53 protein-coding genes, 1 tRNA gene and 2 pseudogenes (1 of these 56 cut by a window edge) are annotated in these 56,146 nt (G+C 71.0%); 23 read left to right on the top strand and 33 right to left on the bottom strand.

The window, feature by feature from the left end; genetic code table 11:
* A protein-coding gene (locus Msi02_RS19820) for a sensor histidine kinase (protein ID WP_079315656.1) crosses the window boundary here: on the top strand, positions 1–424 show its 3' portion. Its footprint begins 1,022 nt before the window's first position; 424 of the gene's 1,446 nt are visible here — the last part of the coding sequence; its start codon lies beyond the left edge, outside the window; its stop codon occupies positions 422–424.
* Entirely contained in the window at positions 421–975 is a 555-nt protein-coding gene (locus tag Msi02_RS19815; protein WP_204049721.1) for a hypothetical protein, read from the top strand. Before Msi02_RS19820 ends, Msi02_RS19815 begins: the two co-directional genes overlap by 4 nt.
* Positions 976–979: 4 nt before the next feature.
* On the opposite strand, the gene phoH2 is transcribed toward Msi02_RS19815, so the two are convergent.
* From phoH2 to abmR, 7 genes are all read right to left on the bottom strand, one after another.
* Positions 980–2,290 carry an RNA 5'-3' helicase PhoH2 gene (gene phoH2 / locus Msi02_RS19810; RefSeq protein ID WP_079315658.1) on the bottom strand — a complete coding sequence of 437 codons (1,311 nt, stop codon included), beginning with the start codon at positions 2,288–2,290 and terminating at the stop codon, positions 980–982.
* A gap of 246 nt (positions 2,291–2,536) precedes the next feature.
* On the bottom strand, positions 2,537–3,298 hold the full coding sequence (locus tag Msi02_RS19805) for an isoprenyl transferase (RefSeq protein WP_079315659.1): 762 nt from the start codon (positions 3,296–3,298) through the stop codon (positions 2,537–2,539).
* A 222-nt stretch (positions 3,299–3,520) separates the two neighbouring features.
* On the bottom strand, positions 3,521–3,850 hold the full coding sequence (locus Msi02_RS19800; protein ID WP_204049720.1) for an SCO6045 C-terminal-like domain-containing protein: 330 nt from the start codon (positions 3,848–3,850) through the stop codon (positions 3,521–3,523).
* A complete protein-coding gene (locus Msi02_RS19795) occupies positions 3,843–4,754 on the bottom strand; it encodes an MbnB/TglH/ChrH family RiPP precursor modification enzyme (RefSeq protein ID WP_239108543.1) in 912 nt (303 codons plus the stop codon). Before Msi02_RS19795 ends, Msi02_RS19800 begins: the two co-directional genes overlap by 8 nt.
* Positions 4,747–5,745: a TIGR04222 domain-containing membrane protein gene (locus tag Msi02_RS19790; protein ID WP_204049719.1), complete on the bottom strand. Its 999-nt coding sequence runs from the start codon at positions 5,743–5,745 to the stop codon at positions 4,747–4,749. The genes Msi02_RS19795 and Msi02_RS19790 overlap by 8 nt, the downstream gene beginning before the upstream one ends.
* Before the next feature lie 139 nt (positions 5,746–5,884).
* The gene (locus Msi02_RS19785) at positions 5,885–7,681 is read right to left on the bottom strand and encodes a phosphoenolpyruvate carboxykinase (GTP) (RefSeq protein ID WP_373308284.1); all 1,797 of its coding nucleotides are present in this window, start codon (positions 7,679–7,681) and stop codon (positions 5,885–5,887) included.
* A 280-nt stretch (positions 7,682–7,961) separates the two neighbouring features.
* The gene (gene abmR, locus Msi02_RS19780; protein WP_204049718.1) at positions 7,962–8,480 is read right to left on the bottom strand and encodes an ATP-binding transcription factor AbmR; all 519 of its coding nucleotides are present in this window, start codon (positions 8,478–8,480) and stop codon (positions 7,962–7,964) included.
* Positions 8,481–8,601: 121 nt separating this feature from the next.
* On the opposite strand from abmR, the gene Msi02_RS19775 reads away from it, so the two are divergent.
* Positions 8,602–9,234, top strand: a complete 633-nt coding sequence (locus tag Msi02_RS19775; RefSeq protein ID WP_204049717.1) for an acyl-CoA-like ligand-binding transcription factor — start codon at positions 8,602–8,604, stop codon at positions 9,232–9,234.
* Here the strand turns inward: Msi02_RS19775 and Msi02_RS19770 are convergent.
* A complete protein-coding gene (locus Msi02_RS19770; RefSeq protein WP_204049716.1) occupies positions 9,231–10,211 on the bottom strand; it encodes an NADP-dependent oxidoreductase in 981 nt (326 codons plus the stop codon). The genes Msi02_RS19775 and Msi02_RS19770 overlap by 4 nt on opposite strands.
* 88 nt (positions 10,212–10,299) lie before the next feature.
* On the opposite strand from Msi02_RS19770, the gene Msi02_RS19765 reads away from it, so the two are divergent.
* Positions 10,300–10,896: a TetR/AcrR family transcriptional regulator gene (locus Msi02_RS19765; protein WP_204049715.1), complete on the top strand. Its 597-nt coding sequence runs from the start codon at positions 10,300–10,302 to the stop codon at positions 10,894–10,896.
* Here Msi02_RS19765 and Msi02_RS19760 read toward each other — a convergent pair.
* The 3 genes from Msi02_RS19760 to Msi02_RS19750 form a co-directional block, all read right to left on the bottom strand.
* The gene (locus Msi02_RS19760) at positions 10,865–12,121 is read right to left on the bottom strand and encodes a C40 family peptidase (RefSeq protein WP_239108542.1); all 1,257 of its coding nucleotides are present in this window, start codon (positions 12,119–12,121) and stop codon (positions 10,865–10,867) included. The genes Msi02_RS19765 and Msi02_RS19760 overlap by 32 nt on opposite strands.
* A gap of 166 nt (positions 12,122–12,287) precedes the next feature.
* Complete coding sequence (gene greA, locus Msi02_RS19755; protein WP_079315666.1) at positions 12,288–12,788, bottom strand: transcription elongation factor GreA; 501 nt, start codon at positions 12,786–12,788, stop codon at positions 12,288–12,290.
* A gap of 75 nt (positions 12,789–12,863) precedes the next feature.
* Entirely contained in the window at positions 12,864–13,289 is a 426-nt protein-coding gene (locus Msi02_RS19750) for a DUF4307 domain-containing protein (RefSeq protein WP_079315711.1), read from the bottom strand.
* A gap of 151 nt (positions 13,290–13,440) precedes the next feature.
* Here Msi02_RS19750 and mca point away from each other — a divergent pair, with 151 nt between their 5' ends.
* The 3 genes from mca to Msi02_RS19735 are packed head-to-tail and all read left to right on the top strand — an operon-like array spanning position 13,441 to position 14,813.
* Positions 13,441–14,322 carry a mycothiol conjugate amidase Mca gene (mca, locus tag Msi02_RS19745; protein ID WP_079315667.1) on the top strand — a complete coding sequence of 294 codons (882 nt, stop codon included), beginning with the start codon at positions 13,441–13,443 and terminating at the stop codon, positions 14,320–14,322.
* Between the two features lie 9 nt (positions 14,323–14,331).
* Positions 14,332–14,499, top strand: a complete 168-nt coding sequence (locus tag Msi02_RS19740; RefSeq protein WP_179155211.1) for a hypothetical protein — start codon at positions 14,332–14,334, stop codon at positions 14,497–14,499.
* Complete coding sequence (locus Msi02_RS19735; RefSeq protein WP_204049713.1) at positions 14,496–14,813, top strand: GNAT family N-acetyltransferase; 318 nt, start codon at positions 14,496–14,498, stop codon at positions 14,811–14,813. The genes Msi02_RS19740 and Msi02_RS19735 overlap by 4 nt, the downstream gene beginning before the upstream one ends.
* A 33-nt stretch (positions 14,814–14,846) precedes the next feature.
* On the opposite strand, the gene Msi02_RS19730 is transcribed toward Msi02_RS19735, so the two are convergent.
* Positions 14,847–16,010, bottom strand: a complete 1,164-nt coding sequence (locus tag Msi02_RS19730) for a hypothetical protein (RefSeq protein WP_239108541.1) — start codon at positions 16,008–16,010, stop codon at positions 14,847–14,849.
* 11 nt (positions 16,011–16,021) lie between these two features.
* Positions 16,022–17,041 carry a helix-turn-helix domain-containing protein gene (locus Msi02_RS19725; protein WP_204049712.1) on the bottom strand — a complete coding sequence of 340 codons (1,020 nt, stop codon included), beginning with the start codon at positions 17,039–17,041 and terminating at the stop codon, positions 16,022–16,024.
* A gap of 103 nt (positions 17,042–17,144) precedes the next feature.
* Between Msi02_RS19725 and Msi02_RS19720 the strand changes: the two genes are divergently transcribed.
* On the top strand, positions 17,145–18,173 hold the full coding sequence (locus Msi02_RS19720; protein WP_204049711.1) for a saccharopine dehydrogenase family protein: 1,029 nt from the start codon (positions 17,145–17,147) through the stop codon (positions 18,171–18,173).
* 62 nt (positions 18,174–18,235) lie between these two features.
* Positions 18,236–20,233, top strand: coding sequence for a thioredoxin domain-containing protein (locus Msi02_RS19715; RefSeq protein WP_204049710.1), 1,998 nt, complete (start codon positions 18,236–18,238; stop codon positions 20,231–20,233).
* Between the two features lie 74 nt (positions 20,234–20,307).
* Here the strand turns inward: Msi02_RS19715 and Msi02_RS44800 are convergent.
* From Msi02_RS44800 to Msi02_RS19705, 3 genes and pseudogenes are all read right to left on the bottom strand, one after another.
* A pseudogene (locus Msi02_RS44800) lies at positions 20,308–20,400 on the bottom strand (IS982 family transposase); the annotation flags it as partial.
* Positions 20,401–20,451: 51 nt separating this feature from the next.
* Entirely contained in the window at positions 20,452–21,561 is a 1,110-nt protein-coding gene (locus Msi02_RS19710) for a mandelate racemase/muconate lactonizing enzyme family protein (protein ID WP_204049709.1), read from the bottom strand.
* Between the two features lie 137 nt (positions 21,562–21,698).
* On the bottom strand, positions 21,699–22,112 hold the full coding sequence (locus Msi02_RS19705; RefSeq protein ID WP_204049708.1) for a RidA family protein: 414 nt from the start codon (positions 22,110–22,112) through the stop codon (positions 21,699–21,701).
* A gap of 73 nt (positions 22,113–22,185) precedes the next feature.
* On the opposite strand from Msi02_RS19705, the gene Msi02_RS19700 reads away from it, so the two are divergent.
* A complete protein-coding gene (locus tag Msi02_RS19700) occupies positions 22,186–23,079 on the top strand; it encodes a LysR family transcriptional regulator (protein ID WP_204049707.1) in 894 nt (297 codons plus the stop codon).
* 219 nt (positions 23,080–23,298) lie between these two features.
* On the opposite strand, the gene Msi02_RS19695 is transcribed toward Msi02_RS19700, so the two are convergent.
* Positions 23,299–25,791, bottom strand: a complete 2,493-nt coding sequence (locus tag Msi02_RS19695) for a transglycosylase domain-containing protein (RefSeq protein ID WP_239108540.1) — start codon at positions 25,789–25,791, stop codon at positions 23,299–23,301.
* Positions 25,792–25,952: 161 nt separating this feature from the next.
* Entirely contained in the window at positions 25,953–26,420 is a 468-nt protein-coding gene (locus Msi02_RS19690) for an Lrp/AsnC family transcriptional regulator (protein WP_204049706.1), read from the bottom strand.
* 96 nt (positions 26,421–26,516) lie between these two features.
* Here Msi02_RS19690 and hppD point away from each other — a divergent pair, with 96 nt between their 5' ends.
* The 3 genes from hppD to Msi02_RS19675 all read left to right on the top strand — a co-directional run bounded on the left by hppD (position 26,517) and on the right by Msi02_RS19675 (position 29,794).
* Complete coding sequence (gene hppD, locus Msi02_RS19685) at positions 26,517–27,620, top strand: 4-hydroxyphenylpyruvate dioxygenase (protein WP_204049705.1); 1,104 nt, start codon at positions 26,517–26,519, stop codon at positions 27,618–27,620.
* 57 nt (positions 27,621–27,677) lie between these two features.
* Positions 27,678–28,184: an RDD family protein gene (locus Msi02_RS19680; RefSeq protein WP_204049704.1), complete on the top strand. Its 507-nt coding sequence runs from the start codon at positions 27,678–27,680 to the stop codon at positions 28,182–28,184.
* A 131-nt stretch (positions 28,185–28,315) separates the two neighbouring features.
* Positions 28,316–29,794, top strand: coding sequence for a M1 family metallopeptidase (locus Msi02_RS19675; RefSeq protein WP_239108539.1), 1,479 nt, complete (start codon positions 28,316–28,318; stop codon positions 29,792–29,794).
* A gap of 105 nt (positions 29,795–29,899) precedes the next feature.
* Here Msi02_RS19675 and ilvA read toward each other — a convergent pair whose 3' ends face one another.
* The 3 genes from ilvA to Msi02_RS19660 are packed head-to-tail and all read right to left on the bottom strand — an operon-like array spanning position 29,900 to position 33,366.
* Entirely contained in the window at positions 29,900–31,114 is a 1,215-nt protein-coding gene (ilvA, locus tag Msi02_RS19670; protein ID WP_204049702.1) for a threonine ammonia-lyase, read from the bottom strand.
* Between the two features lie 36 nt (positions 31,115–31,150).
* Complete coding sequence (locus Msi02_RS19665) at positions 31,151–32,143, bottom strand: ROK family protein (RefSeq protein WP_204049701.1); 993 nt, start codon at positions 32,141–32,143, stop codon at positions 31,151–31,153.
* Positions 32,140–33,366 carry an FIST signal transduction protein gene (locus Msi02_RS19660; RefSeq protein ID WP_204049700.1) on the bottom strand — a complete coding sequence of 409 codons (1,227 nt, stop codon included), beginning with the start codon at positions 33,364–33,366 and terminating at the stop codon, positions 32,140–32,142. Before Msi02_RS19660 ends, Msi02_RS19665 begins: the two co-directional genes overlap by 4 nt.
* Positions 33,367–33,527: 161 nt before the next feature.
* Between Msi02_RS19660 and Msi02_RS19655 the strand changes: the two genes are divergently transcribed.
* From Msi02_RS19655 to Msi02_RS19640, 4 genes are all read left to right on the top strand, one after another.
* On the top strand, positions 33,528–34,937 hold the full coding sequence (locus tag Msi02_RS19655; protein WP_204049699.1) for a sigma 54-interacting transcriptional regulator: 1,410 nt from the start codon (positions 33,528–33,530) through the stop codon (positions 34,935–34,937).
* Positions 34,934–36,877, top strand: coding sequence for a vWA domain-containing protein (locus tag Msi02_RS19650; RefSeq protein WP_204049698.1), 1,944 nt, complete (start codon positions 34,934–34,936; stop codon positions 36,875–36,877). Before Msi02_RS19655 ends, Msi02_RS19650 begins: the two co-directional genes overlap by 4 nt.
* Positions 36,878–37,280: 403 nt before the next feature.
* On the top strand, positions 37,281–37,712 hold the full coding sequence (locus tag Msi02_RS19645; protein WP_079315678.1) for a hypothetical protein: 432 nt from the start codon (positions 37,281–37,283) through the stop codon (positions 37,710–37,712).
* A 72-nt stretch (positions 37,713–37,784) separates the two neighbouring features.
* Complete coding sequence (locus Msi02_RS19640; protein ID WP_204049697.1) at positions 37,785–39,002, top strand: MFS transporter; 1,218 nt, start codon at positions 37,785–37,787, stop codon at positions 39,000–39,002.
* Positions 39,003–39,033: 31 nt separating this feature from the next.
* Here Msi02_RS19640 and Msi02_RS19635 read toward each other — a convergent pair whose 3' ends face one another.
* Positions 39,034–40,173: a cystathionine gamma-synthase gene (locus tag Msi02_RS19635; RefSeq protein ID WP_204049696.1), complete on the bottom strand. Its 1,140-nt coding sequence runs from the start codon at positions 40,171–40,173 to the stop codon at positions 39,034–39,036.
* A gap of 59 nt (positions 40,174–40,232) precedes the next feature.
* A complete protein-coding gene (locus Msi02_RS19630; protein ID WP_204049695.1) occupies positions 40,233–40,619 on the bottom strand; it encodes a Rossmann-fold NAD(P)-binding domain-containing protein in 387 nt (128 codons plus the stop codon).
* Between the two features lie 159 nt (positions 40,620–40,778).
* On the opposite strand from Msi02_RS19630, the gene Msi02_RS19625 reads away from it, so the two are divergent.
* The gene (locus tag Msi02_RS19625; protein WP_204049694.1) at positions 40,779–41,000 is read left to right on the top strand and encodes a hypothetical protein; all 222 of its coding nucleotides are present in this window, start codon (positions 40,779–40,781) and stop codon (positions 40,998–41,000) included.
* Between the two features lie 27 nt (positions 41,001–41,027).
* On the opposite strand, the gene Msi02_RS19620 is transcribed toward Msi02_RS19625, so the two are convergent.
* The gene (locus tag Msi02_RS19620; RefSeq protein WP_204049693.1) at positions 41,028–42,398 is read right to left on the bottom strand and encodes a cystathionine beta-synthase; all 1,371 of its coding nucleotides are present in this window, start codon (positions 42,396–42,398) and stop codon (positions 41,028–41,030) included.
* Between the two features lie 120 nt (positions 42,399–42,518).
* On the opposite strand from Msi02_RS19620, the gene Msi02_RS19615 reads away from it, so the two are divergent.
* The 3 genes from Msi02_RS19615 to Msi02_RS19605 all read left to right on the top strand — a co-directional run bounded on the left by Msi02_RS19615 (position 42,519) and on the right by Msi02_RS19605 (position 46,265).
* Positions 42,519–43,493 carry an SGNH/GDSL hydrolase family protein gene (locus tag Msi02_RS19615; RefSeq protein WP_239108538.1) on the top strand — a complete coding sequence of 325 codons (975 nt, stop codon included), beginning with the start codon at positions 42,519–42,521 and terminating at the stop codon, positions 43,491–43,493.
* 47 nt (positions 43,494–43,540) lie between these two features.
* Positions 43,541–44,908, top strand: a complete 1,368-nt coding sequence (locus tag Msi02_RS19610) for an outer membrane protein assembly factor BamB family protein (protein ID WP_204049692.1) — start codon at positions 43,541–43,543, stop codon at positions 44,906–44,908.
* 139 nt (positions 44,909–45,047) lie between these two features.
* Positions 45,048–46,265 carry an acetyl-CoA C-acetyltransferase gene (locus tag Msi02_RS19605; RefSeq protein ID WP_079315684.1) on the top strand — a complete coding sequence of 406 codons (1,218 nt, stop codon included), beginning with the start codon at positions 45,048–45,050 and terminating at the stop codon, positions 46,263–46,265.
* A gap of 51 nt (positions 46,266–46,316) precedes the next feature.
* On the opposite strand, the gene Msi02_RS19600 is transcribed toward Msi02_RS19605, so the two are convergent.
* From Msi02_RS19600 to Msi02_RS19590, 3 genes are all read right to left on the bottom strand, one after another.
* Positions 46,317–46,727, bottom strand: a complete 411-nt coding sequence (locus Msi02_RS19600) for a PPOX class F420-dependent oxidoreductase (protein WP_079315685.1) — start codon at positions 46,725–46,727, stop codon at positions 46,317–46,319.
* 175 nt (positions 46,728–46,902) lie between these two features.
* The gene (locus tag Msi02_RS19595; RefSeq protein ID WP_079315686.1) at positions 46,903–47,121 is read right to left on the bottom strand and encodes a DUF4287 domain-containing protein; all 219 of its coding nucleotides are present in this window, start codon (positions 47,119–47,121) and stop codon (positions 46,903–46,905) included.
* Positions 47,122–47,308: 187 nt separating this feature from the next.
* Positions 47,309–48,094 carry a Bax inhibitor-1/YccA family protein gene (locus tag Msi02_RS19590; RefSeq protein ID WP_204049691.1) on the bottom strand — a complete coding sequence of 262 codons (786 nt, stop codon included), beginning with the start codon at positions 48,092–48,094 and terminating at the stop codon, positions 47,309–47,311.
* A 414-nt stretch (positions 48,095–48,508) separates the two neighbouring features.
* Here Msi02_RS19590 and Msi02_RS19585 point away from each other — a divergent pair, with 414 nt between their 5' ends.
* Positions 48,509–50,014 carry a HAMP domain-containing sensor histidine kinase gene (locus Msi02_RS19585; protein WP_204049690.1) on the top strand — a complete coding sequence of 502 codons (1,506 nt, stop codon included), beginning with the start codon at positions 48,509–48,511 and terminating at the stop codon, positions 50,012–50,014.
* A 6-nt stretch (positions 50,015–50,020) separates the two neighbouring features.
* Here the strand turns inward: Msi02_RS19585 and Msi02_RS19580 are convergent, their stop codons facing one another.
* From Msi02_RS19580 to Msi02_RS19555, 6 genes are all read right to left on the bottom strand, one after another.
* A complete protein-coding gene (locus tag Msi02_RS19580; protein WP_204049689.1) occupies positions 50,021–50,992 on the bottom strand; it encodes an asparaginase in 972 nt (323 codons plus the stop codon).
* A complete protein-coding gene (locus Msi02_RS19575) occupies positions 50,989–51,828 on the bottom strand; it encodes a Clp protease N-terminal domain-containing protein (RefSeq protein ID WP_204049688.1) in 840 nt (279 codons plus the stop codon). The genes Msi02_RS19580 and Msi02_RS19575 overlap by 4 nt, the downstream gene beginning before the upstream one ends.
* 45 nt (positions 51,829–51,873) lie before the next feature.
* Positions 51,874–52,536 carry a trypsin-like serine protease gene (locus tag Msi02_RS19570; RefSeq protein ID WP_204049687.1) on the bottom strand — a complete coding sequence of 221 codons (663 nt, stop codon included), beginning with the start codon at positions 52,534–52,536 and terminating at the stop codon, positions 51,874–51,876.
* Between the two features lie 507 nt (positions 52,537–53,043).
* Positions 53,044–53,116: transfer RNA gene (locus Msi02_RS19565), tRNA-Leu, on the bottom strand.
* 254 nt (positions 53,117–53,370) lie between these two features.
* Positions 53,371–54,702, bottom strand: a complete 1,332-nt coding sequence (locus Msi02_RS19560; RefSeq protein WP_079315692.1) for an NAD(P)/FAD-dependent oxidoreductase — start codon at positions 54,700–54,702, stop codon at positions 53,371–53,373.
* A 179-nt stretch (positions 54,703–54,881) separates the two neighbouring features.
* Positions 54,882–55,685, bottom strand: coding sequence for a uracil-DNA glycosylase (locus Msi02_RS19555; RefSeq protein WP_204049686.1), 804 nt, complete (start codon positions 55,683–55,685; stop codon positions 54,882–54,884).
* A gap of 247 nt (positions 55,686–55,932) precedes the next feature.
* On the opposite strand from Msi02_RS19555, the pseudogene Msi02_RS19550 reads away from it, so the two are divergent.
* A pseudogene (locus Msi02_RS19550) lies at positions 55,933–56,146 on the top strand (cytochrome P450); the annotation flags it as partial.

The raw sequence follows: 56,146 nt of genomic DNA, 5'->3' as shown, positions 1-56,146 counted from the left end.
CGACGCGCTGGCCGACTGCCTGGAGGTGCGGGGCTGGGCCGACCGGGTCAAGCTCACCGTGCCCGTCGGGCTCACGTTCTCCCTGGACGCCCGGAGGTTCGACGTGATCGTGGCCAACCTCGTCGGCAACGCGCTCAACCACGGCGCGCCTCCCGTCGTGGTGAGCGCGCGGGTGGCGGTCGGCGGCGACAAGCACGGAGCGCTCGAGGTGACCGTGCGCGACCACGGGAGCGGCATCCCCGAGCAGGTCCTCCCCCACGTCTTCGACCGCTTCTACAAGGCGGGCACCGACCGGGCCAGGAGCGTGGGCAGCGGCCTCGGCCTGGCCATCGCCAAGGCCAACGCCGAACTGCACGGCGGCTCGATCACGGCCGAGCGCTGCGAACCCGGCACCCTCTTCCGCGTCTGGATCCCGAAACCATGAGGAGACGAATCGGACGCGCGGTCGCGGCCCTGTTCGCGGGGCTGCTCATGGCGTCGGCGGCCTGCGGGGTCGTGCCGACCGGGGTGGTCGACGCCGGCCCCGCTCCGGTAATCAGCGGCACCCCCACCCTCGTCACGATCTACCTGCTGCGGGACGGACGGCTGTGGCCCACGCGGGTCGCGGCGCGCTCGCCGCACGTCAACGACGTGCTGGACGCGCTGTTCGCGGCCAGCGGGCGGCCGTCGAACCGGCTGTCCACCGCGCTGACCGGGCTCACGCTGGCCCAGGTGCAGCTCGTCAGGTACGCCCCGGATGCGGGCAGCCGCAACGACCCCGACAACACCCTCAGCCTGCGCGTACGGCTGTTCGTGAGCGGCTGGAAGATCAACAGGACCGCCATGGCCCAGATCACCTGTACGGCGCGGCTGCGCCCGGAGATCTGGGCCGTGGAGATCGCTCACGCGACTCCCGACAGGAACGGCCCCCTGAAGGTCCACACCTGCCGGGAGTTCTGGGATCTGGCCCCCAAGGACGGCCATCTCCCTCCGTGACGGATCAGAGCGTGATGTTCTCCAGCATCTCGGTCACCAGGGCGGCGATCGGCGACCGCTCGGACCTGGTCAGCGTGATGTGGGCGAACAGCGGGTGGCCCTTGAGCTTCTCCACCACGGCGACGACGCCGTCGTGCCGGCCCACCCGCAGGTTGTCGCGCTGGGCGATGTCGTGGGTGAGCACGACCCGCGAGTTGGCCCCGATGCGGGACAGCACGGTCAGCAGCACGCCGCGCTCCAGCGACTGCGCCTCGTCCACGATCACGAAGGCGTCGTGGAGGGAACGGCCGCGGATGTGGGTCAGCGGCAGGACCTCCAGCATGCCCCGGTCGATGACCTCCTCGATGACCTCGGGGGACGTCACCGCGCCCAGCGTGTCGTAGACCGCCTGGGCCCACGGGCCCATCTTGTCGTTCTCCGAACCGGGCAGGTAGCCGAGCTCCTGGCCGCCCACGGCGTACAGGGGGCGGAAGACGATGATCTTGCGGTGCTGGCGGCGCTCGAGCACCGCCTCCAGGCCCGCGCACAGCGCCAGCGCGGACTTGCCGGTGCCGGCGCGGCCGCCCATCGAGACGATGCCGACGTCGGGGTCCATCAGCAGGTCGAGCGCGATCCGCTGCTCCGCCGACCGGCCGTGCAGCCCGAAGACCTCACGGTCGCCTCTCACCAGACGTACCGACTTGTCCGGCAGGACGCGGCCGAGCGCGGAGCCGCGGCTCGACAGCAGCCGCAGGCCGGTGTGGCACGGCAGGTCGCGCGCCTCGTCGATGTCGGCCGTGCCGGACTCGAAGAGGGCGTCCATCTCCTCCGTGGTGACCTGGAGCTCCGCCATGCCGGTCCAGCCGGACTCGACCACCATGCCGGCGCGGTACTCCTCCGCGGCCAGGCCGATGGACGCCGCCTTGACCCGCATCGGCAGGTCCTTCGACACCAGCACCACGTCCTTGCCCTCCGCCGCGAGGTTCTGCGCGACGGTGAGGATGCGGGTGTCGTTGTCACCCAGGCGGAAGCCCGCCGGGAGGCAGGACGGATCACTATGGTTCAGCTCGACCCGGATGTTCCCGTCGCCGATCGGCATGGGCTCATCCAGCCGTCCGTACCGCACTCTGAGGTCATCGAGGAAGCGCAGAGCCTCCCGGGCGAAGTAGCCGAGCTCGGGGTGGTGGCGCTTGGCCTCCAGTTCCGTGATGACGACGATCGGGACGACGACCTCGTGCTCGGCGAAGCGGCTCATCGCCGCCGGGTCGGCGAGCAGGACGGACGTGTCCAGAACGTAGGTGCGGGATGTGGACGGGTTGCTCGAGGACACTGCCACGCGTTCTCCCCCGGGCGCCTGAGGTGGGCGCCCTGCCTTGACTGGTGGTGAACGGACCGGGCCCGTGACCTGCGAGGGCAGACCGGGGCTCCGGCCCTCCTCGCATGGTGGTCGCGCAAGGACGGGCCCTCTCCCGAGGTGATGGCCGCCGATCCCCTCGACGGCCGCTCAGCTACTACGTTACGTAACGAATCTCCCCAGCCCAATAGGTTTACGCAGGCTAAAAGATGCTGGTCACGTACCGTCTCAGGAGCCGTACCGACGGTGCCGTGCGGCGTACGAGCGGAGCGCCCGCAGGAAGTCGACTCTGCGGAAGTCGGGCCAGTAGGCCTCGCAGAAGTAGAACTCGGAGTGGGCGCTCTGCCAGAGCAGGAATCCGGAGAGTCGCTGCTCTCCCGAGGTCCGGATGACGAGATCCGGGTCGGGCAGGCCGCGCGTGTAGAGATGCTCCGCGATGTGCTCGACGTCGAGGACCTCGACGAGGTCCTCGATACTCGCGCCCTTGCTGGCGTGCTCCTGGAGGAGGGAGCGCACCGCATCAGCGATCTCACGCCTTCCTCCATACCCAACGGCAACGTTCACAATCAGGCCTGGACGATGCGATGTGGTTTCTTTTGCGTGTTTGAGGACACGAGCCGTGTGATCGGGCAGAAGGTCGAGCGAGCCCATGGGGTTGAGGTGCCATCCCTGGTCAACGAGATCCTGCACGAGGTTCTCGATCACCTGGAGCAACGGCTCGAGCTCGGCCTTGTCCCTGGCGAGGTTGTCGGTGGAGAGCAGCCACAGCGTCACGTACTCGACCCCGGCCTCGCGGCACCACACCAGCAGCTCGGAGATCTTGTCGGCGCCCTTCTGATGGCCCCGGCTGACGTCCCGCAGGCCCATGGCCCGCGCCCACCTGCGGTTGCCGTCCACGATGACGCCGACATGGCGGGGGATCTGGTCGGAGGACAGCTTGCGTTCGAGCCTGCGCTCGTACAGCTTGTACACGAGATCGCGCATGCTCATGCCACCTCCTCGCCTGGCGGCTCGGAGTTCCGTCGTGCCGGAGGCACGCAGGTCAGCACTTCGCGAAACGCGCTGTGTTTATTGGTTCGCTCGCTGCGCTCGCTCACTCGACCCTCTTCCTCGCGACGGTGGGGCTCGATCACCAATTATCGCGGGCGAACCGGCATGCCCTGCCCTCCTCAGGCTTTCCTGGACAGGGCCGGGGTAACCCGCCTCGCGTGGTCAGAGTCGCCCGCGTACCCGCAGCCAGGCGGCGAAGTCCCGTGCGTCCGCCCTCGACCCGCCCTCGGGCTTCACGTGTTCCGCGGCATACCCCGCGAACAGGCCGGCGAACTCGGCGCCGAGGGCCTCGGCGAGGTCGGGGGCGGCGCGGGCGACCGAGCCGCGCCGCTTGGCCAGCAGCCCACGGGCCTGGACGGCCACGCGGCCGGGGTCGAAGCCGTCCGGCACGCGTCCGCCCGCCACCAGGGCCGCCAGCAGCTCCGCCTGAGCGGCCGCCAGCGCGGCCCGCGCCTCCGCCGCGGAAACCGGGGACACAGACGGCTCAGGCACGGGACATCGCCTCTCGGATGCGCCCCAGTTCGCCCGCCAGCGCGCTGTCGCCGGGATAGGCGTCGTCCCACTCCAGCAGCACGCCGGGCGGCGTCACCCGGGCGCACAGCTCGGTCAGCAGGTCGAGCACCTCGGCGGGAGGCGACGAGGTGTGCGTGTCGTGCCACAGGCCGTCGTGCGCGTGCCCGCCCGCCACATGGACGTACGCGACGGCTTCCAGCGGCAGCGCGTCGAGTGCCCGCCTCGCGTCCAGGCCGAGGTTGACCTGGTTCGTGTAGAGGTTGGCCACGTCGACCAGCAGCTTCACGCCCGTCCGCTCGACCAGCTCGCCGAGGAACTGCGCCTCGGTCAGTTCGTCGTCCGGCCAGCCGAACAGGGCCGCCACGTTCTCGAGCGCGAGCGGCACCGGGAGCGCGTCCTGCGCCTCCCGCACGTTCTCCACGATCACCGACAGCGCTTCTCTGGTGCGCGGGACCGGCAGCAGGTGACCGGCCTCCACGGCACCGGCCCGCACGAAGGCCACGTGCTCGCTGACGAGAGGGGCGCGCAGCGCCTCGGCGCACGCCGCGAGGCGCGCCAGCCGGGCCGGATCGGGACGGTGCGCGCCGCCGACGCCCAGGCCCACGCCGTGGGGCACGACGGGCACCCCGGCGGCGCGCAGCACGGCCAGGGACTCGGGCGGCCGGGCCGGATCCACGTTCTCCGCGATCACTTCGACGAACCCGACACCGGGCAACCGCTCCACCGTGAGGTCGATCTCCGGCCGCCAGCCGATCCCGACACCGAGTCCGGCCCCCTGCCCGCCACCCGAAGCGGCACCCTGAGCGGCACCCGCGGCGTGCCTCTTGTGCTCCCGGCCACGCCTGCCGGACGGCAGCCACCTCCCGAACCGGCCCTCAGCCACCACCGCACCCGCCGCCGCAGCCACCGCCGCAACCGCTGCTTCCGCAGCCGCTCGAGTCGGAGCCGCACCCGCTCGAACCGCAGCCCGCTCCCCCGCCGCCGCCGCTGCCGCCCGTGACGGAGGGGCCTCCGCCCGAGGACCCGCCGCCGCTGTCGAAGGAGCGGCGGGCGATGGCGTCCTCCGCCGCGATCTGGCCCGCGAGGTGCGGATCGCCGAGCTCGCCCAGGCCGTACAGGGCGATCGCCGTGACCGCGGCGAGGCCCGCCGCACCGCCCACGCCGACCGCGCCTGCGGTTCCGGGCGCGAGAACGCCCCTGGGGTTCCTCTCGCGCGCCTGCCGCAGCGCCTCCTCACCCGCATGGCTCAGCGGGTCCCGCAGGGACGCGGCGTACGTGACGGACGCGATCAGGGCGTACACGTCGGAGATCGCGGCGACCGCGAACGCGGTCCAGCCCGCCGCGTCGGAGGCGAGGGTCCCGGTGAAGACGATCAGCACGAGCGTGACGGCCGCGAGGGCGAAGGCGAGCATCGCGAGGGCGCGCAGGCGCGCGTTGAGGCGGCGCGCGCCCTCCAGGAAGCCGTCGGGAAGCAGGTGGCCCTGCGCGATCAGGCGTCGCCTCAGCTCCGCCACTGCGGAGCCGTCGCCCGCGCGGCGCCTGATCTCGGCCGCGCTCGCCCCGCCGGGCCGCGTGACCAGGTCGAGCACGGCCTGCTCGACGGGGTCGGCGGAGGTCGTGGGAGCATCCGCAATGGCGGTGACCCTGCCGCCGCGGGCGACGCGCACCTGCTCGCGGACCGCAAGCGAGGCGAGCGCCGTGTTGACCACCCGGGGCGGCCCGCCCGCCAGGAAGGCCAGCTCGTAGGCGTCCAGGTCGAGCCCGGACGCTCCGAACACCGATTTGGCTCTTCGCCGCTCCCGGGGGACGGCGAGAGCGGTCGTGACGACGAGTGCCGCGATTATCGCCGCGGCGACGACGAGCACCAGTTCCACGTACGCCCTCCTCTGGGGGGAGAAGGAGGGGCCCCGAACCGGGCCGGACGGCCCGCGCCCCGTCTATCCCGTAGACGAAGCCGTCACGGGGAAAGTTCCGTCCGAGGGAGCGGGTGCGCGGGCCGTCCGTAAGCGAGGCTCAGCCGAGCCGCTGGACCAGTGCGCGGTACTCGTCCCACAGCTCCTTCGGCATGTGGTCGCCGAAGGTCTCGAAGTGGGGCGGGATCAGCGCGGCCTCCTCGCGCCACACCTCGGGGTCGACGCTGAGCAGGAGCTCCATGTCCTCGGGCGCGATGTCGAGGCCCTCGGTGTCGATGGAGGCCGGCAGGTTGCCGATCGGCGTGGGCACGGCGTCGGCCACGCCGTTCAGCCGGTCGACGATCCACTTGAGCACCCGGCTGTTCTCGCCGAAGCCCGGCCACACGAAGCGGCCGTTCGCGTCCTTGCGGAACCAGTTCACGTAGTAGATCTTGGGCAGCTTCTCCGGGTCGGTCATCTTGCCGACCTCGAGCCAGTGCGCGAAGTAGTCGCCCATGTTGTAGCCGCAGAACGGCAGCATCGCGAACGGGTCGCGGCGCAGCTCGCCGACCTTGCCCTCGGCCGCCGCGGTCTTCTCCGAGGCCACGTTGGCGCCCAGGAACACGCCGTGCTGCCAGCTCAGCGACTCGGTCACCAGCGGCACCGCGGTCGCCCTGCGGCCGCCGAACAGGATGGCCGAGATCGGCACCCCGGCGGGGTCCTGCCACTCGCGGGCGATCGTCGGGCACTGCTCGGCAGGAGTGGTGAACCGGGCGTTCGGGTGGGCGGCGGGCTCGCCGGACTCCGGCGTCCAGTCGCGGCCCTTCCAGTCCGTGAGGTGCGCGGGCGGCTCGTCGGTGAGGCCCTCCCACCAGACGTCCCCGTCGTCGGTCAGCGCGACGTTCGTGAAGATGCTGTTGCCCCACAGCGTCTCGATCGCGTTGGCGTTCGTGGACTGGCCGGTCCCCGGCGCGACTCCGAAGAAGCCGGCCTCCGGGTTGATCGCGTACAGCCGGCCGTCGGGGCCGAAGCGCATCCAGGCGATGTCGTCGCCGATCGTCTCGACCTTCCAGCCCGGGATCGTGGGCTGGAGCATGGCGAGGTTCGTCTTGCCGCACGCCGACGGGAAGGCCGCGGCGACGTACCGCGCCTCGCCCTGCGGCGGCGTGAGCTTCAGGATCAGCATGTGCTCGGCCAGCCAGCCCTCGTCGCGGGCCATCGCGCTGGCGATCCGCAGCGCGTAGCACTTCTTGCCCAGCAGCGCGTTGCCGCCGTAGCCCGAGCCGTACGACCAGATCTCACGGGTCTCCGGGAAGTGGCTGATGTACTTGGTCTGGCTGCACGGCCACGGCACGTCGGCCTGGCCGGGCTCCAGCGGCGCGCCCACGGAATGGACCGCCTTGACGAAGTCGCCGCGTTCCTCGATGAGGCGCAGCGCCGCCTCGCCCATCCTGGTCATGATCCGCATCGACACCACGACGTACGGCGAGTCGGTGATCTCGACGCCGAGCTGCGAGATGTTCCCGCCCAGGGGGCCCATGCAGAACGGCACGACGTACATCGTCCGGCCTCGCATGCAGCCCTTGAACAGCGTGGCGAACGTCCGGCGCATCTCGTCCGGCGCGATCCAGTTGTTGGTGGGCCCGGCGTCCTCTTCACGCTCGGAGCAGATGAACGTGCGGTCCTCCACGCGCGCGACGTCGCTCGGGTCCGAGGCCGCGTAGAAGCTGTTGGGACGCTTGACCAGCCGCGTGAAGGTGCCCTGCTCGACCAGAAGGTTGGTCAGGCGCGTCCATTCGGCCTCGGAGCCGTCGCACCATTCGATCCGGTCCGGCTGGGTCAGCTCCGCGATCTGGCTCACCCAGGCGGCCAGATCGCTGTGAGTGGTGGGCGTCGGTACCTCTACTGAAATGGACACGGGGGCGGCTCCTTAATCTCTCAGGGCCAGAGCATCATCAGCGACGAATGGCTTCCGAATCCAATTGGAGTAGACCACCCTGTTTCCACTCCGTTAAATCGTCGCCATTATCGACTTCACGGCCTCGGACAGCATCGGCCCAGGCAGTGGCCGTGATGTTGTGGGACCTTACCCACTCTGGCCCTGTTGAAAAAACGTCCTTCTCCCCCTTACCCGTCTGACCGGCCTTACACATTGGTATAGGCCAATTCGAATGGTCCAGACCTCTCCGGGAATTGGTTCAGTCCAATCCGCCGGGACCTTCCGCCCTGATCCGGTCCACGTGCTGAAGGGCATCGCGCAGGTCAGCGAGCCAACTGTCGGTGTGTTTGCCGACGAGCCGGACGCACCAGGCCAGCGCGTCGCTGCGGCTGCGCGCGACACCCGCGGCGACCAGGGTGTCGAGGACCTGCCGTTCCGGCTGGCGCAGTCGGGTCATGACGGGGACGGAAAGAGTGGTGAACATCACTGTCTCGTCACCGACGACGACGCCCCAGGAGACCTTGCGGCGGAAGCGGTGCTCGGCCTCCCTGGCGATGTCGATCCTGCGCTCGCGCGTCTCCTCGCGGAACCGCTCGACGTAGCCCTCCATCGCCGCCACGCGCTCCAGGTCGGGGAGCCCTTCGGCGACCGACAGCGGGGGAAGCGTGCCCAGCACGGTGATCTCCTCGCGGTCCACCACGACCTTGGGGGACTCGGCGAACCAGTTCTCCGGCAACCGGCTGGCGAACCAGGCACTCAACTGTTCTTCCGAATTCATGTAATCAACATTACATCGCAACTCGGCAATGGCCCAGTACGTTCGGCTCAGTGCGTTCGGCTCAGTGCGTCCTCCTCGCGGGGAGTATGGGCAGGGGTGGGAGGAACGGCAGAATCGGGACATGAGCTCACCACAGCGCGCCGACCGGACCCCGCACCCCTCGGATCGCGTTGTCACGAGCCTGCGCGAGCGCAAGAAGGCCAAGACCCGCAGGACCATCCAGGAGGAGGCCCTGCGGCTGTTCGCCGAGCAAGGGTACGAGGCCACGACGATCGAGCAGATCGCGGAGGCGGCGGAGGTCTCCCCCAGCACGTTCTTCCGCTACTTCCCCACGAAGGAGGACGTGGTCGCCCGGGGCGACTACGACCAGATCATCTTGGAGATGATCAAGGCTCAGCCGCCGGACCTGCCCCCGCTGACCGCGCTGCGCACCGCCTTCCGTACGGCCTTCGCGTCGATGCGGGCCGAGGAGCTGGACAAGGTGCTCGCCCGGGCCAAGTTGTCCGCGTCCGTGCCCGCCCTGCGCGCGCGGACCTTGGACGGACTGTTCGACACGATCGACATGCTCGCGGGCGCGGTGGCGGAGCGGGCGGGCCGCGACCCCCGCGACCTCGCCGTACGGGCCCTCGTCGGCGCGGTCATGGGGGTCCTGCTCCCGGCCATGTTCACCTGGGTCGAGCGGGGCGGCGCCACCCCGCTGCCCGACCTGGTCGACGAGGCTCTCGGCTACCTGGAGGCCGGGCTGCCGATCTAGCCCGCCTGGTCCGGCACGACTCGCAGGACGATCTTGCCCTGAATGTGGCCGCGTTCGGCCCGTTCGTGGGCCCTCGCGGCCTCGGCGAGCGGGAAGACGGAGTCCAGGCCGACGCGCAGCCGGCCCTCCTCCAGCAGGCGTCCCAGCTCCGCCATCTGCTTTCCGTCCGAGTGGACCTGGCCCGACCGGAACGTGATGCCCAACTCGGCCGCGCGCTCCCGGTGGTACTCGCCGTGGAAGACCGGGCTGATCACGCCGCCGGGCCGCAGGACCGGCAGAAACCTGTGGGCGTCCGGCCCGCCCACGGTGTCGATGAGGACGTCCACGTCCCGCACCTCGTCCTCCGCACGGGTGGTCGTGTAGTCGACGAACTCGTCCACCCCGAGCTCACGCAGGAACGTCTCGTGCCGCCCCGAGGCGACCCCGATGACGTACGCGCCCTGCAACTTGGCGAGCTGCACCGCGAAGTGGCCGACCCCGCCGGCGGCGCCGTTGACCAGCACTCTGCGGCCCTCGCCGAGCTTGATGTGATCGAAGACGTACTGGTAGGCGGTGAGCCCGGCCATCGGCACGGCGGCCGCCTCCACGTGGCCGAGGTTCACCGGCTTGCGGGCCAGGTGGAACGCGGGCGAGGTGGTGTACTCGGCGTATCCCCTTCCCCCGCGCTCCAGAGAGGGGAAGCGCACGAGGCCGAACACCTCGTCGCCCTCCTGCCACTCGGTGATGCCGTGGCCGACGGCGGCGACCACGCCGGAGATGTCCGAGCCCGGCGTGTACGGCAGGGGAATCGTGGGCCGCAGTTCCTCCGGGATGTTGGCGAAGCCCCTGCGGGCGTACCAGTCGGGCGGGTTCATCCCCGCCGCGTGGACCTGGACGAGCACCTCGCCGATTCCCGGCTCGGGGCGGGCAACCTCCTCCACCACCAGAACTCCGGGCTCCCCGGTCCGGTGCATGCGGACGGCCTTCATCGTGGGCATCGATCCTCCTGGACGACTACGATTCGGAGCGATGCTCCGGATAATAAGCGGAGCACTGCTCCACATGTCAAGGTGCGAGGATCGACGCATGACGGGCCGACAGCAGCGCGCGGACGCGCAGCGCAACTACGAGCGCATCCTGGAGGTCGCCAGGACCGTGGTGGAGGAGCAGGGGACCCAGGCGTCGCTGCGCGACGTCGCCCGGCGCGCCGAGGTCGGCATGGGCACGCTCTACCGCCACTTCCCCACGAGAGAGGCCCTGCTGGAGGCATTGCTCCGGCAGCGGTTCGACAACCTGGCGGCCCGCGCGGAGGAGTTGGAGGGCGCGGGCGACTCCCACGAGGCGCTACGGCAGTGGCTGCGGGAGTTCCTCCGCGGCGCGAGCGCCTACCGCGGCCTGACCGCTTCGATGATGACGACGATCAGCGACGAGGACTCGCCCCTGCACGCGTCGTGCTCCGCCATGCGGGGGGCCGCAGGACGCCTGGTCAAACGAGCCCAGGACGACGGCCACATCAGGCCCGACGTCGACGGGATGGACGTGTTCGCGCTGACCAGCGCCGTCGGCTGGATCGCCGAGCAGGGCCCGGTCGTCGCCGAGCGGCGCGAGCACCTGTTCTCGCTCGTACTGGACGGCCTGGCCGCCGGTGCGGTCAGCGGACGCGGGCGGAGAGCTGCGGACTGACCCGGACGACCCCGGCGAGGTTCTTGGTGTAGACGTTCGCGATCTTCACGACGTCGCCGGTGTGCGGGGCGTGCAGCATCTTCCCGTTGCCCCAGTAGATGGCGACGTGCGAGATGTAGCCGGGGTTGGTCGGGTCGTTGCGCCAGAACAGCAGGTCGCCCGGCTGCGCCTGCGACAGCGGCACCTGCGGCCCGGTGACCCACTGCTGGTACGTCACCCGCGGCATGCGCACGCCCGCCTGCGCGTACGCCCACTGCACCAGCCCCGAGCAGTCGAAGCTGTCGGGCCCCTCGGCGCCCCACACGTACGGCCGGCCGAGCTTGCTGACGGCCGCCGTGAGCGCGACCCTGAGCTGCTCCGCGGACATGAACGCCGTCTGCGGCCACACGGTGCGTCCCTTGGGCGCCACCACCACCGGGTTGATCGTGGCGACCTGACTGCCCTTGGGCAGGATCTTCAGCAGCCTGAGGCGGAGCTTGCGGGAGTCGACCTTCGGCGCGCTCACGACCAGGGCGTTGCCGTCCGGGATGCCGAGGGCCGCCGCCGTCCCCTTCGAGACGATCGCCGCGATCGAGCCCATGCCCACCGTGGCGTACGCGCCGATGCGCAGTCGCCTGGCGCCGCTGTGGACCTGCGAGCCGAGCTGCACGCCGCCGTCGTTGCCGAGTTCGAAGGAGACCGCCATGTCGCCGGCCGCGATGTTGCGCCACAACTCGTCCGAGGAGGCCGTCACCTTCGGCGTGTACGAACGGAAGGTGGACGGGTCGACGCCCATCGTCGGCACCCGCTTGCCGTCCACGACCACGTCGGCCGCGCCGGTCACCTCGGCGGCGGTCACGCCCTTCTGCTTGCGCACCTTCTCCACCACCTCGGGGGGAAGGGGCCGGTTGGCCACCACGAACAGGTGCGGGCGGATCAGCCGCTGCAGCGGGGCCACCGGCTGCCGCGTCACCGTCTGGGCGACCGGGGCCTGGCGCCCCGGCGTCGGGGACGACACGTCGCGGGCCTGCCGGGCCGCCGCCACGTAGCCGTTGCCCGTACGCCGGTCGGACAGGGCCGTGACCACGCCCGAGTTCGCGGACTGCGACCCGAGCTCCCCGAGCACGAGCACGTCGGCCGTCAGCACGGTGACGAGCGCCACGGCGATGAGGGGAACCGTCCTGCGCAGGCGCCCCGGGCGGGGCAGACGCGGGCGATAGGCGAGATCCTGGCGAGCCTCGGACACGGCCCTCGCGAACTTCCTGCCTAAACGGGTGGACGGACGCGCTCGGCGTTCGAGCACGATCTCACCCCTCCCGCGGCGAATGGTCCGGTCCACGACGAGACTGCCGCACGGCCGGGAATACCGCAAACGAATCCGGAATTCCCGGCCGGGGCGAAAAGGGTGGAACCTAGTTGCCGATGTACGGCACGGCTTCGAGGATCTCGACGGTGTTCTGCCTGCCGTTGGGCAGCGTGTACGTCGCCTTTTCCCCGATCTTCTTGCCGTTGATCGCGGACCCGAGGGGAGAGTTCGGCGAGTAGACGTCGATCGGCGCGCCGCTCTCCTCGCGGGAGGCGAGCAGGAAGGTGACCTCCTCGTCGTCGCCGTCGAAGCGGACCGTCACGGTCATGCCGGGACCCACGACGCCCTCGGCGCGGGGAGCCTCACCGACCCTGGCGTTGTCCAGGATCTGCCGGAGGTGGAAGATGCGGGCCTCCATCTTGCCCTGCTCGTCCTTGGCGGCGTGGTAGCCACCGTTCTCCCTGAGGTCACCCTCTTCCCGGGCGGCTTCGATCTTCTTGGCGATGTCCGTGCGACCCGGGCCCGAAAGGTACTCGTACTCCTCCTTGAGGCGGTCGTACGCCTCTTGCGTCAGCCAGGTGACGTTGTCGTTCTGGGAGACGGCCACGGGCTCTCCTTGTTTCCGTAAGTGACTCGAAAGGCTGTCAAGTTAACGCCTTCGAACGCTTCCCCAAAGATTCCACTATACGAGATCGCAGTAGTCGACATGTACTGCCGTGGCCTGGGAACTCGTCCTCAGCCGCTCGGTGAACTCGAGGTCCGACCTGCCCTTGGGAATGTCGACCTCGCGGCTGCCGACCTCCAGGTGCTGGGTGTCGAGTGCCTGGATCCGGCACATCGCCGCCCGATCGGCCGGCTTGTGCACCGTGAAGGTGATGACGGCCGAGTCCGTGGCGCTCGCGTCGAAGGTGATCACGTCGGCGCTCACCGAGGGGTTCCCGTTCGCACGGAGCATGACGTAGCCCCAGCCACCCGCCATGACCGCCACGATCAGCGCGATCACGATGTACGGCACCAGCCTGGCGGGCCGCGCCGGGCGGGGCGCGAACTCGTCCGGCGTGCCGAGCACCGGGCGCGTCCCCTGGCCGCCGGCCTCATCGGTGGGCATCGCGGAATCTCCCTGAGGATTGTCGGTGTTGTGCGAGACGATCGTCCGCACAAGTCGACCGTGTCCGCGACGCGGGCCATGCCGGGTCCGGAACACACGGTCTCTTAGAAGCTAACCTCTTTTCGTAGCCATAGGACACCTGAGGAGAGACGTGAGTGCACCGTTGAGGCTGATGGCCGTGCACGCGCACCCAGACGACGAGTCGAGCAAGGGCGCCGCCACGATGGCCCGCTACGTCGCGGAGGGCGTGGAGGTGCTCGTCGTCACGTGTACGGGTGGTGAACGCGGCTCGATCCTCAACCCCAAGATGGACCGGCCCGACATCCTGGAGAACATGGGCGAGGTGCGCCGCCAGGAGATGGAGAAGGCGCGCGAGATCCTCGGCGTCCAGCAGCGGTTCCTCGGCTTCGTCGACTCCGGGCTGCCGGAGGACGAGAACGAGCCGCTGCCCGAGGGGTGCTTCGCGCTGCAGCCGCTCGAGGTGGCGTCGGCGCCGCTCGTCGCCGCCGTCCGGGAGTTCCGGCCGCACGTGATCCTCACGTACGACGACAACGGCGGCTACCCGCACCCGGACCACATCATGACCAACCGGGTGTCGGTGGAGGCGTTCGAGGCGGCGGGCGACCCCGACCGCTACCCCGGCACGGGTGAGCCGTGGCAGCCGCTGAAGCTCTACTACCACATGGGCTTCACCCGGGAGCGGTTCGAGGCGCTGCACAACGCCATGACCGAGCGCGGCATGGGCTCGCCGTACGCCGACTGGATCGCGCGGTGGGAGGACCGGCCGCAGAAGTGGGACGTGACCACCAAGGTCCCGTGCGCGGAGTACTTCGAGGTCCGCGATCTCGCCCTGCTCGCGCACGCCACCCAGGTGGACCCGGACGGGTTCTGGTTCGTCTGCCCGCGTGAGCTCCAGGAGGAGATCTGGCCGACCGAGGACTACCACCTCGCGCGGTCGCTCGTGGACACCACATTGCCGGAGGACGACCTGTTCGCGGGGATCGCCGCGGAGGTCACCCCTGCCTGCTCGTAAGCTGAAGGCGTGGATGCAACCAGCTACGGGCCGGGTCTCCTGGGCTTCCTCGTCGTCGCCGCGATCGGTTTGGCCCTGTTCTTCCTTCTGAAGAACATGAACAAGCAGATGAGGAAGATCCAGGTGCCGCACGACGAGCGCGAGGACGAACGGCGCGGGAACGGGCCCGAGGCGTGAGCGAGGACGCCCGGGTCGTCGACAACCCCGCCGCGTCGCGTTACGAGATCGTCGTCGACGGGGTGGTCGCCGGGTTCGCGCAGTACCGGCTGCGGGGCGGCTCGATGGTCTTCCCGCACACCGAGGTGCGCGACGAGTTCGAGGGCCGCGGCCTCGGCAGCAGGCTGGTGGGCGGTGCCCTCGACGGAGCACGGGCGGCCGGCCTTCGGGTCGTGCCGCTGTGCTCGTTCGTGGCCTGGTACATCCAGCGGCATCCGGAATACCGCGATCTGGTGGACGACGACTACCGGGGCCTGGTCGACACGCCCGGGTGATCCCCCTCGGTTGGGGGGCTCATTCGGGGCGGCTCAGTCGGGCAGTGCGGGGCCTGAGGACCAGGCGCGTTCCAGCGCCTTCGGCAGGCCCCACCAGCCCAGCGGGGTCAGCACCTCGGCCCGGTCCACGATGCCGAGGTGCGCCCACAGCGGTGTCACCGCGGTGAACAGCATCTCCGTCGCCTCCAGGTCCTCCGGCTCGTCCGGGTCCATGTCGACGTCCTCGGAGTCGGCGATGAACCGGGCGATCCGCTCGGGCGAGGCGAGCACCCCCGGGCCGTACCGGACCAGGGCGATCACCGACGCGAGCCAGTCGGCGTGGTGGATGGCGCACAACGAGGCCAGTATCGAGTCCTCGTGGCTGAGCTCGCCCTCCATGTCGAAGAACCGGGCGGCGTCCTCCTCGTCCGGCAGGTCGGAGATCGGCGCGGCGATCCCGGCGGCGACGGTGAGCCACAGATCCTCGTCCCGTTCGGGCAGATCGCCGTCCTCCAGCCCGGCGCAGGCGCGCAGCACGTTGCCCGGGTAGCCGGGCCGGGTCAGCGTCACGCGCAGCCGCCGGGCGGCCGAGCGGAGATCTCCCTCGGGGAAGGGCGGCTCCGGCAGGTCGTCGAGCACCCGCCGCAGCTCGCTCAGCGCGAACGCCTCCTCCTCGTCCCAGGCGGCGTACAGCTCCTGGTCCTGCTCGTCGTTGACCACGACGTTGGGCACCCGGCCGTCCGGCAGCGGGGTGCCGAGCCAGCGCTCCTGGAGCTCCTCGTAGGCGTGCCGGGCGTCGGGATCCCCGGCGGCCAGCGCGTCCGCGTCGATCTCCCCGGCCGCCAGCCGCTCCTCCAGGAACTCGACCAGCCGCTCGTACATCTCGGTGGCCACCGGGCCGCGCTCGCTCTCCTCGGGCCACAGGAAGTAGCTGCGGGTGAGCATGATCGGCTCGGTCCCGCTGGACTCCAGCCAGCGCTGCACGTCGCCCACCGTCGCCACGCCGGACTCGATGCTCATCAGCACGGCCTTGGCCGACTCCCAGAACCTGGGCGACAGCGGGTTGCCCGCCGCGAGCAACTGCCGCCGCAGGTCGGGAAGGGCGACCAGGGCCTGTCCGGACGGCACGGCCAGCAGCACCCGTGCGACGTCGCGCCGCGTCATGGCGGCCGCCGGGCGTCCCGAGTGCCTGATAGCGAAGTCCAGATCCAAGCCCACGTCCTGTGAGCCTACGCCGGGACGGGCCGGAAAACATCCCCACGGTCCCCCATGCGTTCCTCCGGACGTGACAGCCCGTCCGGGCCCGGGCGGGTCCGGGAGCGGAAGGTGCGGCGGTAGGTGTCCGGAGGCACGCCGACCGTGCGGTTGAAGTGCCGCCGCAGCGTCGTGGCGGTGCCCATGCCGGTGGCCGCCGCTATGGCGTCGATGCTGTCGTCGGTGGTCTCCAGCAACTCCTGGGCGTGGCGGATCCGCTGCGTCAGCAGCCACTGCAGCGGGGTCGTGCCGGTCACCGACCTGAAGTGGCGGCCCAGATTGCGCGAGCTCATCCGCGCCTGGCGGGCCAGGTCCTCCACGGTCAGCGGATGGTCAAGCCGTTCCATCACCCACGGGAACAGTTCGGCGAGCGGGTGGTTGTCCGGGGCGGGCACCGGGGTGGTGACGAACTGGGCCTGGCCGCCGTCCCGGTGCGGCGGCACGACCAGGCGGCGGGCGACCGTGTTGGCCATCGAGGAGCCGTGGTCGAGGCGGACGAGGTGCAGGCACAGGTCCATGGCCGCGGCCTTGCCGGCGGAGGTGAGCACGCTGCCGTTGTCCACGTACAGGACGTCCGGGTCGACTTCCACCTGGGGGAAGCGGGTGGCCAGGTCCCGGGTGTGCGCCCAGTGCGTGGTCGCGCGCTTCCCGTCCAGCAGGCCGGCGGCGGCCAGCACGAAGGCGCCCGTGCAGAGGGAGGCCACGCGTGCGCCCGCCTCGTGGGCCGCGCGCACCGCGTCGACCAGGTCGGCGGGTGGATCGACATCGACGTCGGCCCAGCCCGGGACGATCACGGTGTCGGCGCGCCGGAGCCGGTCGAGGCCGTGGTCGGGCTCCAGCAGGAACCGGCCGGCCCGCACTGCGCCGGGCCCGCAGACGACGAAGCTGTACCAGGGGTCGGCCGCGCCGGTCGGGTGGGTCCCGAAGACCTCGTACGCCAGCGACAGTTCGAAGTGCAGCATTCCGTCGGTGACGGCCAGCGCCACAGTGCTCATGTCCGGAATTGTACGGGTAATGGCGTTCCGGACACTCGTGCCGTACACCCTCTCCTCGTCAGGATGTCCACACCAGCAAGACGTACGAGGAGAAGGAGAACCGATGGGATCGGGCCTCACGGTGGCGGTGTTCGGCGCGTACGGGCACACCGGGCGCTTTGTGGTGGCACAGCTGCGGGATCGCGGGTTCGTTCCGGTTCTGTCCGGGCGCGACGCCGACAAGCTGAAGACGCTGGCGTACGAGTCCGGGCTGGAGGCCCGCCCGGCGTCGGTCGACGCCCCGGCCTCGCTCGACCGCGCGCTGGCCGGCGCGGCGGCCGTGGTCAACTGTGCCGGGCCCTTCGCCGCGACGGCCGCCCCCGTGATCGAGGCGGCGCTGCGCGCCGGGATCCCGTACGTGGATGTGGCGGCCGAGATCGAGGCCAACGTCGACACGTTCACGCACTTCGCGGACCGCGCCCGGGCGGCGGGAGCGGTGATCGTCCCTGCGATGGCCTTCTACGGCGGTTTCGGCGACCTGCTGGCCACCGCCGCGATGGGCGACTGGACGGCGGCCGACGAGGCGCACGTCGCGTACGGGCTGAGCGGTTGGCACCCGACCCCCGGGACACGTGCCTCCGGCGTGGTCTCCGGGCAGCGGCGGGGCGGCCGGCGCGTCCGTTACGCGAACGGCCGGCTGGAGTACCGCGACGACAAGGCGCCGATCCTGGAGTGGCCGTTCCCCGAGCCGATGGGGCCGCGGGCCGTCATCGGGGAGTTCACGATGGCTGACGTCGTCACCATTCCCAGCCACCTGTCCATCCCCGACGTGCGCACCTACATGACGGTCGAGGCGGCAAGGGACCTGTCGGACCCGGACACGCCGACGCCGGCCCCGGTGGACGAGCGTGGGCGGTCCGCGCAGACCTTCCTCGTCGACGTCGTCGTGCGCTCCGGCGGCGACGAGCGGCGCGCCGTGGCGAGCGGCCAGGACATCTACGCCATCACCGCGCCGCTCGCGGTGGAGGCGGTCGACCGGATACTCACCGGGCGGACCAGGACCACCGGCGTCGCCTCCGCCGGCGCGATCTTCGACGCCCTCGACTTCCTCCGCGCGCTGTCCCCCCACATCTCCCTGGAATTGCGTCCGTAGCAGTGATCATCACGGTGTTCGGGCCCGGTCCGGGAGAACAGACGGTGTGAGAGGCTGGGCTTATGAATCGGCTGGGTGGCGAGACCTCTCCCTACCTCCTGCAACATGCGGACAACCCGGTGGACTGGTTCCCCTGGGGCGAGGAGGCGTTCGCGGAGGCGCGCGGGCGTGACGTCCCCCTGCTGATCAGCGTGGGCTATTCGGCGTGTCACTGGTGTCATGTGATGGCACACGAGTCGTTCGAGGACGAGGCCACCGCGCGGCTGATGAACGAGTTGTTCGTCAACGTCAAGGTGGACCGCGAGGAGCGGCCCGACGTGGACGCCGTCTACATGGGCGCGGTCCAGGCGATGACCGGGCAGGGCGGCTGGCCGATGACGGTCTTCGCCACCCCCGACGGACACCCGTTCTACGCCGGCACCTACTTCCCCCGGTCGCACTTCCAGCGGCTGCTGCACGCCGTCTCGCAGGCCTGGCGGCAGGACCGGGAGGGCGTCCTGGCCCAGGGAGAGAAGGTGGTGGAGGCGCTCACCGAGCGCACAGGGGCGCCCTCGGGCCCGCTGCCCACCGCCGAGACCCTCGATCTCGCCGTACGGAACCTCTCGGGCGGCTTCGACGAGCGGCGGGGCGGGTTCGGCGGGGCGCCGAAGTTCCCGCCGTCCATGGTCCTGGAGTTCCTGCTGCGGCACGGCACCCGGGATGCCGTGGCCATGGCGGAGACGACCATGGAGGCGATGGCCAGGGGCGGCATGTACGACCAGCTCGGCGGGGGCTTCGCCCGCTACTCGGTGGACGCGGACTGGGTCGTGCCGCACTTCGAGAAGATGCTCTACGACAACGCGCTGCTGCTGCGGGTCTACGCCCACTGGTGGCGCTCGACCGGCTCGGTCCTGGCCAGGCGGGTGGTCCTGGAGACCGCCGAATGGCTGCTGCGGGAGATGCGCACCCCCGAGGGCGCGTTCGCCTCGGCCCTCGACGCCGACAGCGAGGGACCGGACGGCACCCACGGCGAGGGGTTGTTCTACGTCTGGACCCCCGAACAGCTCCGCGAGGTCCTCGGGGAGGACGACGGGGCCTGGGCGGCCTCGGTGTTCGAGGTGACCGGCACGTTCGAGCACGGCACGTCGGTGCTCCAGCTTCTCGCCGACCCCGACGACCCGGCCCGGTTCGACCGGGTCCGTACGGCCCTGCGCGCCGCCCGGGAGCAACGGCCACGACCCGGCCGGGACGACAAGATCGTGGCCTCCTGGAACGGGCTCGCGATCGCCGCCCTGGCCGAGGCGGGCGCGCTCTTCGACCGGCCGGACCTGATCGAGGCCGCACGCGAGGCGGCCGTGCTGCTCGACGAACTGCACACGGTGAGCCGCGACCCGGCCCGGCTGCTGCGGACCTCCCGCGACGGCCGGGCGGGGGCCAACGCCGGCATGCTGGAGGACTACGCCGACACGGCCGAGGGCTTGCTCGCCCTCTACGGCGTCACCGGCGAGAGCCGGTGGTTCCAGCGGGCCGGAGACCTGCTGGAGACCGTGCTGACGAGGTTCCCCGACGGGTCGGGAGGGTTCTACGACGCCCCCGACGACGGCGAGCGGCTGTTCCAGCGGCCCCAGGACCCGACCGACAACGCGACGCCCTCGGGCCAGTTCGCGGCGGCGGGGGCGCTGCTGTCGTACGCCGCGCTCACCGGTTCGGCCCGGCACCGGGAGGCGGCCGAGGCGGCGCTGGGCACGGTCTCCGCGCTGGCGGAGCGGTACGCCCGGTTCGCCGGATGGGGTCTCGCGGTTGCGGAGGCGGCGCTACACGGCCCCGCCGAGGTGGCGATCGTCGGCCCGGCCGACGACGCCCGCACCCGCGCGCTGCACAGGGCGGCCCTCATGTCCGGCACGCCGGGACTGGTCGTCGCGCTGGGCACGGGACAACTCGGCGCCGCGCCGGTGGACGTGCCGCTGCTCGAAGGGCGAGGCATGGTCGACGGGTCGCCTGCGGCTTATGTGTGCCGGCGGTTCACCTGCCGGGCGCCGGTCACCACCCCCGCGGAGCTGCGCGCCGAACTCGCCCACTAGAGACGAGTCAGTCCTGAGTCCGGTCAGTGGTCGTAGGCGATCAGCGATCGGGTGATGGGCCGGCTGGTGGCGCGGCGGATGCCGAGCAGGGCCGGGGCGATGGCCAGGGTGAGCAGCTCGGCGTCGGTGAGCTTGGGCGGGCGTCCGGTCCGAGCCGGACGCCCCAGCCAGTCATCGGCTCGATCCTTCGGGGGCGGTTCCGGAAGGGACGGCGACCGTCATGTCCGTGCCTCCGTGGCTTCCCGGACTTCTGCCGCGACCAGACCGGAGATGCCCAGGCCCGGCGCGTCGGGCAGCACGACCGCAGCGCCTTGGTACCGCATGCCGCCGACGACGGCGGGGCGCCGGAGCCACCACACCGCGTCGAGGTCGCTCACCATCGTGGTCCCGTAGGCGGCTACCAGGCTCGCCGCGGCGCCGGTGCCGATCTCGGTCTCCAACATGGAGCCGAGGATGGTGCCCATGCCCTGGGCTCGCGCCAGTTCGAGGAGGGTGCGGGCGCCGCTGAGCCCACCGCTCTTCGCCAGCTTGACGTTTATCATGTCCGCCGCGCGCCGGCGGATCACCTCCACCAGGTCGCGCACGTCGAAGACGGACTCGTCCGCCATGATCGGGGTCTCGACGTGGTCGCTCACCCAGGCCAGGCCCTCCACATCCCGGTAGGCCACCGGCTGTTCGACGAACTCCACCCCCATGCCGACGTCCTCCAGCGAGCGGATGACCCGTACCGCCTCGCGGGGCGTCCACCCCTGGTTGGCGTCGAGACGGATCCTCACCTCGGGACCGGCCGCCTGGCGGACCGCCGTCACACGGTCGATGTCTGTGACCGCGTCCGTGCCGACCTTGACTTTCAGCACGTCGAAGCCCTCCGCGGCCCGGCTCTTCGCCGCCCTGGACAGGCTGTCCACCGTGCCGGCTGCAAGGCTCACATCGGTGGGCACCACCAGCCGGGAGCCGCCGAGCATCCGGACCAGCGGGACCCCGAGGCGGACCGCGGCGAGATCGTGGAGCGCGATGTCCACCGCGGCCTTGGCCGGCTCGTTGCCGACCACGGCGCCGCTGACTCTGCGACAGTTCTCCACCAGGTCATCGGCATCGCGGCCGACGAGAAGCGGGGCGAAGACCTCGCTGACGCACGCCTCGCTGGAGGCGAGTGAGGATCCGGTGACAGTCCACACCTCCGGCGCCTCACCGAAGCCGGAGCGCCCGTCGCGGTCGACGATCTCGACGACGACGGTCGAGACGTGGGTCAGGTGCGCCAGGGCGGTGACGAACGGCGTGTGGAGGGGAGCCACCAGACGGTGGACATGGACAGCGGCGATGGTCATCGATCAGCCTCGTTGCACTCAGGGGGTTCTATCGGACGCACAGCAAGGCGGATCATCGAGGCCCTCGCTCGTTCGTGGAGCGCGAAATCTGGAGCAGCGCGCATGAGGCGATTCGCGGGACCTGTTCCTCCTGCCGGTCAGTAAGCAGCGGGTGCGGGCCTTGGCTCTGCGGGCCGTCGTGCGTACACCTCGATCTCGAACTTCATGCGGGAATCGGAGAGCCCGCACACGAGCATCGTCGCGGCCGGGCGGATGTCACCGAAACAGCGGCGCAGAATCGGCCAGCACGGCTGGAAGTCCTCACGGTCGGGCAGCAGGTATCTGACCCGGACGACGTCGGCGAACGAGCAACCCGCCTCGGCCAGTGCCGATTCGACGTTGCGCAGGCACTGCTCGGCCTGCTCGACCACGTCGGTGGAGATCGTCATGGTCGCGTAGTCGAACCCGGTCGTCCCGGACACGTGCACCCAGTCGCCGTCGATCACCGCCCGTGCGTAGCCGATCTCCTCTTCGAAGGTGGATCCACTCACGATCACGCGTCGCTCTGTCATGTCGCGAAAAGGTAGGCAACCAGCAGCGATATGTCCAACACGTTCAGGAGAATCATCTGATATCTCTACAGGTATGGACCGTCCTGAGCTCAGCCTCCAGCAGCTTCACGCCTTCGCGGTCCTCTCCGAGGAACTTCACTTTGGGCGCACAGCGGAGCGGCTGGGCATCGCGCAACCACCGCTCAGCCAGCAGATCCGCCGCCTGGAAGCGAAGGTCGGGCACCCGCTGTTCACCCGAGGACCCGGCGCGGTCGCCCTCACCGAGGCAGGACACCAACTCCTGCCCGCCGCTCGGCGCGCACTCGACGAGATCGCCGTCGGCCTGGACGCGGCCCGACGCACTGGCAGCGGTGAGGCCGGTCGTATCCGGATCGGCTTTTCCGCATCGCTCGCGCTGACCGTCCTGCCGGGCTTGTTGCGCGCCTACCACGATCGGTTTCCCCAGGTGGAGATGGAGATCCGCGAGATGACCACAGCGCCGCAGGTGACCGCTCTCCACGAGCACGTGATCGACGTGGGACTCCTGCGCGAGCCGCCGGACGAGCCGGGGCTGGCGACCGAGACGATCTTGTCCGAGGAGTTCATCGCGGTCGTGCCGGCCGCCCACCCCCTTGCGGCCCAGCGCGTCCTCCCGATCAAAGCACTCGCGGACGAACCGTTCGTGTTGCTGCCCCGCACTGCCGGACCGATGTTGCATGACCGGATCCTCGACTTGTGCCGCAGTGCGGGTTTCGAACCCCGCCTTGGCCAGCAGGCGGTCGAATGGCAGACGGTCTGCGCGCTCGTCGAGGCAGGACTGGGAGTGTCACTCGCCCCGGCGAGCATCCGGCGGATCCGCCTCAAGGGTGTCGCATACCGCCGGATCGAACCGAACAGCGCACGCACCGCCGTCGCAGTGGCCTGGCGTCGCGACGACCAGAACCCCCTGGTCACACGATTCCTGGAGACCGCCCGCAGCGAACCCTGAAGCCCCTCCTCCTTCTCAGCCGAGGCGATCATGGCCAAACAGCGCGCGCTCGCCGAAGCCCTCCCCGTCAGCGGGGGCAAGCCCTTCACCTTCCGAACCCCCGGGAGAGCGTGGTCGGCGGCCTCGCTCCGGCCGTGCCGGACCGCCTTTGTGACGTCAAGCGCCGCCACAGCGTCTTCGCGCGTCAGTCGCCCGCCGCTGGGATGCCGGGCCGGGCCGTCAGCGGGCGGGAACCTGGGCGACCGGGAGCTGCGGCCCGGGGATCTGCGTGACCGGGCCTGCCTGACCGTTCTGACCAGTCTGGCCGGCCTGCCCGTTCTGAGCAGCCTGACCGGTCTGGCCCGTCTGGCCGGTTCGCCGCGTGCCCGGGTCGGTCTGGCCGGACCGTCTGGTGCCCGCGTCGGATCTGGTGGTTCCCGTCCCGGTGGCGGCGCGGGTGGCGGGGTCCGCGGCACCCGTGTCGCGGGCACGCCCCGTGCCGGTCGGGCCGTTCGGGCCGGTCGTGTCGCCGATGCCGTTCGCGCCGCTGATGCCGTTCGCGCCGCCTCTCGGGCCGGCCTCGCGGTCCTGGCCGGTCGCGCCCTGCTGCTCCTCGTCCGCACCTGTGGGCCCGCCGGGCACGCCGGGCATGTCGGGGCCGGGCACGGTCGGCCCGTCACCCGGCCCGTACGGGATGGGCGACCCGGCCGGCGCCGACGGATAGGCCGTGGGGGCCTCGCTCTGCTGAGGCATCGCCATCCCGTAGGTGTCCCAGTAGTAGGGGTTCCACGTGACCGGGTCGGGGAACTCCCGGACCGGCTTGCCCTCCATGGCGGTGCTCATGAAGGTCTTCCAGATCTCGGCGGGCAGCGTGCCCCCGTACAACTCGCCGTAGCCGGGGACGGTCACCGGCTTGTTGTCGTCGCGGAACATGTCGACCGCGACGGCCAGTTGGGGGACGTAGCCGGAGAACCAGACGGCCGCCGACTCGTCGGTGGTGCCGGTCTTGCCCGCCACCGGGCGGTCCCACAACCGCGCGGCGGTGCCGGTGCCGCTGCGCACCACCTGCTCCAGCGCGTACGTCGTGTCGGCGGCGGTGTTCTCGCTGAAGGCCCGGGTGCCGGCCGGGGCGAACTTCCGGGTGAGTCCGGTGCTGTCGGTGACCGCCCGGATCACGTGCGGCTCATGGTGGATGCCTCCCGCGGCGAAGGTGGCGAACCCGGAGGCCTGCTGCACGGCGCTCACCGAGGCCACGCCGAGGGGCAACGTGGCGGCGCTCTGGTGTGGGGTGAGTTGCGCCGCGGGGATCCCCGCGGCCCGCGCCGCCGCGACGACCTTGTCGAGGCCGATCCGCTGCCCGAGGTCCACGAAGGCGGTGTTGACCGAGAACTGCGTCGCCTGGAGCAGGGTGATCGCCTGCCCGTACGACTTGCCGCCCGAGTTGGGGATGTCGGCGGAGCCGATACGGATGGGGGAGTTGCCGTAGACCAGCGTGTCGAGCCCGTATCCGGCTTCGAGCGCGGCGGCCAGCGTGTAGGGCTTGAAGGTCGAGCCGGCCTGGACCTTGGCGGAGAAGGCGTTGTCGTACTGGTTGGTCTCGTAACGGCCGCCGTAGAAGGCGACGACCTCGCCGGTCTCGGGATCGACGGCCGCCAGGCCGGTGCGGACCTTCTTGGGGGTGTCGTCCGGCAGGACCGACTTGACCGCCTGCTGGGCCTGCGCCATCAGCTTCTTGTCGAACGTCGTGGTGACCTTCAGGCCGCCGTGGTTGATGTCCTCGTCGGTGTAGCCGAGCCGGTTCAGCTCGGCGCGCACCTGCGCCAGCATGTAGCCGTTCTGACCGCCGAGGGACAGCGGCGCCCGCTGCTTGGCGAGTGTGGGGAACACCTGGGCGTCGGCCTCTTCACGGCTGATCGCGCCGGTCTCGCGCATGCCCCGGATCACCGACGTCCATCTGGCCTTCACCGCGTCGAGCGCGTCCCCGGTCGGGTTGGCGAACCGGGTGGGCTGCTGGATCACGGCGGCGAGGTAGGCGCCCTCGGCCGCCGTCAGGTTCTGCACGTCCTTGTCGAAGTAGGCCCGCGCGGCGGCCTGGATGCCGTACGCCCCGCGGCCGAAGTAGATGGTGTTCAGGTAGCGCTCCAGCACCCAGTCTTTCGGCTTGGAACGATCCACCTTCAGCGCGATCATGATCTCCTTGAGCTTGCGCCCGATGGAGCGTTCCTGACCGAGGCCGCTGTAGTAGTTGCGGACCATCTGCTGGGTGATCGTAGAGCCGCCCTGGAGCTGACGCCCGGTGACCGTCGACCAGACGGCGCGGGCCGTACCGGACAGGGAGACGCCCTGGTCCTGGTAGAACGTCCGGTTCTCCGCCGCGATGACCGCGCTTCTGACGACCTGGGGGACCTGTGTGAGCGGCACGTTCTTGCGGTTGACGCCCTCGGTGGCGAGGACCGTCCTGCCGTCCCGGTAGTAGATCACCGAGCCCTGGGCCGTCGCCAGTTCCTGGGTGCTGTCCGGGATGGGGGTCAGCGCCCACACCACGGCGAGGAACACGACGAGCCCGACGATTCCGGCGCCCAGGCTCGCGAGGAGGACACGCGGCAGCCGTCTTCGCCGGCGAGGCTTCGGCGCGTCGCCGTCCCCGCCGCCTCCTCCCCCGTTCGGGCCGCCGAGTGGCGCCCGCGGATCCGCGGCGCCCTCCCCGATCGGGCCCTCTTCGGCGCTGTCCACGCTGTGACCCCCGATAAGTCCGATACCCCCGCTACGCCCATTTGTGCCCTCTGAGCTGGGCGGATGGAACCACGGTAAACGATGGCCATCGATGGTCCGGCACTTCCCGCGACGTCTGTGGAAAAGCCTGTCCTTCGCAAGGGCACTGTGGAAAACCGGTGTCAGCCCCCGGCGGCACGGACGAGCGGGAGGGTCCGGTACGGCACCGGCGTGTCGAGCGCGATCACCGATTCGGTCCGTACGACGCCCTGCACGTCCACGATCAGGTCGATGACGCGCTGGAGGTCGGCGTTGCTGCGGGCGACCACGCGGCAGAGCATGTCTCCCCCGCCGGTGATCGTGTGGACCTCCAGGACCTCGGGGACGAGCGCGAGTTGGTCGGCCACCGGCACGTGCCCCGCGACCTGCCTGATGTGCAACGTCACGAACGCCGTCACGTCGAAGCCGAGCGCGGCCGGATCGATGTCCGGGCCGTAGCCGGTGATGACCCCCTTCGCGGCCATGCGATCGAGCCGGGCCTGCACCGTTCCCCGGGCGACGTTCAGCCTTCGGGAGCACTCGAGGACGCCGATCCTGGGCTCGGCGGCCAGCAGGGCGACGAGCCGGGCGTCGAGGTGGTCAATCGTCATAACGGTTTCCCCTTGTACGAGGCGAAGATTGAGCATATTGTCCACCGAATCAACTCACTGTTGCACAAATTGGCCACGCCAATCGACAGTTGAGGCATGAACGATGTCTTTCCGGTTCACGGCATGGACGCGGTGGTCTTCGCGGTCGGCAACGCGAAGCAGGCCGCCCACTACTACTCGACCGCCTTCGGGATGCGCCTGGTGGCCTACCGGGGGCCGGAGACGGGCAGCCGCGAGGAGGTCGCGTACGTCCTCGTGTCGGGCTCGGCCCGGTTCGAGCTGCGCGGAGCCGTACGCGCGGGCACGCCGCTCGCGCGTCACGTGGCCGAGCACGGCGACGGCGTCATCGACCTCGCGCTGGACGTGCCGGATGTGGAAGCGGCCTACCGTCACGCGCTGGCGCAGGGGGCCCGGGGGCTGGAGGAGCCCCACGTGGTCGAGGACGACCACGGCAAGGTCGTGGTCGCGGCCATCGCGACCTACGGCGAGACCCGGCACACGCTGGTCGACAGGTCCAACTACACCGGCCCCTACCTGCCGGGATACGTCGCGGCCGAGCCCATCGTCGCGCCGCCCGCGGTGAAGAACGGCCGGCTCTTCCAGGCGATCGACCACTGCGTCGGCAACGTCGAGCGCATGGAGGAGTGGGTGGAGTTCTATGAGAAGGTCATGGGCTTCACCAAGATGGCCGAGTTCATCGGCGACGACATCGCCACCGAATACTCGGCGCTCATGTCCAAGGTCGTCGCGGACGGCACCCGCAAGGTCAAGTTCCCGCTGAACGAGCCCGCAGAGGGCAAGAAGAAGTCCCAGATCGAGGAGTTCCTGGAGTTCTACGGCGGCCCCGGCGTGCAGCACATCGCGCTGGCCACCAACGACATCGTCACGACGGTCGACGCCATGCGCGCGGCGGGGATCGAGTTCCTCGACACGCCCGACTCCTACTACGACGACCCGGAGCTGCGCTCCCGCATCGGCGAGGTCCGCGTGCCGGTCGAGGAGCTGAAGAAGCGCCGCATCCTCGTGGACCGCGACGAGGACGGCTATCTTCTGCAGATCTTCACCAAGCCGGTGGTGGACCGCCCGACCGTCTTCTTCGAGCTCATCGAGCGTCACGGGTCCCTCGGCTTCGGCAAGGGCAACTTCAAGGCGCTCTTCGAGGCCATCGAGCGCGAGCAGGAGCGCCGCGGCACCCTCTGACCCACCCTTTGCGCGTGCCCGGCTTTGACCGAAGGGCGGCGGGGTGACCATTCAGCCATGGGAACACCGCCGCCTCCGGGAAACCCGTACGAGGAACCGAGGATTCCCTGGACGCCCCCGCCCTTCGGGCAGACGGCGCCGCGGCTCGCCGGCCGCTGGCGCCGTCTGTTCGCCGGGATCGTGGACGCCGCGCTCGTCGGACTCGTCACCTCACCGCTCACCTGGGACAACTGGAGGGTCGTGTACGACAGCACGGCGGGGGCGGTGGCGCGGATCCCGGTCGGCAACGGACTTCTCATGGGAGTGATCGGGTTCCTCTACTACTGGTTGCTCCAGTCGTTCTGGAACGGCCAGACCGTGGGCAAGAGGCTGTTCGGCATGCGCGTCGTGCGGGAGACCGGGGAGCCGGCCGGCCCCGGGCCGATCGCGGTGCGGCAGGCGGTGGAGATCGTGCTGGGCTGGCTGTGCTGCCTCGGACTGGTGAACCTCGCGTGGATCCTGTTCGACCGCAGGAAGCAGGCCCTGCACGACAAGGCGGCCCGTACGCTCGTCGTGGACGCCTGACCCGCGCGCCCGCGGGAACCCCGGCGACCCCCGCGAGCAGGGAAAACGTCCGGAGTCACTACCCGGACCACGCCACGGCCTCGCGTAGAGTTGCCAGACATATGTCCACGCACCGTCTTCCTCCGTTCTCAGTGACGACCACGACGCCGACCACCACACCGGTGCGGGCCGTCAGGTCGGTCTCCGCCCTGATCTGCGCCGTGGCCGTGGGGGCCGCCACCGCCTGCGCGCCGTCCGAGGGCGCGGTCGTGCCGTCCCTGGTGGCGGCCGCTCCGGCATCGCCGGGTGCGGGCGCGTCGAGGGGCACCACCGGCGCCCCGGGGATCGGCGACCCCGACTTCCCCAGTGACGGCAACGGCGGCTACGACGTCCAGCACTACGACCTGCGCCTGTCGTACGACCCGGCGTCCAGGAAGCTCGCGGGCAGCGCCACGATCGAGGCGAAGGCCGTACAGGACCTGACGTCGTTCGACCTGGACCTGCACGGGCTCACGGTGAGCCGGGTGACGGTGGACGGCGGAACTGCCTCGTTCAGCCGCAGCCAGGACGAGCTCGTGATCCAGCCGGGCCGGCGGATCTCGAACGGCGACCGGTTCGCGGTGACGGTCGACTACTCGGGCGTGCCCGAACCGATGCGCGACTCCGCCAACCTCGGCGAGTACGGCTTCATCTCCACGGCGGACGGGGCGTTCGTCACGTGTGAGCCGAACGGCGCGAAGACCTGGTTCCCGTCGAACGACCACCCGTCGGACAAGGCGACCTACGACTTCCAGATCTCCGTCCCCGAGGGGCTGACCGCGATCGCCAACGGCGAGATGGCGGGGACTCCGCAGACCAAGGGGGGCAAGACGACCTTCGTCTGGCGGGAGAAGCACCCGATGGCGAGCTACCTCGCCACGATGACGACCGGGAAGTTCCAGGTCCGCACCGGCACGAGCGACAAGGGACTGCCGATCTACGTCGCCGTCGCCGACTCCTTCCGCGGCTCGCTCGACCAGCTCCTCACGCAGACGGGGAAGATCACCGACTACTGGTCGACCGTGTTCGGGCCGTACCCGTTCTCCTCGACGGGCGGCGTGATCGACGACTACGCGGCCGGGTACGCGCTGGAGAACCAGACCAAGCCCATCTACGGCGGCTTCTCCCCCGAGCCCACGATCATCGCGCACGAGCTCGCGCACCAGTGGTTCGGCGACAGCCTGAGCATCGGGCGCTGGCGGGACCTGTGGCTGAACGAGGGCTTCGCGACGTACGCCGAATGGCTGTGGGCGGAGCACACCGGCCAGTACACGGCCGATTCGGCTTTCAAGCGCTACTACGCGAACGCGGGGGATGCCATGTGGGCCTACCCTCCGGGCGCGGCCCGCGCCGACGACCTGTTCAGCTCCGCCGTCTACACCCGCGGCGCGATGACGCTGCACGCCCTGCGGCGGGAGATCGGCGACGACAAGTTCTTCCCGCTGATCAGGGCGTGGACCGACGCCCACAGGTACGGCAACGTCACGACGCAGGAGTTCATCGCGCTGGCCGAGCGCGTGTCGGGCAAGAACCTCACGGGGCTGTTCGACGCCTGGCTGTTCCAGCCGAAGCGTCCCGCTCCGGTCACCTGACTATTCACACCGGGGGACGACCCCCGGACCCCCGCAAGGGCCGGGTCAGGTGATCCTCACTTCGCTCCGGGTCACCTGACCGGCACCGATCAGCTCAGGAGAGGCTCAGGAGAACAGCAGCTTGTAGCCGTCCCGCCGCAGCGCGCTCAGCACCTCGTCGCAGTGCGCGGGGCCGCGGGTCTCCAGTTGCAGCAGGACCTCGGCCTCCTCCAGGTGCAGCCGGGAGCCGAACCGCTCGTGCACCACGTCGAGCACGTTGGCCCCGAGGTCCGCCAGCCGGGCCAGCAGCGCGGCCAGCGCCCCGGGACGGTCGGTCAGCCGGATGCGGAAGGCGAGGTAGCGGCCCGCCGCCGCCAGGCCGTGCCGCAGCACCCTGGCCAGCAGCAGCGGGTCGATGTTTCCGCCGGACAGCACGACGACCACCGGCGGCTCGAACGCGTGCGGCTGGTCGAGCAGCGCCGCGACCCCCGCCACTCCGGCCGGCTCCACCAGCAGCTTCGAGCGTTCGAGGCACAGCAGCAGGGCCCGCGACAGCGACTCCTCCGAGACCGTCACGACGCTGTCCACCAGGTAGTGGATCAGCTCGAACGGCAGCTCGCCCGGCCGCCCGACCGCGATGCCGTCCGCCATCGTGGACGTGGGCTCGACCATGACCGGACGGCCCGCGGCCAGCGAGTCGGGGTAGGCCGCGGCCCGCTCGGCCTGCACCCCCACCACCTTGATCCCCGGGCGCTGGGACTTCACGGCGAGCGCGACCCCCGCCGCGAGACCGCCGCCGCCGATGGGCAGCACGATCGTGGCCGTGCCGGGAACCTGCTCCAGGATCTCCAGGCCGACCGTGCCCTGCCCCGCGACCACGTCGGGGTGGTCGAACGGGTGGATGAACACCGCGCCGGTCCGGTCCGCGTGCTCCCTGGCCGCCAGCAGGGCCTCGTCGACGGTGTGCCCCGCGAAGACCACGTCCGCGCCGTACGCCCGGGTGGCCTCCACCTTCGGCAGCGGCGCGCCCTCGGGCATGTAGACGGTCGACTTGGCCCCGACCAGCGACGAGCCCAGCGCCACGCCCTGCGCGTGGTTGCCCGCGCTGGCCGCCACCACGCCCCTGGCCCGCTCCTCCTCGCTCAGGCGCGCGATCCGCACGTACGCCCCGCGGACCTTGAACGACCCGGCCCGCTGGAGGTTCTCGCATTTGAGGTGCACCGAGCCGCCGACGATCTCGGAAAGCACCCGTGAGTGCAGGACGGGCGTCAGCGCCGCCACTTCCGACAGCAACTCGCGCGCGGCGACGACGTCGTCGTACGTCACCTGTGGGACAGCCATGTGCCAATCATCACAGGTTCGGGGGAGCGACACGCCTCAGAGGCCGGGCGACCAGTAATTGCCTCCGGCGATCACGAGGGCGGCGGCGCCGACGAGACCGGCGTCCTGGCCGAGCGCGGCGGGCACGACCCGCACCCGCCCGGCGAACCCCATCCGGGTGTGCTCGCGCAAGGCCTCCTCCAGGGGGCGGAACAGCAGGTCGCCCGCCTGGCTGAGCCCGCCGCCCACCGTCACGAGGTCGAGGTCGCACAGGTTGACGGCCGAGGCGATCGCGATGCCCAGTGCGCGCCCGGCCCGGGCCATCGCGGCCAGCGCGATCGGGTCGCCCGCGGCGGCGTCCGCGGCCAGCCTGCGCGCGGTGGCCGTCCCCTCCTCCCGGTAGAGCGCCCCGGGAGCATCCCGGTAGAGGTCCCCTTCGGTGACGGCATCGCCCGGAGACCAGCCCTGCGCGAGTGCCCAGGCGGCGAGGCCGGGGCCGCGGGCGATCGCCTCCAGGCAGCCGTTGCCGCCGCACCCGCATGGCGGGCCCTCGGGGTCGACCACCACGTGGCCGATGTGACCCGCGTTGCCCGTCCCGCCGTCGATGAGCCTGCCGCCGAGGATCAGCCCGCCGCCGACCCCGGTCGACACGACCATCCCCAGCATGGCCGCGCTCCCCCGCCCGGCGCCGCGCCAGTGCTCGGCGACGGCCAGGCAGATCGCGTCGTTGTGGATGCGGACCGGGACGCCGGGAAAGCGCGCGGCCAGCCTCGCGCGCAGGGGGAAGCCGCGCCAGCCGCCCATGTTGAGCGGCGACACCTCCCCCTCCGGCCAGGTCATCGGGCCGCCGCAGCCGATACCCACCCCGGCGAGGGCGGCGGGCACGTCCAGCCGGTCGAGCAGGGCGGTCAGCGTCCCCCAGAGCGTCTCGGCGTCGGCGCCCTGCGGGGTGGCGACCCGTTCGGCGGCCACCACCTGCCCGTCCGGCTCCACCAGGCCCGCCGCGAACTTCGTGCCGCCGATGTCGACGGCCAACGTGAGGTCGCTCACGCGCCCGCTCCGGTGCCGGTGGACAGGCCCGTGCCACTGGAGAATCCCGTGCCGCTGGAGAAGACGAGCAGCGACGCGGTGAAGCCGTGGACGTGGTTGTGCCCGCCGACCGGCCCGACCTCGCCCGCGGCGAAGAACCCCGCCACCCCGATGGGCCCCAGCGTCTCGCGTACGGCGAGCGCGTCGTGGTCGGCCGAGCCGAACATGCCCGAGCCCCGGCCGTTGCAGGAGAACAGCAGCGCCCCCTCGGCCCGGCCGGAGTGCTGGTGCAGGTGGGCGTCGAGCAGATCGTAGAGGTCCTCGTCGGCGGCCTCGGCATCCCTGACCTGGAACCGCACCGTCCTGCCGATCTCGATCACGTCGCCGACGGCCACCGCCTCGCGTTCGGGATCGATGCCGATGACCCCCCGGATCAGGAAGTCGCCGCGCTCGTGGCGCTCGGCGTACTCGTCCATCGCGATGCCGATCTGTAAGCCGGCGGCCACCAGGTCGCGGTCCTCCTCGTCGAGCGCGCTGACGATGTCCTCCAGGCGGGCAAGAGCAGGCTGGCCCGCGAGTTCCAGCAGCACGTTGTCCTCGGCCCGCGTGACGACCATGGACGGCCCGATCGGCCGGCAGCCCTGGCTGACGACCGTGCCGATGTTCACCGCGCCACCGATGATCACTCCGATCGCGCCGGAGTCGTGGACCTCTCCGTTGGCGAACAGCCGTACGGAGCCACGGCCCTGGAGCCCGTTGGCCAGGCCGCCGACGATCGGCAGGCTGCCCAGCACCTCGTGCGAGTGCTCGATGAACGCGTCGGTGGGGAAGCTGTAGGGGTCGGCGAGCAGGATCGCCGCCCGGTCGTCGGGGACGCGCTCGGGCAGCCCCACGACCACGAACCTGTCCTCCGTGCGGAGCGTCTCCAGGGCGAAGGTGTCGATCCTGGCGCCGCCGAGGGAGGCCGCCCACGCGCTCACGGCCGGGGTCAGCTCCACGCCCTGGCCGTGCCCGATGACGCCGGTCGCGCTGCAGCCGATCACGTCGGCTCCGGACGCGACGGACATCGCCCGCCGGCCCGCACTGGCCACGTCGTCGGGATCGTCCCCACAGATGAAGAAGCACACCAGGTCTGGCGGACCCGACAGGCCGGCCAACGCCTGGCGTACGGCCGTCTCGGCCGCTTCCACCAGGTTCGCGCCCACGGCGAGACCGTCGGCGAAGCGGCTCGTCAATACCGCCATGTCTCGCCCTCTCTTCCTCCGCGACTGTGTCCTTGGGCCGATTCTCCCCACTGAACGGAGGTCAACGCACGGGCCACCCGGCCAATTGGGCCGGGCGCCCGGCAACCGTGTCTCCCAAACCGGGCTGCAGGATCGTCTGATGGGGACGTAGGCTCGACTCCGTGCACAAATCGCCCACGCCTGCCCCCAGCACTCTGCGTGAACTGCGCGAGAGTGGACACCGATACCGAACGGTCAAGGCCGAGATCAGGGAGAACCTCCTGGCCCGGCTGCGGGCCGGCGAGCCCCGGTTCCCCGGCATCGTCGGCTTCGACGACACCGTCCTGCCCCATCTGGAGAGGGCGCTGATCGCCGGTCACGACCTCGTGCTCCTCGGCGAGCGCGGCCAGGGCAAGACCCGCCTGATCCGCACCATCACCGGCCTGCTCGACGAGTGGTCGCCCGTGGTCAAGGGCTGTGAGATCAACGACCACCCGTACGCGCCGGTCTGCGTCCGGTGCCGGCGGCTGGCCGCCGCGCACGGCGACGACCTGCCGGTCGCGTGGAAGCACCGCGAGGACCGGTACGGCGAGAAGCTGGCCACCCCGGACACCTCGGTCGGCGACCTGATCGGCGACGTCGACCCCATCAAGATCGCCGAAGGCCGCACGCTCGGCGACCCGGAGACCGTCCACTACGGCCTGGTCCCCCGGACCAACCGCGGCGTCTTCTCCGTCAACGAGCTGCCCGACCTGGCCGAGCGCATCCAGGTGGCGCTGCTCAACGTGCTGGAGGAGCGCGACATCCAGGTCCGCGGCTACAACCTGCGCCTCCCCCTCGACATCCTGCTGATCGCCAGCGCCAACCCCGAGGACTACACCAACCGCGGCCGGATCATCACCCCGCTGAAGGACCGCTTCGGCGCGGAGATCCGCACGCACTACCCGCGTACGGTCGAGGACGAGCTGGTCCTGATCCGCCAGGAGGCCGACCTCGGCGCCCTCGGCGCGGACCTGCCCGACCACCTGGTGGAGGTGATCGCCCGGTTCACCCGCCTGGTCCGCGAGTCCACCGCCGTCGACTCCCGTTCGGGCGTGTCGGCCCGCTTCTCGATCGCCGCCGCCGAGACCGCCGCCGCCTCCGCCGTACGGCGGGCCGCGCTGACCGGGGAGGAACGGCCTGTCACCCGGGTGTGCGACCTGCCCGGCGTGGTCCACACGCTGCGCGGCAAGGTCGAGTTCGAGGTCAGCGAGGAGGGTCGGGAGATCGAGGTGCTCGCCCACCTGCTGCGCCGCGCGACGGCCGAGACCTTCCGCTCCTCACTCGGCGGCGCGGACCTCGCGCCGCTTCTCGACAGGTTCGGCGAGGGCGCGCAGGTCGAGTCGGGCGAGCTGGTGCCGGCCCACGAACTGCTGCGCAGGATCGGCCGCGTCGAGGGCCTGTCGAAGATCATGGCGCGGTTGGGCATGGGCGAGGGCGACGAGTCGCCCGGCCACGCCGCCGCGGCACTGGAGTTCACCCTGGAAGGGCTGTACCTGATGCGCAGGCTGTCCAAGGACGAGACCGACGGCGGCACGGTGTACCGCACGTGAGCTACTTCTACCGGGAGTACCACGACGGGCCGGATCCGCTGGCTCCGCCCTACGACGTACGTTCGGCGCTGGACGAGATGGGCGATGCCATCCTGTCCGGCTCGACACCGCTCGACGCGCTGCGCGACCTGCTGAGGCGGGGGCTCCCCGGCGCCCCGGACCGCCGCGGTCTCGACGACCTGCTCCGCCAGGTGCGGCGGCGCCGCCGCGAGCTGCGGGAGAACACCCGGCTCGACGGCACGCTGGAACGCGCGCGCGCCCTGCTCGACAAGGCGATCGGCCAGGAGCGGGCCGAGTTGTTCCCGGATCCCTCCGACGACGCCCGCTTCCGCGAGTCGGCGCTCGACGCGCTGCCCTCGGACACGGCGCGGGCGGTCCAGGAGCTGGCCGACTACGACTGGCGGTCGGCCGCGGCCCGGCAGACGTTCGAGGAGCTGCGCGACCTGCTGCGCCGGGAGGTCCTCGACAGCCAGTTCCGCGGCATGCGCGACGCGCTGGCCAACCCCGACCCGGCCGCCATGGAGCGGGTCCGGCAGATGATGTCGGACCTCAACGACATGCTGGACCGGGACGCCCGGGGTGAGCACACCCAGGATGACTTCGACCAGTTCATGCAGAAATACGGGGACATGTTCCCCGAGAATCCGCGGAACCTCGACGAGCTGGTGGACCAGCTCGCCCGCCGCGCCGCCGCCGCGCAGCGGCTGCTCGCCTCGCTCACCCCGGAGCAGCGCGAGGAGCTGGCCGGGCTGATCAACCACACGCTGGAGCAGGCGGGCCTGGCCGAGCAGATGCGCCGGCTCGGCGACGCCCTCTACGCCCGCCGCCCCGACCTCGCCTGGGGCGCCCCGGAACGGGTGTCCGGCGAGCAGCCGATGGGCATGGGCGACGCCGTGACGGCCCTGCAGGAGATGGCCGACCTCGGCGACCTGGAGACCGCGCTGCGGCAGGACTACCCCGGCGCCCGGCTCGACGACATCGACGAGGCCGCCATCAGACGGGCACTCGGCCGCTCGGCCGTGGACGACCTGGAGGCGCTGCGGCAGGTCGAGCGTGAGCTGGAGGCCCAGGGCTATCTGCGGCGCAACCGCGGCAAGCTGGAGCTCACCCCGAAGGCCGTACGCCGGCTCGGGGAGACCGCCCTGCGCCGGGTCTTCGCCTCGCTCGACTCGGGCCGCCGCGGCGACCACGACCAGCGTGACGCGGGCACGGCCGGGGAGCCGACCGGATCGACCCGCCCGTGGCGCTTCGGGGACGAGCAGCCCATCGACGTCGTGCGTACGGTCGTCAACGGCGTACGGCGGGGCGGCGGCGCGCCGGTGGCCCTGTCGGTGGACGACTTCGAGGTCGTGGAGACCGAGCGGCGCTCGGCGGCGGCCGTGTGCCTGCTGGTCGACCTGTCCTACTCGATGGCCCTGCGCGGCACCTGGGCGGCGGCCAAGCAGACCGCGCTCGCCCTCCAGGCGCTGGTGGCCTCGAAGTTCCCGCAGGACGCGGTGCAGATCATCGGGTTCTCGAACTACGCGCGGGTGCTGCGGCCGGACGAACTCGCCGGGCTCGAATGGGACATGGTCCAGGGCACCAACCTGCACCACGCCCTGCTGATCGCGGGCCGTCACCTCGACCGGCACCCGGACTTCGAGCCGGTGGTCCTGGTCGTGACCGACGGCGAGCCGACGGCGCACCTGATGCGCAACGGCGTGCCGCGCTTCGAGTGGCCGCCGTCGCAGGAGACGCTGACGCTGACGCTCGCCGAGGTCGACAAGATGACCCGGCGGCGCGCGACGATCAACGTCTTCATGCTGGCCGCCGACGACCGGCTGCGCGAGTTCGTGGACGAGGTCGCCCGGCGCAACGGCGGCCGGGTCTTCTCTGCCAGCGCCGACCGCCTCGGCGAGTACGTCGTCAGCGACTTCCTGCGCGCCCGCCGCACCCGCTGAGCAGTCGGCACAGACCCCCTCGCCGAGCGGTTCGCCGCCCGCCACGCGGGCATTGCTATGCAGACGGGCGCGATTCGGGGGCGCGTTCCGAGGCGACGGATGGAGACCGGACGAGTTCCGGGAGATCGATAATCGATTGCCGACCGGGTTGCAATCGGCGGACGATAGACAGGCATCCCCTGTTCGCGCTGGTCGTTCCACATGCCGGTGGAAGGAGCGCTCCCATGTTCGCAGCGGTCGGCCTCATCGTTCTCATGATCCTCACCGGAGTGCTGTACGAGATGGCGGTCCACAACCGCCCCCGTCGCCGGAAGTAGTTCCTCAACGCCCCGGCGTCCGACGCGCCCGCGGCGAGCGGGTCCGGCGACTGCGGGGCCCGTCGGCCAGGCGATAGCCTCTGCCCATGTCGCCTCTCGACCATTTCCTGCTGTGGCTGCACATAGGGTTCGCGATCTTCGCACTCGGTCCGCTCACGGCGGTCACGAGCGTCACACCGCGCTACATCCGGGCCAGGGATGTCGCGGTGCTGCGGTATCTGCACCGCGCGACCCGGCTGTTCGGCCTGCTCACGATCGGGGTCTTCCTGTTCGGCGTGCTGCTGGGCCGCAGCGCGCTCGGCGCGCCCTACCTGTCGGTGTCGATGACGCTGTTCGTCGTGGCGGCCGTCCTGCTGGTGATCGTCGAGCGTGACCAGCGTACGGCCATCGCGGCGCTGTCCAGCGAGTCGACCGAGGACGACGCCAAGGTGCAGACCGGGCGGATCGCCGCGCTCGGCGGCATCAGCGCCCTGATCTGGCTCGTCATCCTGTTCCTGATGGTCTTCTTCAACCCCTGAGAGGGAGATTCCCGCTTTTCCTCGAATGTCCGGTAGAACGTCTTTGGCCGGAAACGGGGGAAAGAGGAGCGGGTGCACCTTACGACGCAACGCCGGGCGGCGTGGGCGCTGGCCGCCCTCGCCGTCGGGGCCTTCACCTACGTCACCGCCGAGGTCCTCCCCATCGGGCTGCTCACGGTCATGGCGGCCGACCTGGACCGGTCGCCGTCCGAGACGGGCCTGCTGGTCACGGGGTACGCCGCGGTCGTGGTGCTGGCGTCGCTGCCGCTCACCCGGCTGACCCAGCGGGTGCCGCGGCGCAGGTTGCTCACCGTCACGCTCGGCGTGTTCGTCGCGGGGATGCTGCTGACCGCCGTGGCGCCGAACTACCCGGTGCTGCTGGGCGGGCGGCTGCTGGTCGCGGCCACCCAGGCGCTGTTCTGGTCGGTCGCGACCCCGGCCGCGGCGGCGATGTTCCCCCCGGAGATCCGGGGTCGCGCGATCGCCCGGATGTCGATCGGCAGCTCCCTCGGGCCCGTCCTCGGCGTCCCTGTGGGCACCTGGCTCGGCCAGCAGGTCGGCTGGCGGACCGCGTTCGCCCTGGCCGCTGCCGTCGGCCTCATCACGTGCGTCACCGTGGCGACGCTGATGCCCGGCCGGCGGCAGGCAGGCGACGGCTCCGACGGCCACGAGCCGGGCCGGGGCGCCACCCCGGACGCCCGGCGCTACGCGCTGCTCATCGTCGCCACCGTGATCGGTGTGGGCGGCTATCTCACGGCGTACACCTACATCACGCCGTTCCTGCTGGACTTCGGCGGTTTCGCACCGGCCGCGCTCAGCCCGCTGCTCCTCGCGTCCGGGATCTCCGGGGTCGCCGGGACGATCGTGGTCGGCCGGCTGCTCGACAGCCGGCCCAGGATGGCGCTGGTCGGGCCGCTGGCCCTCATCACGTGCGCGCTGCTCGCCCTCTACTTCTTCGGCGCCCTGCACCCGGTGGCGGTGGTGGCCCTCTGCGTGACGGGCATGTCCTTCAGCGCGCTGGCGGCGGCCATCGCGAGCCGCGCGCTGCAGGTGGCCCCGGGCAGCACCGACATCGCCTCGGCCGGCAGCGGCTCGGCCTTCAACATCGGCATCGCGGGCGGGTCGCTGCTCGGCGGCGCGCTCATCGACCACTCGGGCGTCCGCAGCGTGACCGTGGCGGGCGCCGTCCTGACCGCCGCGGCGCTCGCCGCCCTGCTGTGCGAACGGTGGGTCGCTCCCGCCCGCGCCTCCGCGCCGGAGCGTACGGCCCCGGCGCGGAGCGCCCGCTAGAAAGCAGCGCGGAGTGGGCGTTGAACAGTCCTCAGCCGAGTGCCTCGGAGAGGTCGGCGAGCAGGTCGTCGACGGTCTCGATGCCGACCGACAGACGGACCAGGTCGGCGGGGACCTCCAGCGGCGACCCGGCGGCCGACGCGTGGGTCATCCGGCCGGGGTGCTCGATCAGCGACTCGACGCCGCCGAGCGACTCCCCGAGCGTGAACAGCTTGGCGCGGTTGCAGATCTCGACGGCCGCCTCCTCGCCGCCCTCGACCCGGAACGACACCATGCCGCCGAAGCGCCGCATCTGCTTGGCCGCGACCTCGTGACCGGGGTGCTCGGGCAGGCCCGGATAGAGGACCTGGACGACCTTCGGGTGCGACAGCAGCAGGTCGACCACGCGCTCGGCGTTGTCGCAGTGCCGGTCCATGCGCACGCCCAGCGTCTTGAGGCCGCGCAGCGTGAGCCAGGAGTCGAACGGCCCGGCCACCGCGCCCATGGCGTTCTGGTGGTAGGCCAGCCGCTCGCCGAGGTCCGCCGAGCGCGTCACCAGCGCCCCGCCGACCACGTCGGAGTGGCCGCCGACGTACTTGGTCGTCGAGTGGACTACAACGTCGGCCCCCAGGCTGAGCGGCTGCTGCAGGTATGGCGAGGCGAAGGTGTTGTCGACCACGAGCACCGCGCCCCCGTCGTGCGCGACGTCCGCCAGCGCGGCGATGTCCGCCACGTTCAGCAGGGGATTCGTGGGCGTCTCCACCCAGATCGCCTTCGTGGACGGCCGTACGGCGGCGCGCACCGCGTCCAGGTCGCCGAGCGGCACCGGGTCGAAGGAGACCCCCCACGGCTCCAGCACCCGGGAGAACAACCGGTAGGTCCCGCCGTACGCGTCGTCGGGGATCACCACGTGGTCGCCGGGCTTGCAGACGGTCCGCAGCAGCGTGTCCTCGGCGGCCAGGCCTGACGCGAAGGCCAGCCCGCGCACGCCCCCCTCGACGGCGGCCAGCGCCTCCTCGAGTGCGGTCCTGGTCGGGTTGGCCGACCGGCTGTACTCGTATCCCGCCCGCAGGCCGCCCACGCCGTCCTGCTTGTAGGTGGACACGGCGTATATGGGAGGAACGACGGCGCCCGTGTGCGGGTCCGGCTCCTGGCCCGCGTGGATGGCCAGCGTCTCGAAACCATGGTTCATGGGGTCGAGCGTAGCCGCCCGGCCCCCCTGGTCCCGGCGGGCGGCGCGTCGGCAGGTGATCAGGCGAAGTAGTGGCCCTCCTTCAGGTCGGCGATCAGACCTGGGCGGGTGGGCTGCCAGCCGAGCAGGTCGCGGGTGATCTGGGCCGACGCGGGGCCGTCGACTCCCCAGAAGCCGCCGAGCCAGCCGACGTAGTCCTGGGCCTGCTCGGGGCTGACGGAGACGGCGGGGATGCCGAGGTGTGCGGCGAAGACCTCGGCGACCTCGCGGATCGGTACGCCTTCGTCGCCGACGGCGTGCAGGACCGATCCGGGCGGTGCGGATTCGAGTGCGAGGCGGAACAGGCGGGCGGCGTCGTCGCGGTGGACGGACGGCCAGCGGTTGGCGCCGTCGCCCACGTAGGCGGCGGCGCCTTTCGCGCGTGCGAAGCCGATCGCGGTGGACATGAAGCGGCCGGCGACCGGCCCGACCTGGCGACGGCGGCGCGCGCGGTCTGGACGCGGACCTCCGACCCACGGCGGTGGGCGGAGTTCAGGCTCTTCTTCGCGGTCTATGGACGCGCTCTCCAGTCGCCGCAGCAGTTCGCGGACTTCCTGGAGCACGTCGTGGCCGACTGGATGGGCGCCCTGTGCGACGCGCAAGGACCGGACGTCGACCCGGCGACGGCGGCGCGCACGGCCACACTCGTGATCGCGACGATCCGCGGGCTGCTGCTCGATCTGCTCGCCACCGGCGACCGGGTCCGGGTGCAGGACGCGGCCGAGAGCTTCCTCGCCACCCTGGACGACAGGGCAGGGCGGCCCCCACGGCACATTGAGCCGACGTAGGCGAACGCGCGACAGCGTGATCCGAACTCAGTGGTTGGCGAGGAAGGCCAGCAGGTCCTGGCGGGTGACCATGCCCACCGGCTTGCCGTCGTCGAGGACCACGGCGGCGTCGGCCTTCTCCAGCGCCTCGACCGCCCGGGCCACCGGCTCACCTGATCCGATCATGGGCAGCGGCGCGGACATGTGGCCGCCGATCTCGTCCTCGGACCGCACCCGGCCGCGGTAGAGGCCCTCCAGCAGGTCGCGCTCCACGATCGAGCCGATGACCTCGGCCGCCATGACCGGCGGCTCCTCCTTCATGACCGGAAGCTGCGAGACGTTGTACTCCCGCATGATCGAGATCGCGGTGCCGACGGACTCGTGCGGGTGGACGTGGACGAACTCGGGCAGCCCCGGCGTCTTGCGCCCCAGCACGTCGCCGACCAGGCCCTCCTCGCTCGCCGTGGTGAGGAAGCCGTAGTCGGCCATCCACTCGTCGTTGAAGATCTTCGACAGGTAGCCGCGGCCGCCGTCCGGCAGCAGCACGACCACGACGTCGTTCGGCCCGGCCGCCTGGGCGACCCGTACGGCCGCCACCACGGCCATGCCGCACGAACCGCCGACGAGCAGCGCCTCCTCGCGGGCGAGCCTGCGGGTCATGCCGAACGAGTCCTTGTCGGAGACCGCGATGATCTCGTCGCAGATCGTGGTGTCGTACGTCGCGGGCCAGATGTCCTCGCCCACGCCCTCCACGAGGTAGGGACGGCCGGTGCCGCCGGAGTAGACGGAACCGACGGGGTCGGCGCCGATGACCTTGACCCGGCCGCCGGAGACCTCCTTGAGGTACTTGCCGGTCCCGCTGATCGTCCCGCCGGTGCCGATGCCGGCGACGAAGTGCGTGATCCTGCCCTCGGTCTGCTCCCAGATCTCCGGCCCGGTGGAGTGGTAGTGGCTCGCCGGGTTCTCGGGGTTGGAGTACTGGTCGGGCTTCCAGGCGTTCGGGATCTCGCGGGCCAGCCGGTCCGACACCGAGTAGTACGAGTCGGGGTGGTCGGGCGAGACGGCGGTCGGGCAGACGACGACCTCCGCGCCGTACGCCCGGAGCACGTTGATCTTGTCCTGGGCGACCTTGTCCGGGCAGACGAACAGGCAGCGGTAGCCCTTCTCCTGCGCCACGATGGCCAGGCCCACGCCGGTGTTGCCGGAGGTCGGCTCGACGATCGTGCCGCCGGGCTTGAGCTCGCCGCTCCGCTCGGCCGCCTCGATCATCCGCACCGCGATGCGGTCCTTCACCGAGCCGCCGGGGTTGAAGTACTCCACCTTGGCCAGGACCTGGGCGGACGCGCCCGCCGTGACCTTGCGCAGCCGGACGAGCGGGGTGTTGCCCATCAGCTCCACCAGCGAGTCGTGAACGCGCACCGCGATGACCACCTTGTTTGCCGAAGCTTGTCAGCCTGCCGTCAGCCGGGGTTCCGATAGGGGTGGCCGGAACTCGGCTAGTTTCTTCTTCAAACCGTACCGTGAGCGTGAGGGGGGCGGGTGATCTGGACGTCCGGCGCGGTGCGCGCCGCGCGGCGTATCGCCACCGCCGCCGCCCTGGGCGGAGGCGGGCTCACGGCCCTGGGAGCGGTCACGTACGGCCTGCTGATGGCCGAGGCCATGGTGGCCCGCCGCATCGTGGGGCAGCCGCACGGCCTCGACGGCCCGCAGGCCGACGGCGTGTACGGCGCCTACCCCGGTGAGCCGATCCGGATGGCCGTCCTCGGCGACTCGACCTCCGTCGGCCTCGGCATGACCCGCCCCGAGGACACCCCGGCCGTCCGCATCGCGTACGGGCTCGCGGCGGTGGCGGAGCGTCCGGTGCGCCTCACCGTGGTCGGCCAGTCGGGCGCGGCGTCGGTGGACCTCGGCACCCAGGTGGACCGCGCGTTGGAGGCCCGGCCGGAGATCGCGGTCGTCTTCGTGGGGGCCAACGACGTGACCACGGCCACCCTGCCGGCCCGGGCCGTACGGCACCTGCAGAAGGCGGTGCGCCGGCTGCGCGAGGCCGGTGCGGAGGTGGTCGTGGGGACCTGTCCCGACCTGGGCACCGTGCGTCCGATCGCCCAGCCGCTCCGATGGGTCACCCGGCGCTGGTCGCGGCAGCTCGCCGCCGCCCAGACGGTCGCCGTCGTCGAGGCGGGCGGCCGCACCGTGGCGTTCGCCGACCTGCTCGGACCCGAATTCGACGCGAACCCGGCCGAGATGTTCGGACCAGATCGTTTCCATCCATCTGCCCGAGGTTACCTACAAGCCGCGTACGCAGTGCTACCGTCTGTATGCGCCGCGTTGGGGTTGTGGCCCGAGCCGGAACCCGTGCGCGTCGAAGGATCGCAATACCTCTTGGCCGCAATGGCCGTGGAGGAACCCGGCACCGAGGTCACCGCGACCCGTGTCGCCGGCCGGGCGTTCGGCCCCCACGGACGGTGGGCGGCACTGCTCCGCCGGAGACCCGGGCCGCTTCCGAACGCCTAGAGCCGGTTACCTCCTGCGGCCGGGCCATCACCCCCTGTAGGAGCGAAATGATCCGGCCCCAGCTGAACCACGTGAAACCCGCTCTGGCGCTCGCCGCGACCGCCCTGCTGACCGGGGGCGCCCTCACCGGCTGCTCCGGCGGCGACGAGGCCGCCAAGGACTACCCGGCCTGGCAGAACACGCAGGTGAACGCGGTCAGCCGGGCCACCACGGGAGGCGGCGTCGCGGCCACCACCTCCATGCGGCCCGACGGCTCCCTGGAGACCGTCGTCCTCGACCTCGCCACCGGCCGCCGGCTCTGGGCACACCCCGCGACGATGGTGGGCCGGCTCCCCGGCATGGGGGTGCAGGCTCCGGCGACCGTGGAGACCGGCGGCGGGCAGGCCGTGGTGGTCGCGCTCGACCCCGCCGCGGCCGGTCACAAGGGCGCCGCGCTGGTCGCCAGGGACGCCCGCACCGGGCAGCAGAAGTGGACCAGGCCCGTGCGATCCACCTTCGGGCCGCAGCGCTGCGGGCCGTACGTCTGCGTCTCCGAGGACACCGCGCTCTCGTCCGCCCGCGTCGTGGTCCTCGACCCCCGCGACGGCGCCGTGAAGTGGCGCCTGGCCGGCATCGCGGAGGTCGAGTGGTCCGACTCGTCCAAGGTCGTCCTGCTCAGGCTCGCCTCCCACCCGGTGCTGGAGGCTCGCGCGATCAAGGACGGCAAGACCGTCTGGCAACTGCCGATCGAGCAGGCCCTCGGCCCCGACGTCGACCTGAGCGGGGGCTGGGCCTTCGGCGCCACGGGCGACAAGATCATCGGATACGTCGCCCCGTACACCAACCCCGAGACCAAAGAGACGTCGACCTTCGGCCTGTTCTCCGCGCGTCTCGCCGACGGCGCCGTCGACTGGATGCGGCCGTCCGTCGTCCGCGTCTACCCCAGTGGCAACCCCGCGTACGCGCCGGTCGTCCGGCCGGTGGACGAGCAGGGCCAGTACGGCGGGTTCGCCCGGCTCGACGCCGAGACCGGACGGGTCCTGGGGCAGATCACGCCCACCCAGGTTCCCGGGTCGGGCTGGTGGCTGGCCTTCCCGCCCGAGATGAACAAGCTCGGCTTCCTCAAGCGCGACGCCCCCGGCTCGGTCTTCGACCTCAGCACCGGCGAGCCGACCCCGGTGAGCGGCGCGACCGGCTGGTCGTTCTGCGTGACCGACCCCAAGCCGCTGCCGCTGCGCGGCATGATCCCCGGGTTCTACTCGATCGCGGCGCTGTGCGAGTTCGACCTGGCCACGGGCAAGCGCAAGGACTCCTCCTCCGCGCCGCCCTCCTGGTTCACCGGCAGCCAGAACGGCTGGCGCCTGTGGCGCGACGAGAAGGGCGGCCTCCACGCCGTCAACGACGGCACCGCCACCACCCCCGGCATGTACGGCTGATTGATTGACTTGTGCAGTAGTACAAAATTCTGGTGAGTGGGGCCCGGGGCGTGGCGGGCGGCGTACCGAAGGGTAACCTCCGGGGAGGAGGCCCCCCGAACCCTGGGTGGAGGGGCACGAGATCAGGCAGGAGAGTCACATGCCCGAGGCAGTCATCGTGGCGACCGCGCGGTCGCCGATCGGCCGCGCCTTCAAGGGGTCACTCAAGGACATCCGCCCGGACGACCTGACCGTGCAGATGGTCCGCGCCGCGCTGGCGAAGGTGCCGCAGCTCGACCCGAACGACGTTGACGACCTCATGCTGGGCTGTGGGCTTCCCGGCGGCGAGCAGGGCCACAACCTGGGACGCGTGGTCGCGGTGATGCTCGGGCTCGACAACGTGCCGGGCACCACCGTGACCCGCTACTGCTCCTCCTCCCTGCAGACGACCCGGATGGCGTTCCACGCCATCAAGGCCGGCGAGGGCGATGTGTTCATCTCGGCGGGTGTCGAGACCGTCTCCCGCTTCGCCAACGGCAGCTCCGACATGCCCCAGGCGCAGAACCCGCTGTTCGACGAGGCGAAGGCGCGGACGGAGGAGACCGCGAAGGGCGGCGCGCCGGTGTGGCACGACCCGCGCGAGGACGGCGCGCTGCCGGACGTCTACATCGCCATGGGCCAGACGGCCGAGAACGTCGCGGCCCTGAAGGGCGTCTCGCGGCGCGAGCAGGACGAGTTCGGCGTGCGCTCGCAGAACCTCGCCGAGAAGGCCATCGCCAACGGCTTCTGGGAGAGCGACATCACCCCGGTGACGCTCCCCGACGGCAGCGTGGTGAGCAAGGACGACGGCCCCAGGGCCGGCACGACGTACGAGGCGGTCTCGCAGCTCAAGCCGGTCTTCCGGCCGGACGGCACGGTGACGGCGGGCAACTGCTGCCCGCTGAACGACGGCGCCGCCGCTGTGGTCGTCATGAGCGACACCAAGGCCGCCGAGCTGGGCATCACGCCGCTCGCCCGGATCGTGTCGACCGGCGTCACGGGCCTGTCCCCCGAGATCATGGGGCTGGGCCCGATCGAGGCGTCGCGGCAGGCTCTCGCCCGTGCGGGCATGTCGATCGGCGACGTCGACCTGGTCGAGATCAACGAGGCGTTCGCGGCCCAGGTCATCCCCTCCTACCAGGAACTGGGCATCGACATCGAGCGGCTCAACGTTAACGGTGGCGCGATCGCGGTGGGCCACCCGTTCGGCATGACCGGCGCCCGCATCACCTCCACGCTGGTCAACAGCCTCCGGTTCCACGACAAGTCGATCGGGCTGGAGACGATGTGCGTCGGCGGCGGCCAGGGCATGGCGATGGTGCTGGAGCGGCTGTCCTGAGCGAAGGGATTCACGCCGGTCCCGGCCGGAGCCGGGACCGGCGGGGCCGGCTCAGCCGTGGAAGTCGGGGCCCGCGCGTGTGGGCTCGACCCGGATGATCACTCGCTTGTCCCGGATCATCGCGGCGCGGTAGTCGTCCCAGTCCGGGTGCTCGCCGCTGATGTCGCGGTAGTACTGCACCAGGTGCTCCATCGCGTCCGGCAGCGAGACGACGTGGGCGACGCCCTCGATCTGCATCCACTCGCCGTAGAAGGCGTCGGTCATCACGGTGAGCACGACCTGAGGGTTCTCCCGCAGATTGCGGGTCTTGACGGCCGTCTCGCGGCTGCTGATCACGATGTAGCCGTCCTTGTCGCAGCCGACGGTCACCGGGGAGGTCTGCGGCCGCCCGTCCGGATAGCGGGTCAGCATGACCGCTCGGTGGTTGTTCCTGACGAACTCACGCGCCTTGTCGAGATCCATAGAACAATGATGCGCCCGCACCGGACCGGTGCGGGCGCGTCGGTTCTGCCTCAGGACGCCACTCAGGACTGTGGCAGCATGCTGCTCGTGAGTCGCTGCTCGTGCGTGCTGTTTTGTGCCTGCTGAGTTGTGCCTGCTGTTGCGCGGGACGTCACTGCCCCTCCCGCGCTCCGGTCTAGAAGCGACGCCGCCGTTCGTGCTCGAGGACGATCGCGGCGGCGTAGCCGTGGCTCAGCCCGTGCTCGTCGGCGAGCCAGTTGGCCCGCTCTTCACAGCGTAGGAACGACGGGCCGTTGTCGATGGCTTCGAACCACTCTGGGAGGTCGCGCCCGGTTATGGACGGGACACGGGCGATCAGCTTGTTCTGGGTCTCCGGTGAGTGGTTCAACGACATGGGCACCTCCACGGAAAAGGCTGCTTTGTGTCACAGTGCATCACCGGTCCGCGCTTGACAAGCCCTCAGCGGCATTGATTTGTTACAAGATGTTGATCGAAAGTTGCGTCGCCGATCACCGGATCCTGATATAGCGCGACAAAGGGGCGCCGCTCCCGGAGGAACGGCGCCCCTTTCGCTCGTACGGCTAGTCGTTGTTCGTGAAGTAGCTGATGAAGCGGAGGATCTCCAGGTAGAGCCAGACGAGGCTCAGGGTCAGGCCGAACGCCATCAGCCACGAGTAGCGCTCCGGCACGCCGGCCCGCACCCCCGCCTCGATCTCGCTGAAGTCGAGCAGCAGGAAGAAGCAGCCGAGCAGGATCATGCCGATGCTGAAGACCCAGCCGATGGGGCTGTCGGTGCGCAGGCCCAGGCCGCCGCTGACGAAGATGCCCGCGATCCAGTTGATCAGCATCAGGCCGACCGCTCCGAACGCGGCGGCGATCACGAACTTGGCGAACTTCGGAGTCGGCCGGAAGATCTTCAGCGCGTACACGGCCAGCGTGCCGCCGAAGGCCACCATCGTGCCGAGCACCGCCTGCAGGACGATGCCGTTGTAGACATCGTCGTACATGTGGCTCAGCACGCCGATGGCGACGCCGTAGCACACGGAGTAGCCGAGGATCAGCGCGGGGTTGGTGCTCTGCTTGAACGACACGATGAGCCCGAGGATCAGGCCCACGATCATCGCCGGCGCCGCCAGTCCCCAGCCGACGTTGAAGTACCAGGCCAGGGCCGCCGACACGACGAGCGTGCCGAGGGTCATGAAGCCCCGCACCACGACGTCGTCGATGGTCATGGCCCGCGCCGCGGGGGGAGCGTACGAGGGCGCGGCGTACATCTGGTTCAGCTGCTGCACGCTGGGCGCCGGACCGGCCCACGCCTGCTGACCAGCCGCCCCGCGCCGACTGAATATGGGGTTCTTGCTCTCCATTCGCTTCCTCCAGGACGCGACTCACCGATCAGCCGCTGCGCGGCCTAGTGGGGATGGTGCCCGAGGAGTGGTGCCCCTACAAGGGGGAGCGCCACTCCACCACAGTGGCAACGATCAGGCTTCCCGGCGAGTTCCCGCCCTCGCCCGATGGATGAGAACGGCCGACGCCGATCGCAGAACAAACTTGAACAGTTCCTTTACTTGAGTACTTCAAGTCTGATGCTAGCGTGGTGCGGAGCCGAGAAGTAGCGGCCTGACCAGGCAGAACGCCTCAGCGACCACTCCGCCTGCCGTTGCGAGCCTCGTTCCGAACCACACAGGCACGGCAGCCCGTCCGGACGGTCACTTCGACGCCGCAGAGTCGCTCAGCCGCCGCCGGTGCCGCAGTGGAATGTCATCGCGAGGAGGACGGCGATGAACGTCAGCGGCCCATCGCTATTGCGAAGGTTCCGGCCTGATTCCATCCGGGGACGCATCACCGTCCTCGTCACGGCGCTCGCCACCCTGCTCCTGATCCCCACCGGGATCCTGGGCAGCATCCTGGCCCGGCAGGCGTTCTCCACCGCGGTCTGGCTCGACGCCCGGCAGGAGGCGGCGCTCACGGCCGCCGCGTGGCGTACGGGCCACTTCCGCAACGTCATCACCCCGCAGGTGGCCGGGATCGACCTGGTCCAGGTGGTGTCTCCCAATCGGCGGGTGCTCGCCGCGTCGCCCGCGGCCCGGGGCATGCCCCCGCTGACGTCCTTCTGGCCGTCCCAGGAGGATCCGATGCAGGACCTGCAGGCCTGCGCGCACGACGGGATCGGCTGCCTGCGCCTGTCGGCGCTGCGGGTGATGCCGGGGCCCAACTCCCCCGTCGTGTACGCGGGACGCCCCATCGACGGCTTCACGCCCGTCGCGATGTTCGATCTGCTCTTCACCGCGGAGGTCGCCGTGCTCGTGCTGCTCACCGCCTGGGCCACCTGGAAGGTGGCCGGACGCACCCTGCGCCCCGTCGAGGCCATCCGCAGCGACCTGGCCGCCGTCAACGTGAACGACCTGGACACCCGGGTGCCCGTACCGGCCGGGGACGACGAGATCGCGCGGCTCGCCCGCACCGTGAACAGCACGCTCGCCCGCATCGAGCAGGCGAAGCTCACTACCGAGCGGGCGCTGCGGCGGCAGCGCGAGTTCGCCGCGGACGCCTCCCACGAACTGCGCACTCCGCTCGCCGGCCTGCGCACGCAACTGGAGGAAGCGCAGCTTCACCCCGACGAGACCGATCTGCGGTCGCTGCTCAGGGACGCGCTGCTCGACGTGGAGCGGCTGGAAGCGATCATCGACGACCTGCTCCTGCTGGCGAAGGTGGGGGCGACGGCCCCGGGCCGCAAGCCCGTGGACGTGTCCGAGCTGGTCAGGGATGAGGTCGCCCGCCGGACCGACCGGATACCGGTGCGCCTTCGGCTGGCGGACGGGGTCAGGATGCACGCCGCGCCGCGCCACCTCGCCCGTCTGCTGACCAACCTGCTCGACAACGCGCAGCGGCACGCCAGGAGCGTGGTCGAGGTCGGGCTCCGGCGCGACGACGGCTTCGTCGAATTGTGGGTCAGCGACGACGGTCCCGGCGTCCCGGCGTGCGAACGGGAGCGGATCTTCGAGCGGTTCGCCAGGTCGGACACGGCACGCAGCCGGGGCCGCGGGGGCACCGGGCTCGGCCTGGCCATCGCCCGCGACATCGCCCGCGCCCACTGCGGCACCCTGGTGGCGGCCGAGTCGCCGTACGGCGGCGCCATGTTCGTGCTGTGCCTGCCGGTCTCCGGCTGCCCGCCGAACACCGACGCCGCGCCCTCGCAGACCGCGGTCCACCCCGCCGCCGGCCCGTACGCCGAGCCACCGCAGATGGAGGACGTCCCGGCGCCGGTGAACGAGCGACGTGCCTGACGGCGGTCAGAGGCGGGCGAACCAGTCGCGGACGGCGCGCCGCCCGCCCCCACCGAGCGCCACCATCAGGGCGTACCGGGCCTTCACCGGAGCCAGCCCGCGCGCCCCGATGGCGCCGACCTTAGCGGCCAGCCCCAGGGCCAGTGGCAGGTCCTCCAGCGCGACCGGCCGGGTGCGGCACCGCGAGGTGACCACCACGGGGATGTCCCACTCCGCCAGCTCGCTGAGAGTCGCGTACAGGGTGATCGGGATGTTCCCGACGCCGGTGCCCTCCAGCACGACGCCCCTGGCTCCGGCGTCCACGACGGACGTGACGAGCACGGGGTCCATCTCCGGATACGTCTTGATCAGTGCGACGTTCGTCTCCGGCTCTCCCCGCGCCGCCGGGGGCCGTGGCGGCGGCGTCGCCGTCATCTCTGCCCGGCCGTCCGCCACCCGGCCGAGGATCGGCGCGGGAACGGAGGAGAGTGCCGCCACGCCCGTCGCGTCGGCCATCGTGACCCAGCGGGCCGCGTGCAGTTCGTCGTTCACGCAGACCACCGCGCCGACGCCGCGAAGCGCGGGATCCGCGGCGGCGACCAGGGACGACGCGAGGTTGCGCGGGCCGTCGCTCGACAGCTCGTCCAGCCCTCGTACGGCGCCGGTCAGCACGATGCCGCCACGGAGAGCGGCGGGCCCGGCCAGTAGGTCCGTGAGGAAGGCCGTCTCCTCGATCGTGTCCAGGCCGTGGGTGACGACCACGCCGTCGAATCCCTCGTCGAGCAGGGCCGTGCGGGCACGCCGGGCCAGCCGCAGCATGGTGGAGGGCGAGGTGTCCCAGCTCGGCTCGGCCTGGACGTCCTCGGTCACGACCTCCACGCCGAGATTCCCGGGTACGGCCGCCAGCAGGTCGGCGGCCGTCGCGAGCCCCGGGCGGCCGGTGTGACGGGCGTACGCCATGACGTCGCCCGTCGCGACCAGCAGCACGCGCCGGGTCACGACGCGTCGTCCTCGGCGGATGCGGCGACTCCGGCGTGCCGCTCGAGGCGCTCGACGCGTTGCAGGAGCGGAGCGATCTCCTGACGGACGACCGCCGCCACGGCCTGCACGGCGGTCTGGGAGGCGGCCTGAGGGGTGGCCTGGGCCGCGCTCTGGGAGGCGGCCTGGGATGCGGAGGCGTCCTGCGCCCGGAGGTGGACGTAGCCGGCGAGCGCCGCGACGACCGCGCGCCGCGTGAGGCGGGGCTCTGCGCCCCGTGCCCGCAGCACCTGCCCGCCGATCCCGTCGGGCTCCGTGACCAGGCCGAGCAGCAGGTGCTCGCACCCGATGTAGTTGTGCCCCAGCGCATGGGCCTCGGTGACCGCCAGTTCGAGGGCGTTGGCCGCGGGCGCGTCGAACCGGCTCGGACCGTCCTTCCCCGTCCCGTCGTCCCCGGACTGCTCCGGGCCGGCCGCTGCGGCGGGTGCGGACGGGCTGCGGCTCGCGAGGTCGCGCTCGAGCAGGCTGGGCTCGATCTCGATCGCCCGCAGGACGTGCAGGGCGAGGTTCTGCCCCTCGGCCAGCATCGCGGCGAGCAGGTGCTCGGTGCCGATGCCGGAGGCGCCCTCGGCCCGGGCCCGTTCCAGCGCCAGCCGGAAGACGGCGCGGGTCCTGGGCGTGAAGTGCGACAGCCGGGGGTCGTCGATCTCGAAGTCGCCGAGGATGCTCTCGCGGATGGCGGTCACCCGGCGGACCGCCTGTTCCAGCGCCCGCTGGCAGATCGCGGACACCGGCAGGGCCGCCTCCTTGACCGCCTCCGCGAGATCGTCCGGGAGGTACACGTTGATCTTAGGCATGCACCATTCATACCCCCATTGGGGGTACACGTCTACCCCCAACCATCAGGGAAGCGCGACGAACTCTCCGAGGAAATCCCGGACCTCGGGGATGTCCAGGCGGTAGTCGACGTTGGTCGTCCGACAGGCGTCGTCCACTCCGCTGATCGTCGTGGCCACGAGCAGGTTCGAGTCGGGACCTCCGAGGTAGTTGGGGCCACCCGAGTCGCCGTAGCAGGTTCCGCCCTCCCCCCGCGAGGGGTTCGGCGCCAGGTCGAGCCACCTGCTGCCGAGGCGCTTGAAGGAGATGGAGGTCTGGCTGCGCGTGTCGGTGTAGTGGTACCGCCATCCGTGCCGCTTCTTCGTGGGGTCCACGGAGCCGTAACCGACCGGGGTGAAGCGCGCGGTCTGCAGAGTGCCGTCGGCCTTGAGCTGGTCGAGCAGGCCCAGAGTGGGCAGCTTGGCCGGCGTGATGCCGGTGACGGGCTCGGAGAAGACCACGACGGCAATGTCATGGGCATCGCCGCTGTATCTGCCGTCGGCAATGTAGCGACCGGTGTAGAGCTTCGCCCCGGGCTGGTAGTGGCTGGCGAAGGAGACCCGGGCGGTCTTCTGGCCCTCCTGACCGCAGTGGGCGGCCGTGAGGAAGACGGTCGGGGAGATGAGGGTGCCCGTGCAGTACGACCACGTGCCGTCGCTTTCCGGCTTCTCGCCGATGAGGGCTCCCACTTCCGGATGAGCGGTCTTATCGACCGAGCCATGGGTGATGGCCGACGCGGGCAAGGCGATGCCCGTGACCAAAGCCACAAGAATCATGACAAAAGGGACGAAACGCATGCACGAATGTATCCGAGCATGGGCTCTCTATGGCAAAAGAGAACGAAAAGATCTACCGATTGGCCGTCAGGGTGGGACTTCCGATATCCGCCATCGGCGGCTGAACCGGCCGGCCACCGCTCGCCGCTCGGGCCGAACCGCAATGCCGGAACAGGCAGCGGGTGGCGCCGCCCACAAACCTCGTCGCACACGCGAAGCCGCCCCTCCAGTCGAGGAGGAGCGGCCATGGTGATGCGGTCCGAGTCGCCTACTCGGCATCCGACCCCGGTGGTCGTGCCCGCGGTTCTCCGATGACGGGCTATACCTTCGGGGACGCCGTCGGCGCAACGGGGCCGAGTTCGACGCCAAGGCATCGTGCAACCCGCTCGTGTCGATGCAGGTGCGCTGCCGGGCGCCCAGTGCCCCCGGTGGGACTCGAACCCACACCACAGCCCTTTTAAGGGGCTTGCCTCTGCCATTGGGCTACGGGGGCGCCGCGATCATATGTCACGGATCACTCCTCTGTAAGCAAGTTACGTCTTACGCGGCTTGTCCCCCTTTCCACAGCGCGTGAACGGCGCCTCTGGCCGCCACCCGGTCAAGGTCCTGGAGACCGTCCGCACCTACTCCCCCCTCCACCACACCAGCATGTCAGAGCGCAGGAACACACAACGGCCCGGCGGGGTGCGCCGCCGGGCCGTGTGCGTGTCCTGAGGGTCGTGCCGTCGATCCGTCCGCGCCGAGCGGTCAGCGCTTGGGGCCGCTCTTCGCGGCCGCCCTGAACTCGTCGCGCGGGTGCTCGATCTCGCCGAGAGAGATCGTCTCGCGCTTGAAGAACAGCGACAGCGTCCAGTCCATCACCACGCGGACCTTCCGGTTGAGGGTGGGCACCCGCGACAGGTGGTAGGTCCGGTGCATGAACCAGGCCGGGAAGCCGCGCAGCTTCACGCCGTAGACGTTCGCGACGCCCCGGTAGAGGCCGAGCCCGGCGACCGACCCGGCGTACTTGTGCCGGTAGTCCTGCAGCTTCTCTCCGCGTAGGTACGCCGCGATGTTGTCGCCGAGGACCTTCGACTGCCGTACGGCGTGCTGGGCGTTGGGCGCGCAGTACTGGCCGGGGTTGGTCACGTCGGGCACGCCCGCGATGTCGCCGGCGGCGAAGGCGCCCTTGACGCCCGCGACGGTCAGGCGCGTCGTGGTCTTGATCCGGCCGCGCTCGTCGAGCGGCAGGTCGGTGGAGTTGACGATCGGGCTCGCCTTGACGCCGGCGGTCCAGACGATCGTGGCCGACTCGAACTCGTCGCCGTCCGAGGTCTTGACCAGGCCGCCCTCGCACGACTGGAGGAACGTCTCCATCTTGAGCTCGATGCCGCGCTCGCGCAGCTGCTCGGCGGTCCACTCGCCCATCTCGGGGCCGACCTCGGGCAGGATGCGGTTGGACGCCTCGATCAGGACCCAGCGCAGGTCCTTCTTGTCGATGCTCGGGTAGTACTTGATCGCGTCCTCGGTCATGTCCTCGAGCTCGGCGAGGGCCTCGATGCCGGCGAAGCCGCCGCCGACCACGACGAAGGTCAGCGCGCGGCGGCGCACGTCCTCGTCGTCGCTCGACTCGGCCCGGTCGAGGAGGGCCAGGACCCGGTTGCGCAGCGCGATCGCCTCGCCGACGGTCTTGAAGCCGATGGCCGCGTCCTCCAGGCCGGGGATCGGCAGCGTACGGGAGATCGAGCCGGCCGCCATGACGACGACGTCGTACTCGATCTCACGCGACTGGCCCGCGGCGGGCTCGAAGGTCAGCGTGCGCGCCTCGTGGTGCACCTTGGAGACCTTGCCGTTGAGGATGCGCACCTTGGGCAGCACCCGGCGCAGCGGGGCCACGACGTGGCGCGGCGAGATGTTGCCGGCCGCCGCCTCGGGAAGGAACGGCTGGTAGGTCATGTACGACTGCGGGTCGATGAGCGTGATCCGCACGCTGCCGTCGCGCAGCTCCCGGCGGAGCGTGCGCTGGAGACGAAGAGCCGTGTAAAGGCCCACGTACCCACCGCCGACGATGACGACGTGCTTCCAGTTGCGGTCTGCCACGGATGCCTCCCAACGCTTGTGAAAGCATTCACAAGCCTACGTCACGAGTCGGCAACCGCACCAACCCACTAGGGCCAAAGGTCCAGTGATTTTCCCCACTTAGTCATCTCTTGACGACATTTCTCAGGAAAATTCCTGCGTTCTTCCCTCCGTGATCGACTTCACACTTGTGAAATGGTTCACAAGTCCGTCGTCCCCAGGGCGGCGGCGCGGGTGAAGACCGCGTCGAGCATGTCCGCGGTGACCCGGCCGGTGAAGGTGTTCTGCTGGCTCGGGTGGTAGCAGCCGATGAGCGTGACCGGAGCCGCGCCGTAGGAGACGGGCACCTCCACGGCGTGGCCGAACGGCGGCCTGCGGGGCGGCAGGGCGAACCCGGCCTCGCGCAGCGCGGGCCACACCGCCTGCCAGGCGAAGCCGCCGAGCGCCACGATCACCCGGGTCGTGCCTGCCACCAGCGCGAGTTCCCTGGCGAGCCAGGGGAAGCAGGTGTCGCGCTCCTCCGGAGTGGGCTTGTTGGCGGGCGGCGCGCACCGCACCGCCGCCATCATCCGGGCGCCGATCAGCCGCTGCCCGTCGCCCGCGTGGACGCTGGTCTCCTGCGCGGCGAGCCCGGTGCGGTACAGCGACGCGAACAGCCAGTCGCCGCTGCGGTCGCCGGTGAAGATCCGGCCGGTCCGGTTGCCGCCGTGCGCGGCGGGGGCCAGACCCACGATGAGCGTGTGCGGCGTCTCGTCGCCCCACCCCGCGATCGGCCGGCCCCAGTAGGTCTCGTCCGCGAACGCCCGCCGTTTGACGTCGGCGACCTCCTCCCGCCACTCGACGAGGCGGGGGCAGGCGCGGCACACCGACTGCCGGGCGGTCAGTTCGGTCAGCGTACGGCTCTCTGCGGCCAGTTTGGCGACCTCGTGGGCATCGTGGGCGACGGGGGTGTCCGGGCACGCGGGGTCGCCCGGCCAGCCGGAACCGGGAGGAACGGAGCTCATGACACCGATCGTGCCAGGTCAGAAGATGTGCGTCGGCCAGAAGCCGGCTCTCGCGACGCCGGCGCCCGCGATCGCCGATCGCGCCGCCCGGAACCGGCGCCCGGCGCCGCGCAGTCGCGCGGTCCCCCGGTCTCCACCCGGTGTCCATGAAGCATCCGCGCCGCGTCACGAAGCCGTGTCACGAATAGGCCATGCCGAGAAAGATTCCAATCTTTTCCGTCATGCCGGAGGTGGGTACGTACGGCGCGTGTCGACCGACTCAATCCCCCCGCTGTTCGGCCCGGCGTTCGACGCCGACCCCTACCCCGCCTACGACTGGCTGCGCCGGAACGCCCCGGTGACCCGCGTGCCGCTGCCCGGCTGCGAGGCGTGGCTGATCACGCGGTACGAGGACGCCGTGACCGCGCTGACCCATCCCGCCCTCGCCAAGGACCCGGCGGCCGGCTCGCCCGAGTGGCGGG

It is taken from the genome of Microbispora siamensis (assembly GCF_016863095.1).
GTDB classification, from domain to species: domain Bacteria; phylum Actinomycetota; class Actinomycetes; order Streptosporangiales; family Streptosporangiaceae; genus Microbispora; species Microbispora siamensis.
Note: the sequence above shows the minus strand (reverse complement) of the source record. Positions and strands in the feature narration are given on the sequence as shown.

What these genes read in the sequence shown, in the direction of transcription:
- Msi02_RS19815 (WP_204049721.1), top strand. Translation starts at nt 421, where the DNA reads ATGAGGAGACGAATCGGACGCGCGGTCGCGGCCCTGTTCGCGGGGCTG.
- Msi02_RS19805 (WP_079315659.1), bottom strand. Translation starts at nt 3,298, where the DNA reads ATGAGCATGCGCGATCTCGTGTACAAGCTGTACGAGCGCAGGCTCGAA.
- abmR (WP_204049718.1), bottom strand. Translation starts at nt 8,480, where the DNA reads ATGAATTCGGAAGAACAGTTGAGTGCCTGGTTCGCCAGCCGGTTGCCG.
- Msi02_RS19775 (WP_204049717.1), top strand. Translation starts at nt 8,602, where the DNA reads ATGAGCTCACCACAGCGCGCCGACCGGACCCCGCACCCCTCGGATCGC.
- Msi02_RS19770 (WP_204049716.1), bottom strand. Translation starts at nt 10,211, where the DNA reads ATGCCCACGATGAAGGCCGTCCGCATGCACCGGACCGGGGAGCCCGGA.
- Msi02_RS19765 (WP_204049715.1), top strand. Translation starts at nt 10,300, where the DNA reads ATGACGGGCCGACAGCAGCGCGCGGACGCGCAGCGCAACTACGAGCGC.
- Msi02_RS19750 (WP_079315711.1), bottom strand. Translation starts at nt 13,289, where the DNA reads ATGCCCACCGATGAGGCCGGCGGCCAGGGGACGCGCCCGGTGCTCGGC.
- Msi02_RS19725 (WP_204049712.1), bottom strand. Translation starts at nt 17,041, where the DNA reads ATGAGCACTGTGGCGCTGGCCGTCACCGACGGAATGCTGCACTTCGAA.
- Msi02_RS19720 (WP_204049711.1), top strand. Translation starts at nt 17,145, where the DNA reads ATGGGATCGGGCCTCACGGTGGCGGTGTTCGGCGCGTACGGGCACACC.
- Msi02_RS19715 (WP_204049710.1), top strand. Translation starts at nt 18,236, where the DNA reads ATGAATCGGCTGGGTGGCGAGACCTCTCCCTACCTCCTGCAACATGCG.
- Msi02_RS19710 (WP_204049709.1), bottom strand. Translation starts at nt 21,561, where the DNA reads ATGACCATCGCCGCTGTCCATGTCCACCGTCTGGTGGCTCCCCTCCAC.
- Msi02_RS19705 (WP_204049708.1), bottom strand. Translation starts at nt 22,112, where the DNA reads ATGACAGAGCGACGCGTGATCGTGAGTGGATCCACCTTCGAAGAGGAG.
- Msi02_RS19700 (WP_204049707.1), top strand. Translation starts at nt 22,186, where the DNA reads ATGGACCGTCCTGAGCTCAGCCTCCAGCAGCTTCACGCCTTCGCGGTC.
- Msi02_RS19690 (WP_204049706.1), bottom strand. Translation starts at nt 26,420, where the DNA reads ATGACGATTGACCACCTCGACGCCCGGCTCGTCGCCCTGCTGGCCGCC.
- hppD (WP_204049705.1), top strand. Translation starts at nt 26,517, where the DNA reads ATGAACGATGTCTTTCCGGTTCACGGCATGGACGCGGTGGTCTTCGCG.
- Msi02_RS19680 (WP_204049704.1), top strand. Translation starts at nt 27,678, where the DNA reads ATGGGAACACCGCCGCCTCCGGGAAACCCGTACGAGGAACCGAGGATT.
- ilvA (WP_204049702.1), bottom strand. Translation starts at nt 31,114, where the DNA reads ATGGCTGTCCCACAGGTGACGTACGACGACGTCGTCGCCGCGCGCGAG.
- Msi02_RS19660 (WP_204049700.1), bottom strand. Translation starts at nt 33,366, where the DNA reads ATGGCGGTATTGACGAGCCGCTTCGCCGACGGTCTCGCCGTGGGCGCG.
- Msi02_RS19645 (WP_079315678.1), top strand. Translation starts at nt 37,281, where the DNA reads ATGTCGCCTCTCGACCATTTCCTGCTGTGGCTGCACATAGGGTTCGCG.
- Msi02_RS19635 (WP_204049696.1), bottom strand. Translation starts at nt 40,173, where the DNA reads ATGAACCATGGTTTCGAGACGCTGGCCATCCACGCGGGCCAGGAGCCG.
- Msi02_RS19630 (WP_204049695.1), bottom strand. Translation starts at nt 40,619, where the DNA reads ATGTCCACCGCGATCGGCTTCGCACGCGCGAAAGGCGCCGCCGCCTAC.
- Msi02_RS19610 (WP_204049692.1), top strand. Translation starts at nt 43,541, where the DNA reads ATGATCCGGCCCCAGCTGAACCACGTGAAACCCGCTCTGGCGCTCGCC.
- Msi02_RS19605 (WP_079315684.1), top strand. Translation starts at nt 45,048, where the DNA reads ATGCCCGAGGCAGTCATCGTGGCGACCGCGCGGTCGCCGATCGGCCGC.
- Msi02_RS19600 (WP_079315685.1), bottom strand. Translation starts at nt 46,727, where the DNA reads ATGGATCTCGACAAGGCGCGTGAGTTCGTCAGGAACAACCACCGAGCG.
- Msi02_RS19595 (WP_079315686.1), bottom strand. Translation starts at nt 47,121, where the DNA reads ATGTCGTTGAACCACTCACCGGAGACCCAGAACAAGCTGATCGCCCGT.
- Msi02_RS19590 (WP_204049691.1), bottom strand. Translation starts at nt 48,094, where the DNA reads ATGGAGAGCAAGAACCCCATATTCAGTCGGCGCGGGGCGGCTGGTCAG.
- Msi02_RS19585 (WP_204049690.1), top strand. Translation starts at nt 48,509, where the DNA reads ATGAACGTCAGCGGCCCATCGCTATTGCGAAGGTTCCGGCCTGATTCC.
- Msi02_RS19575 (WP_204049688.1), bottom strand. Translation starts at nt 51,828, where the DNA reads ATGCCTAAGATCAACGTGTACCTCCCGGACGATCTCGCGGAGGCGGTC.
- Msi02_RS19555 (WP_204049686.1), bottom strand. Translation starts at nt 55,685, where the DNA reads ATGAGCTCCGTTCCTCCCGGTTCCGGCTGGCCGGGCGACCCCGCGTGC.